The 45,126-nt window shown below is 41.0% G+C and carries 45 protein-coding genes, 3 tRNA genes and 1 riboswitch; of the genes, 19 read left to right on the forward strand and 29 right to left on the reverse strand.

Annotated features, from left to right (window positions below):
* Positions 1-188 precede the first annotated feature (188 nt).
* Positions 189-2,963 (forward strand): prolyl oligopeptidase family serine peptidase, encoded by a 2,775-nt coding sequence (locus tag H5163_RS17760; RefSeq protein ID WP_182735666.1) that lies wholly within the window; start codon positions 189-191, stop codon positions 2,961-2,963.
* 55 nt (positions 2,964-3,018) lie between these two features.
* Here the strand turns inward: H5163_RS17760 and H5163_RS17765 are convergent, their stop codons facing one another.
* The gene (locus tag H5163_RS17765) at positions 3,019-5,193 is read right to left on the reverse strand and encodes a YgiQ family radical SAM protein (protein ID WP_145234682.1); all 2,175 of its coding nucleotides are present in this window, start codon (positions 5,191-5,193) and stop codon (positions 3,019-3,021) included.
* Between the two features lie 94 nt (positions 5,194-5,287).
* Positions 5,288-7,483 (reverse strand): EAL domain-containing protein, encoded by a 2,196-nt coding sequence (locus tag H5163_RS17770; protein WP_182732595.1) that lies wholly within the window; start codon positions 7,481-7,483, stop codon positions 5,288-5,290.
* A 240-nt stretch (positions 7,484-7,723) separates the two neighbouring features.
* Here H5163_RS17770 and H5163_RS17775 point away from each other — a divergent pair, with 240 nt between their 5' ends.
* Together H5163_RS17775 and H5163_RS17780 are read left to right on the forward strand one after the other, a co-directional pair.
* Entirely contained in the window at positions 7,724-8,254 is a 531-nt protein-coding gene (locus tag H5163_RS17775; RefSeq protein ID WP_182735667.1) for an SRPBCC family protein, read from the forward strand.
* A complete protein-coding gene (locus H5163_RS17780; RefSeq protein WP_145234676.1) occupies positions 8,223-9,110 on the forward strand; it encodes a TIGR03899 family protein in 888 nt (295 codons plus the stop codon). The genes H5163_RS17775 and H5163_RS17780 overlap by 32 nt, the downstream gene beginning before the upstream one ends.
* Positions 9,111-9,134: 24 nt before the next feature.
* Here the strand turns inward: H5163_RS17780 and H5163_RS17785 are convergent, their stop codons facing one another.
* The 9 genes from H5163_RS17785 to H5163_RS17825 all read right to left on the reverse strand — a co-directional run bounded on the left by H5163_RS17785 (position 9,135) and on the right by H5163_RS17825 (position 15,303).
* Positions 9,135-9,896, reverse strand: coding sequence for a TIGR04219 family outer membrane beta-barrel protein (locus H5163_RS17785; protein WP_145234674.1), 762 nt, complete (start codon positions 9,894-9,896; stop codon positions 9,135-9,137).
* Between the two features lie 3 nt (positions 9,897-9,899).
* Positions 9,900-10,886 (reverse strand): DUF2333 family protein, encoded by a 987-nt coding sequence (locus H5163_RS17790; protein WP_145234671.1) that lies wholly within the window; start codon positions 10,884-10,886, stop codon positions 9,900-9,902.
* Positions 10,887-10,894: 8 nt separating this feature from the next.
* Complete coding sequence (locus H5163_RS17795) at positions 10,895-11,413, reverse strand: copper chaperone PCu(A)C (RefSeq protein ID WP_145234669.1); 519 nt, start codon at positions 11,411-11,413, stop codon at positions 10,895-10,897.
* Positions 11,414-11,514: 101 nt separating this feature from the next.
* Positions 11,515-11,838, reverse strand: a complete 324-nt coding sequence (locus tag H5163_RS17800) for a hypothetical protein (RefSeq protein ID WP_145234667.1) — start codon at positions 11,836-11,838, stop codon at positions 11,515-11,517.
* A 9-nt stretch (positions 11,839-11,847) separates the two neighbouring features.
* Positions 11,848-12,054 carry a PspC domain-containing protein gene (locus tag H5163_RS17805; protein ID WP_145234665.1) on the reverse strand — a complete coding sequence of 69 codons (207 nt, stop codon included), beginning with the start codon at positions 12,052-12,054 and terminating at the stop codon, positions 11,848-11,850.
* An 11-nt stretch (positions 12,055-12,065) separates the two neighbouring features.
* The gene (locus H5163_RS17810) at positions 12,066-12,737 is read right to left on the reverse strand and encodes a PspA/IM30 family protein (RefSeq protein WP_182735668.1); all 672 of its coding nucleotides are present in this window, start codon (positions 12,735-12,737) and stop codon (positions 12,066-12,068) included.
* A 235-nt stretch (positions 12,738-12,972) separates the two neighbouring features.
* The gene (gene dusA / locus H5163_RS17815; protein WP_220493312.1) at positions 12,973-13,932 is read right to left on the reverse strand and encodes a tRNA dihydrouridine(20/20a) synthase DusA; all 960 of its coding nucleotides are present in this window, start codon (positions 13,930-13,932) and stop codon (positions 12,973-12,975) included.
* Between the two features lie 175 nt (positions 13,933-14,107).
* Positions 14,108-14,578: an outer membrane lipoprotein-sorting protein gene (locus tag H5163_RS17820; protein ID WP_145234659.1), complete on the reverse strand. Its 471-nt coding sequence runs from the start codon at positions 14,576-14,578 to the stop codon at positions 14,108-14,110.
* Between the two features lie 104 nt (positions 14,579-14,682).
* On the reverse strand, positions 14,683-15,303 hold the full coding sequence (locus H5163_RS17825) for a MarC family protein (RefSeq protein ID WP_145234657.1): 621 nt from the start codon (positions 15,301-15,303) through the stop codon (positions 14,683-14,685).
* A 93-nt stretch (positions 15,304-15,396) separates the two neighbouring features.
* On the opposite strand from H5163_RS17825, the gene H5163_RS17830 reads away from it, so the two are divergent.
* The 3 genes from H5163_RS17830 (at position 15,397) to H5163_RS17840 (ending at position 16,801) form a co-directional block, all read left to right on the forward strand.
* Positions 15,397-15,831 (forward strand): transcriptional repressor, encoded by a 435-nt coding sequence (locus H5163_RS17830; protein WP_145234655.1) that lies wholly within the window; start codon positions 15,397-15,399, stop codon positions 15,829-15,831.
* An 80-nt stretch (positions 15,832-15,911) separates the two neighbouring features.
* Positions 15,912-16,379: a chemotaxis protein CheX gene (locus H5163_RS17835; protein ID WP_145234652.1), complete on the forward strand. Its 468-nt coding sequence runs from the start codon at positions 15,912-15,914 to the stop codon at positions 16,377-16,379.
* Complete coding sequence (locus H5163_RS17840; RefSeq protein WP_182735669.1) at positions 16,376-16,801, forward strand: secondary thiamine-phosphate synthase enzyme YjbQ; 426 nt, start codon at positions 16,376-16,378, stop codon at positions 16,799-16,801. The genes H5163_RS17835 and H5163_RS17840 overlap by 4 nt, the downstream gene beginning before the upstream one ends.
* A 179-nt stretch (positions 16,802-16,980) precedes the next feature.
* Here the strand turns inward: H5163_RS17840 and H5163_RS17845 are convergent.
* The 4 genes from H5163_RS17845 to orn all read right to left on the reverse strand — a co-directional run bounded on the left by H5163_RS17845 (position 16,981) and on the right by orn (position 18,208).
* Positions 16,981-17,056: transfer RNA gene (locus H5163_RS17845), tRNA-Gly, on the reverse strand.
* Between the two features lie 46 nt (positions 17,057-17,102).
* A tRNA-Gly gene (locus H5163_RS17850) sits at positions 17,103-17,178 on the reverse strand.
* A gap of 239 nt (positions 17,179-17,417) precedes the next feature.
* Positions 17,418-17,493, reverse strand: a tRNA-Gly gene (locus tag H5163_RS17855).
* Between the two features lie 169 nt (positions 17,494-17,662).
* Entirely contained in the window at positions 17,663-18,208 is a 546-nt protein-coding gene (orn, locus tag H5163_RS17860) for an oligoribonuclease (protein ID WP_145234646.1), read from the reverse strand.
* Positions 18,209-18,329: 121 nt separating this feature from the next.
* Between orn and rsgA the strand changes: the two genes are divergently transcribed.
* Positions 18,330-19,388 (forward strand): small ribosomal subunit biogenesis GTPase RsgA, encoded by a 1,059-nt coding sequence (gene rsgA, locus H5163_RS17865; RefSeq protein WP_145234644.1) that lies wholly within the window; start codon positions 18,330-18,332, stop codon positions 19,386-19,388.
* 18 nt (positions 19,389-19,406) lie between these two features.
* Positions 19,407-20,273: an archaetidylserine decarboxylase gene (gene asd, locus H5163_RS17870; RefSeq protein ID WP_182735670.1), complete on the forward strand. Its 867-nt coding sequence runs from the start codon at positions 19,407-19,409 to the stop codon at positions 20,271-20,273.
* Positions 20,274-20,373: 100 nt separating this feature from the next.
* On the opposite strand, the gene H5163_RS17875 is transcribed toward asd, so the two are convergent.
* The 8 genes from H5163_RS17875 to H5163_RS17910 all read right to left on the reverse strand — a co-directional run bounded on the left by H5163_RS17875 (position 20,374) and on the right by H5163_RS17910 (position 28,030).
* A complete protein-coding gene (locus tag H5163_RS17875; RefSeq protein WP_182732512.1) occupies positions 20,374-21,147 on the reverse strand; it encodes a HesA/MoeB/ThiF family protein in 774 nt (257 codons plus the stop codon).
* Positions 21,140-22,675: a thiamine phosphate synthase gene (thiE, locus tag H5163_RS17880; RefSeq protein WP_182735671.1), complete on the reverse strand. Its 1,536-nt coding sequence runs from the start codon at positions 22,673-22,675 to the stop codon at positions 21,140-21,142. Before thiE ends, H5163_RS17875 begins: the two co-directional genes overlap by 8 nt.
* Before the next feature lie 33 nt (positions 22,676-22,708).
* Positions 22,709-23,506, reverse strand: a complete 798-nt coding sequence (locus H5163_RS17885; RefSeq protein ID WP_182735672.1) for a thiazole synthase — start codon at positions 23,504-23,506, stop codon at positions 22,709-22,711.
* A gap of 1 nt (position 23,507) precedes the next feature.
* Complete coding sequence (gene thiS, locus H5163_RS17890; RefSeq protein ID WP_182735680.1) at positions 23,508-23,705, reverse strand: sulfur carrier protein ThiS; 198 nt, start codon at positions 23,703-23,705, stop codon at positions 23,508-23,510.
* A gap of 20 nt (positions 23,706-23,725) precedes the next feature.
* Positions 23,726-24,727 (reverse strand): FAD-dependent oxidoreductase, encoded by a 1,002-nt coding sequence (locus H5163_RS17895; RefSeq protein WP_145234632.1) that lies wholly within the window; start codon positions 24,725-24,727, stop codon positions 23,726-23,728.
* Between the two features lie 93 nt (positions 24,728-24,820).
* Positions 24,821-26,773 (reverse strand): phosphomethylpyrimidine synthase ThiC, encoded by a 1,953-nt coding sequence (gene thiC / locus H5163_RS17900; RefSeq protein ID WP_220494600.1) that lies wholly within the window; start codon positions 26,771-26,773, stop codon positions 24,821-24,823.
* A 168-nt stretch (positions 26,774-26,941) separates the two neighbouring features.
* Positions 26,942-27,053: riboswitch (TPP riboswitch) on the reverse strand.
* 55 nt (positions 27,054-27,108) lie between these two features.
* Positions 27,109-27,510, reverse strand: coding sequence for an META domain-containing protein (locus tag H5163_RS17905; RefSeq protein ID WP_310736655.1), 402 nt, complete (start codon positions 27,508-27,510; stop codon positions 27,109-27,111).
* Between the two features lie 124 nt (positions 27,511-27,634).
* Complete coding sequence (locus tag H5163_RS17910; RefSeq protein WP_145234627.1) at positions 27,635-28,030, reverse strand: thioesterase family protein; 396 nt, start codon at positions 28,028-28,030, stop codon at positions 27,635-27,637.
* A gap of 120 nt (positions 28,031-28,150) precedes the next feature.
* Between H5163_RS17910 and H5163_RS17915 the strand changes: the two genes are divergently transcribed.
* Complete coding sequence (locus H5163_RS17915) at positions 28,151-30,244, forward strand: TonB-dependent receptor (protein WP_182735673.1); 2,094 nt, start codon at positions 28,151-28,153, stop codon at positions 30,242-30,244.
* Between the two features lie 78 nt (positions 30,245-30,322).
* Here H5163_RS17915 and epmA read toward each other — a convergent pair whose 3' ends face one another.
* A complete protein-coding gene (epmA, locus tag H5163_RS17920; RefSeq protein ID WP_145234622.1) occupies positions 30,323-31,297 on the reverse strand; it encodes an elongation factor P--(R)-beta-lysine ligase in 975 nt (324 codons plus the stop codon).
* Between the two features lie 55 nt (positions 31,298-31,352).
* A complete protein-coding gene (gene efp, locus H5163_RS17925; protein WP_145234620.1) occupies positions 31,353-31,919 on the reverse strand; it encodes an elongation factor P in 567 nt (188 codons plus the stop codon).
* A gap of 40 nt (positions 31,920-31,959) precedes the next feature.
* On the opposite strand from efp, the gene epmB reads away from it, so the two are divergent.
* Positions 31,960-32,973: an EF-P beta-lysylation protein EpmB gene (gene epmB, locus H5163_RS17930; RefSeq protein WP_182735674.1), complete on the forward strand. Its 1,014-nt coding sequence runs from the start codon at positions 31,960-31,962 to the stop codon at positions 32,971-32,973.
* Between the two features lie 9 nt (positions 32,974-32,982).
* Here epmB and H5163_RS17935 read toward each other — a convergent pair whose 3' ends face one another.
* The gene (locus H5163_RS17935; RefSeq protein WP_145234615.1) at positions 32,983-33,192 is read right to left on the reverse strand and encodes a hypothetical protein; all 210 of its coding nucleotides are present in this window, start codon (positions 33,190-33,192) and stop codon (positions 32,983-32,985) included.
* Between the two features lie 71 nt (positions 33,193-33,263).
* Between H5163_RS17935 and H5163_RS17940 the strand changes: the two genes are divergently transcribed.
* Positions 33,264-33,554 carry a prephenate dehydrogenase gene (locus H5163_RS17940; protein ID WP_145234613.1) on the forward strand — a complete coding sequence of 97 codons (291 nt, stop codon included), beginning with the start codon at positions 33,264-33,266 and terminating at the stop codon, positions 33,552-33,554.
* A 45-nt stretch (positions 33,555-33,599) separates the two neighbouring features.
* Here the strand turns inward: H5163_RS17940 and H5163_RS17945 are convergent, their stop codons facing one another.
* Complete coding sequence (locus H5163_RS17945; protein WP_182735675.1) at positions 33,600-34,097, reverse strand: DUF3016 domain-containing protein; 498 nt, start codon at positions 34,095-34,097, stop codon at positions 33,600-33,602.
* A gap of 248 nt (positions 34,098-34,345) precedes the next feature.
* Here H5163_RS17945 and galE point away from each other — a divergent pair, with 248 nt between their 5' ends.
* Both galE and H5163_RS17955 read left to right on the forward strand, forming a co-directional pair.
* Positions 34,346-35,359, forward strand: a complete 1,014-nt coding sequence (gene galE / locus H5163_RS17950; RefSeq protein WP_145234609.1) for a UDP-glucose 4-epimerase GalE — start codon at positions 34,346-34,348, stop codon at positions 35,357-35,359.
* Between the two features lie 204 nt (positions 35,360-35,563).
* Complete coding sequence (locus H5163_RS17955) at positions 35,564-36,301, forward strand: DUF417 family protein (RefSeq protein ID WP_310736656.1); 738 nt, start codon at positions 35,564-35,566, stop codon at positions 36,299-36,301.
* Between the two features lie 134 nt (positions 36,302-36,435).
* Here the strand turns inward: H5163_RS17955 and H5163_RS17960 are convergent, their stop codons facing one another.
* Positions 36,436-37,116: a Fe2+-dependent dioxygenase gene (locus H5163_RS17960; protein WP_145234605.1), complete on the reverse strand. Its 681-nt coding sequence runs from the start codon at positions 37,114-37,116 to the stop codon at positions 36,436-36,438.
* Between the two features lie 87 nt (positions 37,117-37,203).
* Positions 37,204-39,384, reverse strand: coding sequence for a TonB-dependent siderophore receptor (locus H5163_RS17965; RefSeq protein WP_182735677.1), 2,181 nt, complete (start codon positions 39,382-39,384; stop codon positions 37,204-37,206).
* Between the two features lie 335 nt (positions 39,385-39,719).
* Here H5163_RS17965 and H5163_RS17970 point away from each other — a divergent pair, with 335 nt between their 5' ends.
* Genes H5163_RS17970 through H5163_RS17995 form a run of 6 tightly spaced genes read left to right on the forward strand, consistent with a single transcriptional unit; the run spans position 39,720 to position 44,641 of the window.
* Positions 39,720-40,484 (forward strand): DUF3450 family protein, encoded by a 765-nt coding sequence (locus tag H5163_RS17970; protein ID WP_145234601.1) that lies wholly within the window; start codon positions 39,720-39,722, stop codon positions 40,482-40,484.
* Complete coding sequence (locus H5163_RS17975) at positions 40,481-41,791, forward strand: MotA/TolQ/ExbB proton channel family protein (protein ID WP_149983260.1); 1,311 nt, start codon at positions 40,481-40,483, stop codon at positions 41,789-41,791. The genes H5163_RS17970 and H5163_RS17975 overlap by 4 nt, the downstream gene beginning before the upstream one ends.
* A complete protein-coding gene (locus tag H5163_RS17980) occupies positions 41,784-42,155 on the forward strand; it encodes a MotA/TolQ/ExbB proton channel family protein (RefSeq protein ID WP_149983261.1) in 372 nt (123 codons plus the stop codon). Before H5163_RS17975 ends, H5163_RS17980 begins: the two co-directional genes overlap by 8 nt.
* A gap of 4 nt (positions 42,156-42,159) precedes the next feature.
* Positions 42,160-42,564: a biopolymer transporter ExbD gene (locus H5163_RS17985; RefSeq protein ID WP_149983262.1), complete on the forward strand. Its 405-nt coding sequence runs from the start codon at positions 42,160-42,162 to the stop codon at positions 42,562-42,564.
* A 1-nt stretch (position 42,565) separates the two neighbouring features.
* Positions 42,566-43,228 (forward strand): hypothetical protein, encoded by a 663-nt coding sequence (locus H5163_RS17990; protein WP_182735678.1) that lies wholly within the window; start codon positions 42,566-42,568, stop codon positions 43,226-43,228.
* 27 nt (positions 43,229-43,255) lie between these two features.
* Positions 43,256-44,641 carry a lipopolysaccharide assembly protein LapB gene (locus H5163_RS17995; protein ID WP_182735679.1) on the forward strand — a complete coding sequence of 462 codons (1,386 nt, stop codon included), beginning with the start codon at positions 43,256-43,258 and terminating at the stop codon, positions 44,639-44,641.
* Positions 44,642-45,126 lie beyond the last annotated feature (485 nt).

Genomic DNA, 45,126 nt, shown 5'->3' on the forward strand with positions numbered 1-45,126 from the left:
TAGCTCCTAGCTCCTAGCTCCTAGCTCCTAGCTCCTAGCTCCTAAAATTATCAACCTTGTCGGTTTTCCTACAAGGTTTTTTTATAAATGTTACTTTCAACCTTTATTTTCGACCGCTTATCGTTTCTACTCGAATTGTTGAACAAACTCGTTATGATGATGCAGATGAAACAAAACGAGAAGTAACAATGAAAGCACAACTTTCCCTACTCAGCGTAGCACTGGTTGCAAGCCTTGGTAGTGCCACGGCATCCGCAAAAGAGCCGCTACAATTTAAAGATGTATTCGATTTCAAAGCAGCTAAAACAACGCAATTATCTGAAAATGGTGAAGTACTGAGCTTTAGTGCAACCCCATATCGTGGCGATGCAACAGGCCAAGTCTATACCTTAAACAATAATAAATTACTTGCAGAAATTGAGCGCGGCACTAAACCTCAGATCAACAAAGCAGCTAACTGGGTAGCATTCACCCAAGTCCCTACTTTGCTTGAAAAAGAAACCACAAAAAAGAAAGACACCTTAAAAAACAATCTAGTACTCGTTAATACAATAACGGGGGAACAACAAGTTTTTGAGAACGTAAAAGATTACCAGCTCTCTGATGATGGTCACTGGTTAGCTTATCGCTTTGATGAAAAAGCAGATAAAGACGCTGATAGTAAAGATATTGATGACACAAAAAATACCGCTAAAACCAGTGAAATCAAACCAGATAAGAAAGACAAAGCATTTGAGCTCATTGTTGTAAATTTAAAAGACAAAACAACTCATACTATTCATAACGTATTTAGTTACGCTATTAATTCATCTGGCAGCGAGCTACTTATCAGCCAAAGCTATCCTGACGGTAACGATAACCAAGTAGCATTAATTACATTAAACCAAACATTTGATACGAGTGTATTAATTGATGAACCAGGCGTGGTGGCAAATAAAATAGCTTGGCATCCAACTAAGAATATTGCCGCATTTACACTGGGTAATTATGTGAATGACGATATGCGCCGTCGCGATCATCAGCTAAAACTGTGGCAAAACGAACAGCTTACAAATATTGCTGCTCCTGAAAAAGATTGGACTATTGGTAAAACAGCAAAATTGAGCTGGTCTGAAGACGGTGAACGCTTGTACTTTGAGAATCATCCTAAGTTAGCGGCAAAAATTAAAGAAAAGAAATACACAGATCAAGCCTCGTTATTTGATTACGATACGATACGCGACCAAAAAGGCCTCCACGTTTGGCATAATAACGATGCCGAAATTAAACCCCGCGAAGAGCAACAATGGAAAGAAATCAATAAAAACCGCCATTATCAAGCCGTTTACCATCTTAATGGCAAACAAGTTGCGCAACTAAGTAACACTGACATGCCAGATTTGGCAATCAATACCAACAATCGCACTGCGTTACTTGGTTCTTCAAATTTACCTTATCTCAAACGTATTATGTATGGCGGTTTTTTTGCTGACTACTATGCAGTCAATGTGCAAAATGGTGAGCGTAAAGCAATTATCAGTGATTATCCGTTTAGACCCAGCCTATCACCCAGTGGACAATTTGCAGCTTACTTTGAAAATAGCCAAGTACAGCTTAAAGACTTAGGTAACAATAAAGTCAGTACCTTAACAACAGCGATTAAAGCAACGTTCGCCGATGATCAGCACGATTACCCTTCAACTCAACCGGGTTATGGTTTTGCCGGTTGGTTAGCTGATAGCAGCCAAGTGCTGGTATATAGCAAATACGATATCTGGGCATTTGACGTTAAAACCCTCAAAGCCACACGCCTTACACAAGGCAAAGAAAACAACACGCAATATCGAGTCATCAAACTTGATAAAGACCAAGTTGGCTTTAAACAAGATGAAACTTTACTACTTAGCGCTACAAACTTACAGCAAAAGCAAACTGAAATCACAAAACTCAATCTTGCTGATAACTCGATCAGCAAAGTATTAAGCGGTAAAAAACGTTTTGACGTGGTAAAAAAAGCTAAAAATGCCGCTAAATACCTATTCACTGAGCAAACTTATCAGCAGTTCCCTGATTTTTATCAAACTGATTTTAGCTTTAAAAATCCACAACGCGTTACTAACTTAAACCCACAAGTTAACGACTTTGCGTGGGGGCAAAAACCGGAGCTAATTAACTATAAAGGCTTTGATGGCGAAGACTTGCAAGGCGTATTAATAAAGCCTGCGGGCTATAAAAAGGGCGATAAAGTGCCAGTGGTGGTGTATTTTTACCGTTATATGAGTCAACGCATGTTTGATTTCCCTAAAATGGAATTAAACCATCGCCCTAACTTCCCAATGTTTACTTCGAACGGTTACGCAATTTTCTTACCTGATATTCGCTTTGAAATTGGTCACCCAGGTAAATCATCAACGCAAACCATGATCAACGCCACCCAAAAGCTGATTGATTTAGGTATCGCTGACCCTGATAAAATTGGCTTACAAGGGCATTCATGGGCTGGCTATCAAAGTGCCTTTATGATCACCCAAACTGATATGTTCAAAGCGGTAGTATCGGGTGCGCCAGTGTCAAACATGACCAGCGCTTACAGCGGTATTCGCTTAAAATCAGGATTAGCGCGTCAGTTCCAATATGAAACTGGGCAAAGCCGTATAGGTAAAACCTTGTTTGAAGCGCCAGAGCTTTACATCGAAAACTCACCGGTATTCTTCGCTGATAAAGTAAATACACCAATCTTAATTATGTTTGGTGATAAAGATGATGCTGTACCATGGCACGAAGGCGTACAGTATTATTTAGCGCTGCGCCGTGCAGGCAAAGATGCGACGTTTTTGCAGTATGAAGGTGAACCACACCACTTAAAGAAATTCCCTAACCAAGTGGATTTTTCAATTCGGATGATGCAGTACTTTGATCACTACTTAAAAGGCAAGCCTGCCGCTAAGTGGATGACCGGAGGCGAAGCTTTCATTGAAGAATAAGCAGCCATAAACTAAAACGCCCAGCAAATGCTGGGCGTTTTTTATTTACCTAAAACTACCTAGCCCGCTGACGATTACCGCCAACCTTAGGTTTGGTATTGGCTTTTTTAAACTGGCTAAAGCCGGTGTGGCGGCTAAGCGCTGGACGCCCGCCTTTACCTGCTTTAAGCGATTTTTCGTCACGGGTTTCTTCTGGCACTAAGCAGTTTGGACCTTTACCAATCAACTTGGCTTTGCCCATACTACGCAGTGCTTCACGGATCATCGGCCAACCTGCTGGATCGTGATAACGCAATATCGCTTTATGTAAACGACGTTGACGCGCGCCTTTTGGTACCGGTACTTGCTCAGTATTATTTTTAATATTACGCAGCGAGTTCATCCCAGTGTGATAAATAGTGGTGGCATTAGCCATTGGTGACGGATAAAAATTTTGCACTTGATCTAGTTTAAAATCATTCGACTTTAACCACAACGCCATGTTCACCATGTCTTCGTCTTTAGTGCCAGGATGCGCAGAAATAAAATAAGGGATCAGGTACTGCTTTTTCCCTGCTTCTTTTGAATATTTATCAAAAAGCTCTTTAAACTGATCATATGCGCCCATGCCTGGTTTCATCATCTTAGATAATGGCCCGTCTTCGGTATGCTCAGGCGCAATTTTTAAATAACCACCAACATGATGGGTTACGAGTTCTTTGACGTAACGAGGGTCTTGCACAGCTAAATCGTAGCGAACACCAGAGGCTATCAGGATTTTTTTAATACCCTTAACTTCACGAGCCTTTTTATACAACTCGATAGTCGGTGTATGGTCGGTATCCATATGCTTACAAATATCAGGATATACACACGATAAACGTCGGCAGGTACTCTCAGCTTTTTTGCTCTTACAACGCAGTTTATACATGTTTGCAGTTGGCCCACCAAGGTCCGAAATAACCCCAGTAAACCCTGGTACTTTGTCACGAATTTGTTCGATTTCTTCAATAATCGATTCTTGTGAACGACTTTGAATTATCCGTCCTTCATGCTCAGTAATTGAACAGAAACTACAGCCACCAAAACAACCTCGCATAATATTAACTGAGGTTTTGATCATGTCGTAAGCGGGGATTTTTGCAGTACCATAACTTGGATGCGGAACTCGCTGATAAGGCAATCCAAACACCGCATCCATTTCATGTGTTTCAAGCGGATACGCAGGTGGGTTAACCCAAATAGAGCGATCGCCATGGCGTTGGAATAACGCTCGAGCACAACCTGGGTTCGTTTCTTGATGTAAAATACGTGATGCATGAGCGTACAGTGGTTTATTAACACTCACTTGCTCAAACGCAGGTAGCTTAACGTAGGTTTTTTCCCAAGGTTTAGGACGCGCTGGCTGAATGGTAATTGGTTTTGCCGCTTCAGCTTGTAAATCAATACCCGCTTTTTTAAATTCGCTTTTGCTACAACCCACATCATCCGCACCATATGGGTTTGGAATTGGGTCAATTTTACCAATTTTATCAATCGCGGTAGAATCACTACCACGCCAGCCCGGTAATGGCTCTTTACGAATAACCGCCGTACCACGGATATCTTGAATGGTATCCATCGTTTCGCCGGCGGCAATACGATGAGCAACTTCTATTAATGGTCGCTCAGCATTACCGTAAATAAGAATATCGGCTTTGGCATCAAATAAAATACTACGGCGAACTTTTTCTTGCCAGTAATCATAATGGGCAATTCGACGTAAGCTGGCTTCGATACCACCTATTACAATTGGCACACCTTTGTAGGCTTCGCGGCATCGTTGTGAGTAAATCATCACCGCACGATCAGGACGCTTGCCACCCACATTACCGGGCGTGTAGGCATCATCATGGCGCATACGCTTTTCAGCCGTATAGCGGTTGATCATCGAGTCCATGTTACCGGCAGTCACACCAAAAAATAAGTTAGGCTTACCAAGTGCCATAAAGGCATCTTTCGAATCCCATTCTGGCTGAGCGATAATACCGACTCTAAAACCTTGTGCTTCAAGTACGCGACCAATTACCGCCATACCAAAGCTGGGGTGATCTACATAAGCATCACCACTGATAATGATGATATCGCAGCTATCCCAGCCAAGGGCATCCATCTCTTCGCGTGTAGTTGGTAAAAATGGTGCTGTGCCGTAACACTCAGCCCAATATTTAGGGTATGAGAATAACGCTCGCTTGGCTTTAAGTGCGCTCATATAAAGTAACCAATTGCTTTAAAAAAGGTCGCAAAGTATACCCGAATTAATCACCAAGCGATATTAGCTATTTACACTGGCATCAAACATAATATTATTTTTTACTTTCAATATATTGAATAAGCTCAACTTCAGGCATCGGTTTAGCGTACATAAAACCTTGCACTTCATCACAACCCAATTGCTTAAGAAAATCAGCTTGTGCTTGTGTTTCAACACCTTCTGCAATCGTTTTTAATCCGAGCTGCGCGCCAAGAGCTATAACCAGCTTGGCAATTGCGCCGCTGTCTTTTTCGGGTAAGTCTTTGACAAATGCACGATCTATTTTCAACCTATCCAACGGTAACTTTTGCAAATAACTCAGTGATGAAAAACCAGTGCCAAAATCATCTATCGCCACTTCAATACCAAACTCTTTTAGATCTTGCAGTGTTTCAATCACCATCGAGAGATCATCCATCACCACACTTTCGGTAACTTCTAATTCAATATTTTTTGGGTTGACCTGATATTTTCGCAAAGTATCTTTGACTTGTTGTGCGTAGCCTTTAACCTTAAATTGCGGTACCGACACATTGACCGCAATACAAATTTCAACACCTTGAGCCTCAAGACGTTTTTGCTGCTGACAAGCCTGATCCAATACCCATTGACCAATCTCAACAATTAGCCCTGCATCTTCAGCAAGTGGCACAAAAACCGCGGGGGAAATATAGTTACCTTGTCCCGACGGCCAACGTAGTAATGCTTCGCAGCCTTTTAATGACAAATCACTAAACGCCAATTGCGGTTGATACCAGACTTCCAATTTATTATTTTCAAAGTCTTGGCGAAGCTGGCGAATAATCCCTAATCGCCAAGCCATTTGCTCTTCCATATCGGGAGTGTAACAAACAGCATTCCCCTGATTACCTTTTTTAGCGTGATTGAGTGCGATATACGCAAGCTTAAGTGTTTCAATACCTGTGGTTTGAAAGTCCTGTTGCTCGCACAAACCAATTTTAAAATTAACCGGTAACAAATGCTCTGCTGCTGCAAACGGCAAACTTAAATTTTCACTTAATTCGTTTAAATCAAATCCATCGCGCTCAATTAAAAAACCAAATACATCTGCACCAATCCGTGACAGTAATTTAGCGTTTGGGTATTCTTGCTTGAGCCGTTCAACGATTGAAGTAAGCAAGTGATTACCCACCTCTTGACCCAGGCCATTGTTGATGTCTGAGAAATGTGCGACATCAATTAGAATAAATATATACTCGTTACTATTTAACCGATGATACTTTTCAATTTGTTCAATAAAATCAGTTCTATTGGCAAGACCTGTTAACACATCTTTGTAGGCTGCATCTCTGAGTTTATTAAAAAGTCTGACGTTATCTAAGCCTACACTGACGTTTGTTAAGAAAATTTCAGCAAATTGCAATTGTGTTAAGCTTGGTTGGCTAACGTACTCTAAGTAAATAGCAGCCTGACGATTTTTACTTTTCAATAAAAACGTAGTGTCGTGCTCAGTGTGCTGATGTTCGCCAAACTCAAAACAATTTTGCACTTGCAAAATAATCCGCCCATCATCAAGTTGTTCTACACCTTGGCCAATAAAAGCACTAAACTCAGCACAACCACCCAACACTTGAACCTGATAGCTATCATCCAGACTGCCACACACAACCCCCCTTGGCGCACAATCTAAAATTACCGAGAGCTGCTTAATCACCGCCATAGTAAATGCTTTAATGTCGGTAAAACCTAAAATAGCCTTTGAGGCTAACAGAATATTATTTAACGCTTTGCTTTGATATTCAAGTTGGCAAACTTGTTCGTATGAGCGAATAGCTGTAACTAACGAGGTAACTAGCTTACTGCGGGTAAGTTCGGTTTTAGTTTTATAATCATTGATATCATATTCTCGGATCACTCGCTCTTCAGGCGCATATCCGGGCTGACCCGTTCGTAAGATAATTCGTACGTTATGGTTTTTCAGCGTATCGCGTACCTCTTTAACTACTTTTAAGCCTGCATCATCGGATTCCATGACTACATCTAACAGTAATACCGACACATTATTAGTATTAGCTAACACTTCAACTGCTTCAGCGCCAGAATAAGCATGATGAAAACGCAGTGTTCTTCCCCAAAACTCAACGCCTGAGAGTGCTAGTTCTGTTACAGTGTGAATTTCAGGATCATCATCAACAATCAGAACATCCCAGTAATCTTTGGGCGCAACTTCTTCATGAGGCTCGTCTTCATGGTTGAAAAACAAAAAATCATTGTGTTCTGACGTCATTCCAAATCCTTTAAATTCAAATATTGCGCGCCATCATTTAATATTAAGACAATTCATTATTGACTAATAAGTTATCACTATTTAACTTATGATACAGTATTAATGTCGATGATTAATGAATATTGGTTTACAGATTATAGTCGATATTCAGCACCTTGCTGTGCGATAGTAGAATTTATAATTTAAGGAACAGCCATTAATATTTTACCCAGAATTACTAAATTTATTTTTCTGATTACTTTGATTTTACTGGTAATTGGACTGCTATTACCACAACAATACCAAGTCCAAAAGAGCATTAAAATTCATGCTCCGCAAACAGATATCACCCCGTTGCTTAGTGATTTTACCAAGTGGACTAGCTGGTCACCTTGGCAAAAAGTAGATCCAAGTATTGTTTTCACTATTGGAGAGCCTAGTTCTGGCGTGGGTGCTCATCAGTTTTGGCAAAGTAGCTGGGGAGTAGGTGAAATGACGATTACCAATATAAGCAGCACTAAAATCAATTTTAATATTCTCTTTAATGAAGAACATATTATTAAAGGTGTGATCTCTTTTTCACCTCTAGCTAATGGAAGTCAAGTAACATGCTCACTAGATGGCGAAGTTACTACTTCGATTCTAGGTGGCTATTTGGCGCTATTTAGCCAATATATTTTGGCAAATACGGTGAAACTTGGACTTAATAATTTAAAAACTACTGCGCAGCTGCAAACAGCAACACACAGCGAGAAGATCGATGACGATTCAAACAGCCCAAGCAAAAATTAACCTTGCTCATATAATTGAAATTAAACTAGGTTACTCGATGAGTAAAACCAGTTCGACTCGCCTTACCAGTGCCAGTGATGATAGTTATGGTCCACAAGGGCAAAGTAAACTGCCCTATCAAGTCAATAGTGATAACTCAACGCTCAATAGAGCCCAACATCGCCAACAATTACTACTTATCAAACAACAACAAAATATTGAAGCGATTATGGCTATGGCTATGGATTTTTGCCCCGACGTAACTAGTAAAGGGCAACCTGACAGTGATTGGGTCGAACGCTTTATTGCACTATGTGAAGATACTTCAAACGAATCAATGCAAAAACTGTGGGCAAAAATTTTAGCGGGAGAAACTGTATCACCGGGAACATTTTCAATTAAAAGCTTACAAACACTTAAGCAGATGACCCAGCGCGAAGCGGATGCACTACAAAAATGTACCGCAATTTGTGGCTATAATGAAAAAGATAATAGCCATTTAATTTTATTAGGCTTTTATAAAAAACCTTCGCTATTTGATTTGCTACGCAAAGGCAATAAAGTATCGTTTAACTTAGGTAAAGCTGGGATCAGTTTTCCTGATGTATTAACTTTGATGGATATTGGCCTAATCTACCGTAAAGAAATTGAATCTGCAGCGCTTAAGGCTGGCCAAGAAATGAATCTGACATTTTTAACCCAACGGGTCGTACTCAAACCAAAAAATAACGATTTAGTGCTCAGTTACTATAAATTTACGCAAACGGGTGATGAACTTAGAAAATTGATTAACACGCCAGTTAATAAGGCTTATAAGCAATTGTTAAGCAGTGCACTTGAGGAAGAGTTTGAAGTAGCGTGGCACGCAATTAAATAACGGTACCACGCCAAAGCAAACAAATTAGAAGTGAATTTGTATGCCTGCAAATGGACCTGATGCATCAATATTAGTATATAGATTATCAATATCATCAAGCTCTAGCGTCATTTGACGGTAACCCGCTTTGATATCTAAATCTACCGCTAAGTTGTCAAGTAAAGCCCATGCAATACCCGCTTGGTAGTCTTGTACTTTACTATCATCGATAGCAAGTAAGCTACCTTCAAAGAAAACACTTAAACCCGTTAACGGTAAGCCTACTTCAGCACGACCATAAACTAATGGCACAAAACCTGAAAAATCCACAGTTTCTGTTGTTGCTTTACCATTTGCTGTACCAGTAACAACAATATCGCCATCAAACTGCTTAGCATTTACACCTAAATCGATAGATAATAAGTCATTATCAAATATCTCATAGTATAAAATATAATCAACGTGTGATAAGTCGCTGATCGTAGTTGCTGTGGTATTGGTTGTAAATGAAGTACCACCAAACTCAAACGTCTCATTAAGCAAGGTTGAGCCATTTAACTCAAGCTCGGTATACTTTAACTTTATATTTGGCACTAATGGAATTGGATGCTCAAGCGCTGCGTAGTAGCTGATGAAGGTTTCATCTTCAAAATTAAAGTCTTGCATATTACCGCTATCTGAAAAGCTACCTGAATTATCAGATTGCCAGCCATCAACACCAACATATAAACCTAAAAGGGTGTCAGCGTGAGCCGCTGGAGCCAAAAATGCCATCGAAAGGGCAGCGGCTAAACAGTACTTTTTCATGTGTTATCCTTGCGCTAAAAGTTCGCTAAGTTCAATAAGAGCCGCATTGGCTCGTGAAATATAATTTGCCATTACTAATGAATGATTAGCAACAAAACCAAAACCATTACCATTTAAAATCACCGGACTCCAAACAGTCTCTTGGGTTGCTTCAAGCTCACGTATAATTTGTTGTAAGCTCACACGTGCATTCTTTTTCTCTAATACATCAGCAAAGTCATATTCTACCGCTTGCAAAAAATGTAATAAAGCCCAAGTTGCACCGCGTGACTCATAAAACACGTCATCTATTTCCCACCAAGAGGTTTTTATCTGATTTTGTAATGGTGCATAAGTCGCTTGATGTGCTTCTTTGTCACCGGCTAAATCAGTATTTAACCGATCTTGACCAACACTGGCACTTAACCGCTGACTTAAACTACCAAGGCGTTTTTCGGCTTCTTTTAACCAGCCTCGTAGGTTATCTGCCCGCGCATAAAACTGACTGTCACGGCTGTTTTGGTCAGCGATTTGAGTACGATACACAATTAATAAATCAATGCCTTTTTGGTATTCACTCTCGGCACTTGGCCACGCCCATGCTTCTGAACTAATATTAAATTGGGGCTGGGCTTTTTTTAGAGCTTCATGTTCGGTCGATTGCGACTGAGAACGGCTAAAGTCTTTACGCATTGATAGCGCCAAATCGCGCGTCATTTCTAATGCGCCATATTCCCAAGCAGGCATATTATCCATAAGAATACTCGGAGGTATTACATCATTTGATAAATAGCCACCAGGTTTATTCAATAATGTGCTGGCAACATTAATCAAAGCCGTAGTTGTTGTGTAACCTGTTACTAGTTTTTCGCCACGCTGCTGCGCATCCTGTTTAGCTTGCGTGATCACATTTACGCGGCTTGGCTCAACACTCCAATACACAGATACGGCATAAAATAAAATAAAAACTAATATTAGCCCTGCTATAATTTTCCCTTTATGTTGTGACATTTAATCTCCTAGTGATGTGTATGGTGCTGTTCAGATTGTGATACTTGCTCAACTTGGCTTTCTAATGAAACCACGGTAGCTTGAGTAAATACACGATCTCCATTGCTAAAATATAGCGTGAGTTTGAGCTCTTGCCCTATTTTTAACGGCTCTTTTGGTTCAAAAACCATTAAATGATAACTGCCTGGTTTAAAATCTAGCTGTTGATGTGCTTTGATCTCTAACGCATCTACTTTTTGCATTTTCATCATACCATTAACATGCTGATGTTCATGTACTTCAACTCGTCCTAAGCTCTCAAGGCTAGCCTTAGTTAATGTCACTGCTGCATCACCATGATTAACAAGCGTTAAATAACCAACACTAGATTGACTGCCAGGTAAAAAAATCCTTACTTGGGCATTGCTAACTACAATATCACTTGCTGTATCATGTTGATGCTCTGCATGGGCAAATAGCACTGGAGAGTATAGGCCTACAGCTAAAAAAGCCGCTGTGAAGATAGTTAGTAATGGCTTAAGAGTCATTTCGATCCTTGTTATAATAATCACTTTAAGTGCTAAATTTAGCATATTTGCGAAAAAATAGTCAGCTAAATTAGCATTTAAGGTAACCTCTGTGTGGCAAGCTATGCGACCTTTTTATTATCCGCGACTAACCAACACAGAAAAACAATCAGCAGTAGCGGCCATGCGATCATCACAGAACCAAACAACAAAGCCAGCATCACGCCGACTCCTATTATTAGACCTGCGCCAATCAAACCAACACTAACCAGCGCAATAATGGCAATAACGACCACCACAGCGACTAATGCACCAAATAATTCAATGCCAACCCAACTCAAGTCAGCAATCCACAAAGGGAGCTGCCATGAGTCAAACTGCATTATCTCAAATGGACTAGAAGCGATAAACAATGCTGCTAGCAGACACAGTGCAATAATTTTCATGGCGCTCTCCTAATAAACCTTGTTGTCTAAACAACAATGTGCAATTAAATAACCCGCACCTATAAATAGTGGGAACTGAATAAACAGTACAATAGTTGCTAATCGAGTTGCCCAAATCGGAAAGTCAAACCGACGCGCTAAGCCACTACATACTCCCGATATTTTTTTATTTAATGGATCTTTACTCCATTGAGTATTGTTATTAAATGTATTCATTTTTATAACTCCTAAGCCGACTGTTTTACTTTAGCTTTAAGTGCTGCAAGCTCTTTATCCAAGGCTTCGTCTTTAACAAGCGCATCAATTTGCATTGCCGTGTCTGATTGATTAGCTGCAGCCATTTCGTATGCTTCCACTTGTGATTCAATTGACTCAACTCGGCGCTCAATCACATCAAAACGCGACAGTGCATGTGCCACTTTATCGCTATGTAACTGTTGATTAACTCGTACTCGTGCATTTAAAACACTATGCACCTGAGTTAAGCTCTGCCGCTTTGCTTTGGCAGCACTAAGTTTGTCTTGTAAACGCTGTGCATCGTCAGCTAACTTGGCCATTGAATCGGTTAATTTAACGAGCTCAGGTTCAACAGCTGCCATATCAGCGGCTACACGCTGCTTTTCTTTTAATGCGGCTGTAGCTAAATCATCTCGGCCTTTACTGACGGCTATTTCGGCTTTTTCTTGCCATTGTGCTATGGATGTTAACTTATCGCTTTGCTGGCGTTTCAATGCTTTTTCTTCACACAAAATCGCTGCAGCAGTAGTACGGCACTCATTCAGAGCTTGTTGCATCTCGATAATAAGTAAATTAAGTAGTTTTGCTGGATCCTCTGCCTTATCAAGCACAGCGACCAAGTTTGATTGAATTAGATCATTAACACGATTCATTAGGCCCATGATTTTCTCCTGTTGATTATGGGTGATTACACCAAGGAGATTCCAAGACTTATGCCATGTCGTTAGAAAAACAACTAAAACAATAAATAACAATAGGATAGAAAGATAACATCAATTTAAAAGTGACGTTTAGCTGAATTAAAATACGTTAAATTAACTAAAAAAGTGATATTTTGACTAAATTTTAGGATCAAAAAAAGCCACTAAAAAGTGGCTTTCAAGATTAAAATTTCAGCTATTCAGGCACAAAACTTAATGCTTTATCCATCACTGATAAATCGGCTTGCTTACCATGGCCGTTTTCAGATAAATGACGTCTAAATCCTCGCGCCCCTGGTTGGCCTTGGAAAATACCCAACATATGGCGAGCTATATGCCAAAAGTTAGCGCCTTGGCGCATTTCATCTTCAATATAACCATACATTGAACGCACCACGTCATGACGGGATAATGTACACGCAGTATCACCGTAAATTTTCTCGTCCACTTCACTTAATATAAATGGATTACTATACGCTTCACGACCGATCATAACGCCATCAAGATGCGCTAAATGAGCAAGACTATCAGCGATGGTATTAACCCCACCATTTAAGCTTAAATCAAGCTGTGGGTAATCTTTTTTCAGTTGATAAACACGCGGATAATCAAGTGGTGGAACTTCACGGTTTTCTTTCGGACTTAATCCCTTTAGCCATGCTTTACGGGCGTGAATAATAAAGTCATCACAGCCAACCTTATGACTCGCTTCGATCAGCGCACATAAAAACTCATATGAATCCTGCTCATCAATACCAATGCGTGTTTTCACCGTAACAGGAATAGTAACCTCCGCCTTCATTGCTGCAATACAATCAGCAACAAGCTGCGGCTCGCCCATTAAACACGCACCAAAGCGGCCATTTTGCACTCGATCCGAAGGGCAACCAACATTTAGGTTTACTTCATCATAACCACGTTCAGCAGCCAGTTTTGCACACTTTGCCAAAGCTTCAGGATCAGAGCCACCTAATTGCAAAGCAACGGGGTTTTCATGTGTATTAAAGTGTAGATAATCACCACGCCCAAATAAAATTGCACCGGTTGTTACCATTTCGGTGTAAAGCACCGCATGCTTGGTCATTTTACGATGAAAAGTACGGCAATGGCGGTCTGTCCAATCAAGCATGGGTGCCACAGAAAAACGTCTATTCAAAGTAAAATCCTCAGATGATATATAAGTATAAGGGTTATTCCCTCATTGGAAGGCACTATATTTTACACAAATCAAAGCCGAGCTTCAATCGTAAGCAAGTTGTTGTTTGTCGGTAGCAGAGATTGAGTTGTTTAACGCAGCTACAAAAATGTACACTGCGCTTTTGATAACATACTTAAAACGATTTTGTTAGATTATCAAATTGCTGGCCTTGCACTGTAATGGTGGTTTTTTCTAAGCTTATATAATCATTTTTTTGCTTGGGGTTAACCAAACGTGCTGCGACTTCAAATTTAGCAACTTTAGCTTCGCTATTTAGCTCAAGTATTTTTAAAGATGAATGAGTATCATGCTTAGCTGACTGCACATAATATTCACCAGCCCAACTGGCATCAAACACTAAATTAGGCGCATTTTTAGCGGAAGATTCAATAAACACTCCCTCTTTAATTTCGTCTCGTAATAAAGTAACGGTGTAATGATCTCCTCCCGTATGACCGAAATATACGGTAACAGCATGATTGTCATTATGGCTAAAATCATAGTCAGTAACTTGAATAACCTTCATTTCGCTTTGAGGCGGTTCAACGCAGGCCGTTAATCCCAAAACAAGAAAACCGCATAAAATAATCTTTTTTAATAACATTTTTCATTCCTTAAATTTTATTACGTTATATTTAATCTAGATAATTCTAAGCAACAATTCAAAATTTTATATGACAATAGCTATTTAACAGCAATACACAGCCTTTATGTAAATACTTGTAAGCCAAAATAGTGGGCTATCCCGTCGAGTATATTTGTCACGGCAACTGATGAAAGGATCAAACCCATGATCCGGCTGATGATACTCGCACCGCTGTCACCAATTAATTTGTGAACATGGGTTGCCAACAGTAACAGCACAAGTACCACAACAAGAACAGCTAACATCATTGATGAAGTAATTAACTGCTCAACCCACGTGTATTCAGTGTTACGAGTCATCAAAACAGCGCCAAGCATCGCACCTGGACTGGCGATTGATGGAATAGCTAAAGGGAAAATGGCCGTTTCAGTGCTATCACGTACACTTTTAATTTCCATTTCTGGTTTACTTTCACCAAAGATCATAGACAAAGCGAACAGCAATAACACGATACCACCTGCGATTTGAAACGCTGACAAGGGGATATTGATAGCATTTAAAAGCAGCTCCCCAGCGACAACAAAAAACAATAGTACCCCAGCAGACACCAGAACAGCTTTCAACGCGACTTTACGTTTGAATTTGTCACTATCACCGCGTGTTAAGGCTATAAAAACAGGCACAGTACCGATTGGATCAATAACCGCAAAAAAGAAAATAAATACCGCTAATAATTCATTCATTGTTGGCCTTCCTAGAATAAAACTGTCTAATAAAAACGCTGCAACTACAATACAGTATGTTAGTATATCACGGTAGCGTAAGGATAAGAGAAGATGAAAATAGAATCACTCGTTAGTAAAGCCAAACAAGTGTGTGACAATCGCGGTGCGCGATTCACTCCAATTCGTGAAAAAGTATTTCGCCTATTAGCAAGTGCGCAAGGCGGAGTGGGCGCTTATGATTTATTAGAGCAACTAAAACTCACTGAATCAGGAGCAAAACCAGCCACAATTTACCGTGCCTTAGACTTTTTAGCTGAATTAGGTTTTATTCACAAAATTGAAAGTACTAACGCATTTATGTTGTGTCATCATTTTGATCATATCCACCCTGTACAACTGTTGATATGCGATAGTTGTGGTTTTGTCAAAGAGCTACACTCTAGCGTGATTTCGCATGAACTTAATAGTCTTGCTGCTGAGAGTGGTTTCGTCGTATCGGGGCAAACTATTGAAGCCCATGGTAGATGTGGAAATTGTAAAGAATAATTAAGTGCAGAGCTAAAATAACTCACTACACTTTAACGTATAACCGCAGTTAAACTGCTAAATTCGAGGGATAAACAATAATGAATGTAGAGTTCATCAATCCTTTTTTATCATCTTTATTAAATGTGCTCAGCACAATGGCGCAAACCGAACTAAAACCGGGTAAGCCGAAAATAAAAAAAGATGAAGTTGCCTGTGGCGACGTTTCGGGATTAATTGGCATGGTAGGACCGCAAACTAAAGGTTCATTTTCGATCACTTTTGATGAGAGCCTTGCCCTGACTATTATGGAAAGAATGCTAGGTGAACGCCCTGATTCGATCAATGAAGAAGTAACCGATATGGTTGGTGAAATTACCAATATGGTCACTGGTGGGGCAAAAAATCTACTTGGTGAAAAAGGCTATGACTTTAATATGGCTACACCAATCGTTGTGTCTGGTAAAGGTCATACCATAACTCATAAAAGTGAAGGGGCAAAAATATTGATCCCATTTACCTCTGATGCCGGTAATGCCAATATTGAAGTTAGTTTCGATAAAATATGAGCTGGTTGCAAAAACAACTACTTTTAAAGCCTCGCTCTCGAGGCTTTCATATTATTGATAGCGAAATACTCAGCCAACTCCCTGAGATTTCCGATTACCAAATTGGCTTATTACACCTTTTTATACAGCATACCTCAGCCAGCTTAACGATTAATGAAAATGCTGATCCGACAGTACGTATGGATATGGAAAGTCACTTCAATAAATTTGTTCCCGAGCGCCAACCTTATTATCGTCATGATTACGAAGGTGCTGATGATATGCCTGCGCATATAAAAACGAGTACCTTAGGCTGCGAGCTAACGATTCCAATTAGCCAAGGACGTTTACAGCTTGGTACATGGCAAGGGATCTATTTAGGCGAACATCGTGATCATGGCGGCGCAAGACGTATTATTGCAACGCTGCAAGGGCAAGTTTAAATAAAACTATTTAAATTGAAATACTAAATAAATTGGATATGTGCTTTAAGCAATAACTGCTTGTCAATCAAACTTGGGTGGGTATTCATTTTGAAAAGATTGGAGCGGTACACGAGGCTCGAACTGCTTATGACTTAGTTCGACCTTGGCATATTTTATTTTAGATTGCTTAAAGAGATTGGAGCGGTACACGAGGCTCGAACTCGTGACCTCGACCTTGGCAAGGTCGCGCTCTACCAACTGAGCTAGTACCGCATAATATTTTCACTTTAAACTTACTCCAATTTCTTTGGTTAGAAATTGGAGCGGCACACGAGGCTCGAACTCGTGACCTCGACCTTGGCAAGGTCGCGCTCTACCAACTGAGCTAGTGCCGCATTTCAAAATAGTCAGTAATTTGTCCGTTGGTGCGCGACAAGTCGCGGTAAAACGTTCTGGCAACTGAGCTAGTGCCGCATTTCAAAATAGTCAGTAATTTGTCCGTTGGTGCGCGACAAGTCGCGGTAAAACGTTCTGGCAACTGAGCTAGTGCCGCATTATAATTTTTAGGTTATAGGTTCTAAAAAAGTTTATAGCTTTTAATTTGAAACTTGCTGCAATTTCTTTGGTGAGAAATTGGAGCGGCACACGAGGCTCGAACTCGTGACCTCGACCTTGGCAAGGTCGCGCTCTACCAACTGAGCTAGTGCCGCATTCAAAATAGTCAGTAATTTTTCCGTTGGTCCGCGACAGGTCGCGGTGAACGTTCCGGCAACTGAACTAGTGCCGCATTCAAATTGCTCAAGCACACTAACCCCGCGGGGGTTATCGTCTTAAGCGGGGCAGGATTCTACAATAATCCGATGTGTTTGCAAGTGTTTTTTACAAATTAAAGAATTTTTCTTGGTAGACTTTTAATTCCATGATGGAATCTTTGATATCATCAAGAGCAAGGTGTGAACCTTTTTTGTGCACTTGTGCTAAAACTTCTGGTTTCCAGCGTCTTGCTAGTTCTTTGATAGTGCTTACGTCTAAATTACGATAGTGGAAGTAATCTTCCAGTTCACGCATATATTTATTCATAAAGCGTCTATCTTGGCCTATTGAATTACCACACATAGGCGAAGCGCCTGCAGGAACCCACTGCTTTAAAAATGCCAAAGTTTGTTCAACAGCATCTTGCTCTGTGAATGTGCTCGCTTTACAGCGTGCAGTTAACCCTGACTGACCATGTTGCTTAGTACACCATTCATCCATACCATCAAGCAATTCATCACTTTGATGAATAGCAATAGTTGGCCCTTCAGCCAAGATGTTTAACGCACTGTCGGTGACAACCGTGGCGATTTCGAGTATTTTGTCTGTACTTGGTTCAAGACCTGTCATTTCGAGGTCGAGCCAAATCAGATTTGATTTATGAAAAGACATAATTACCTTGCGGTGCTTTCCTTTAGATCTAACGCATTTAGATATATCATATTAGTATCATCAGTCGACCTAAAGCTTTTTTTTCAAAAAGCACGACATTTAACTAAGTTATGGGCCAAAAGTGGCAAAACAGAAGAAATTAAGTAAAGGTCAATCCCGTAGGATTAAGGCCAATCACCAAAAACGCTTGTCTAATGCAGATTCTGCGCCAACCACTAACAAGGTTGAGCAATGGCAAACTGACAATTTAGGTGCGCCTGAAAATGCCGTGGTGATCAGTCGGTTTGGTCAACATGCCGATATTGAAACTGATAACGGAGATGTTTTGCGCTGCAATATTCGCCGTACCGTTAAAGGTATTGTTTGCGGAGACGAAGTGCAATTTCGCCGCGCAAAAGTCAGCGAAGGTGATTTAGCTGGCGTTATAGAAGCGATGCATGAACGGCGCTCGCAACTTACTCGCCCTGATTTTTACGACGGTGTAAAAGTCATAGCCGCCAACATTGACCAGATTTTGATGGTCTCTGCGGTACTACCAGAGTTTACCCCCAGTATTATCGACCGCTATTTAATTGCCTGCGAAGATATGGGCATTGAGCCTATTTTAGTGCTCAATAAAATAGATTTAATTGATGAGCCTGGGCTTGCTAACATCAACAAAATTTTGGATATTTATAGGTCACTTGATTATCAAGTATTACTAGTAAGTAATAAAACCGGTTACGGTATTGATGCACTCAAAGAAACCTTAATTGATAAAAATAGTATTTTTGTTGGTCAAAGTGGTGTGGGGAAATCAACTTTAGTTAACACTGTTTTACCTGATGCCGAAATACTGACCAAAGAGGTCTCTGAAAATAGTGGCCTTGGCCAACACACAACAACTGTGTCACGACTTCATCACTTACCTTCAGGCGGTAACTTAATTGATTCCCCTGGTATTCGTGAATTTGGCTTGTGGCACTTAGATGTAGAGCGTGTTACTTGGTGCTTTAAAGAGTTTCGCAAGTTTATTGGCGGTTGCCGCTTTAGAGACTGTAAACATTTAAATGATCCAGGCTGTATAATTCGCCAAGCAATCGATGATGGTGATATTTCACAGCTACGTTTTGATAGCTACCATAGAATTTTAGAAACAATGGCCGATGGCCGAGCGGGTGCTCGTGCTCCACGCGTATAATTTTTTAGGAAAAAACTTGTGAGTTTAGACAAATTCAAAATCGCAATGCAGTACGCAATGCCAAAACATTTTGTATCCCGTATGGTAGGCAAGTTAGCTGCAGCTAAAGCAGGTGCACTAACAACTACTTTAATTAAATTGTTTATTAAACAATATAAAATTGATATGAATGAAGCGCAATATAGCGACCCATCTCACTATAAAACGTTTAATGAGTTTTTTACTCGTCCTTTAAAAGAAGGCGTTCGGCCATTAACCACTGAAGATGACATCATTACTCACCCTGTAGATGGTGCCATCAGTCAATTAGGCCCAATTGTTGAAGGCCAGCTTATTCAAGCTAAAAATCACAACTATAGCTTACAAGCTTTACTTGGCGGCTCAGAGCAAGATACAGCGCCATTTTTAGGCGGCGACTTTGCAACGATTTACTTAGCGCCAAAAGATTATCATCGTATTCATATGCCGATTGATGGCACCTTGAGTAAAATGATTTACGTCCCCGGTGATTTATTTTCAGTAAACCCACTTACCGCGCAAAATGTACCTAACCTATTCGCTCGTAACGAACGCGTAGTAGCCATTTTTGAGACTGAAATTGGCCCGCTTGCTATGGTATTAGTGGGTGCAACAATTGTTGCCAGTATCGAAACTATTTGGGCCGGTACAGTTACACCACCAGCAGGTAAAGATGTATTTAGCTGGAACTACAAAACCTCAAGTGAAAATGCAATTACCTTGAAAAAGGGTGAAGAGATGGGTCGCTTTAAATTAGGCTCCACGGTTATTTTAGCCTGGGGTGCTAGTAAAGCAGATATCTTTGATGATCAAAAACCAGGCACAGTTACTCGCATGGGCACACCGTTTGCTAAAGTTGATGATTGATGATTGATGATTGATGATTAATACCTAATTAATAATTAAGTTATAACTCATTTTAATTAAAAACGCGGACCGACTAATGCAGTCATGCCGCGTTTTTTATTTAAGCTCTTTCCCCTGCACACTCAGTACATTCGGGCGCTTTAGTTAATTTAAACTGCTGCTGCGCTAAACTTAGCCCATCAAAACGAATAAACTGACTGCCTTGATGATGGCCCAGCAAGATATTAACTGCCAACAGTGCTTGCATCGAGCCAATAACACCTAACAACGGACTAAGCACGCCCGCGTTACTGCAATTAAGCGCCTGCTGTTGCGGTTGTGCTCCAAATATACACCCGTAACAAGGGCTCTGTGGCTGGCGAAAATCAAAACACATCAGCTGCCCTTCACTCGCTATTGCCGCCCCCGACACCAGTGGAATACCCAGTGCCAAGCATTGCTGGTTTACTACATAGCGAGTGCTGAAGTTATCGCTGCAATCAAGTACTAAGGTTGCGCCAGTAAAAACTTGCTCAGCATTTTCAGTGGTTAATTTTGCACTTACGGTGTTGATCTTGATTTGATTATTTAAGCTGCTTAATACTTTGCCCGCAGCGCTGACCTTATCTTGCCCTAAATGATTTACTTTATAGAGCACTTGGCGCTGTAAATTTGAAAGCTCAACCTTATCATCATCTAACAAGCTTAATTCGCCAATGCCAGCCGCAGCTAAATACAGTAATGCGGGGCTGCCTAACCCCCCCGCTCCAATTACCACAACGTGAGCGGCTTTGAGCTTTAACTGCCCTTCAAAGCCGACTTCTTTAAGCATTAAATGCCGACTGTAACGTAACTGCTCTTTGTCAGATAAAGATCCTTTTATTGCCTCACTCATTGCTATTAATAGCCATTTGTAAATCGGCAATCGCCTGTTGATAGTCACTTGCTTCACTAATAGCCCTAACAACAGCTACACTGCCAACACCGGTTGCAGCAACCTCGCCCGCTCGTGATAAATCAATGCCACCAATAGCTACCGTTGGGTAATCACTCATTAACGGCACAAAATGCTTTAACTTTTCAAGCCCTTGAATTTGCCCTGTCATATCTTTGGTCGTGGTTGGGTAAATAGCGCCAAACGCCATATAACTCGGGCGGTAATTATGAGCGCGCAGCATTTCATAAAAACCATGGGTCGAAATCCCCAAACGCATGCCCGACTCTTTAATGGCCACCAGATTAGCCTCAAGTAAATCTTCTTGACCTAAATGCACACCATAGGCGCCATGTTTGATCGCCAGCTGCCAATGATCGTTGATATACACATTGCCATCGTACTTTTTACCAAGTGTGACCGCCGCAGCAATAGCGTGTTCAAGCTCTTCTGCGCTGGCGTTTTTCATTCTAAGTTGTACAGTTTTAACGCCTTGCGCTAAGCACTTTTCTAACCAATCGAGACTATCAACCACCGCATATAAACCAAGCTGTTTGTTTTCACACTCAGTAAAACCTGCCGCCATAGTAAATTCGTTTGGTTGTTCAAAATCCAGCTCATCACCCAGCCAACTGCCCGCTTCAATGACTTGTGGGTAATCATCAAGATTATCGGGAAAGCTCGTTTGTGCCACAGGGCCAATTCCTTCACCATAACGAACCGCAGCTTTTAAGCCTTGATTTATATAGGCTTTGGCTAAAATAAAGGCATCTTTAAGCGGGTAACCTTTCGCTAAACACGCTGCAATCACTGACGCCATACTACAACCGGTACCATGGCTGTGCGGCGTTTGAATTTTTTCGTTACCAAGCCAATATTCATTACTGCCATAAGAGCTGGCATCACTGCAGTAATCAATGCAATATCCGCTTGGATAATCCCAATGGCCACCTTTGATCAGCACCGCTTTTGCGCCCCAGCTTTGCAGCTTAGCCGCAGCCTCGATCACCGCACTGGGACCAATTAAATATATCCCAGTGAGCAACTGCGTTTCATGGGTATTCGGAGTGATCACATCCACCAGCGGCAATAAGCATTCTTTAATTGCGCTAACGGTATCTTCTTCTGTCAGTAAGTCACCACTGCTAGCAATGGCCACCGGATCATATACAACCAAAGGCGCAACCGGCCAAGTGGCTTTATAATGTTTTAGATGCTCACTGATCAATTGAATTTGCTGCACATTGGCAAGCATACCAATTTTAATAACACGGGCTTTCATGTCGCTTTCAAGGGCGAGTAATTGCGACTCAATAACATCGGTTGAAATCGGGTTAAGTGCTTCAACGCCTAGGCTGTTTTGCGCAGTCAATGCGGTGATCGCTGTACAACCATGGACGCCAAAACTTTGCATCGCTTTAATATCCGCCTGAATACCTGCACCACCACCAGAGTCAGAGCCAGCAATTGTCCAAACAACATGATTCATAGTTACGTATTTCCTAATTTTTTACTTCATTTATTACTGTTGATGCCAAAATGGCATACCCATAGTGGGCGTAGATGGCGCAGCGACGTCTTTTTCTGGCATCGCCTTTGCTCGGTAAGCAAAACGACCCGCATCAACGGCTGCTTTAAATGCATGACTCATGGTAACAGGGCAGCCCGCCCCTGCAATAGCCGAATTCAATAACACCGCATCATAACCTAATTCAAGCGCTTGGCAGGCGTGTGATGGTAAGCCAAGGCCAGCATCAACAATCAATGTGATATCGGGTAGGCGCTCCCGAATAGTTTTTAAGTTATATTTATTTAACAAGCCCTTACCTGTGCCAATAGGCGCTCCCCACGGCATCAGTACTTCACACCCTGCATCAGCTAAACGCTGACATAACACTAAGTCGTCAGTACAATAAGGTAATACTTTAAAGCCTTCGGCTAATAAAATCTGTGTCGCTTCCAGTAATGCAAATGGATCTGGTTGCAGGTTATAATCATCACCAATCAACTCAAGTTTTATCCAATCGGTAGCAAACACTTCGCGGCACATTTGTGCCAGTGTAATTGCTTCATTGACACTGTGACAGCCTGCAGTATTGGGTAGAATTTTTAAGCCCGTATCTTTGATCAATTGCCAAAAGTCATCTCCTGCGGCGGCACTTTGTTGACGTCGTAATGACACAGTAACAATCTGCGCGCCAGAGGCAACAATCGAATCGGCCATAACCGCAGGTGATGGATAAAGTGCTGAGCCAATTAATAACCGACTAGTGATCTGCTCACCATAAATACTGAAACTATCTGATATTACGCTACTCATATTAGCCACCTTGGATCGGTGACAGTAATTCAATGCTATCGCCTTCGTTAAGTAAGGTAGTATCACATTGACTACGCGGTATAAATTGACCATTAAGCGCCACTGCAAAAGGCTCTTTTGCTGCAAACTGCGTCAAACCTTGGGCTATATTGACGTTATCTGCTAACTCAAAATGTTGACCATTAATTGTTATTTTCATACTTACTTTCATAATAAGCCTTATTTTATCCGTGCAATGGCATCGGCCACTAAACTCGGTGCGAGTAAATAACCATGACGATATAAGCCATTAATGCTGATCACATTTTGCTGCTGGGAAACCTGCGGGCGATTATCACTAAATGCAGGACGCAGGCCGGTTTGAATATTCAACACTCGCGCCTCAGCAAAACCACTGTGTACTGTGTACGCTGCTGACAACAGCTCAAGAGTCGAACGCACAGTGGCAGCCCCCTTATCTTGTGATTCAATTTCTGTCGCGCCAATTACGTATTGATGATTTGGCTTCGGAGCAATATAAATAGGATAACGCGGGTGCATTAACCGCACTGGCCGCGTTAAATTAACCTCAGGGGCGTACAAACGCACTACTTCACCACGCACTCCGCGTAGCTTACACGCTACGCTTTTAGCGCCAAGGCCACGGCAATCAATAATATAATCAAACGATTGCTGTAGATTTAGCGATGTTACATCAACCTGTTGTGCAAACTTAAAGCTCACATTACGCTGCTTTAGAGTGTTAAAACTGGCTTGATAAAAAGCCTGATTATCAATTTGCCCTTCGCAAGGTAAATACACACCTTGGTTAAAACGCCCTGTAAGCTCTGGCTCTAATTCAGCAATATGTGCCCCTGTTAACTGATGTCCTTGATGTTCAGCTAAAGGCTTTAAACGCTGTATAAAACTTTGTAAGTCACCTTTATCTTGCTGGTGTGCAACCACAAGTGTGCCTTGCTGTTGGAAAAACACCGCTTCATCAAGTTGCGCTAAAATTCTCGGCCAACGCTTTATTGAATCCAGCCCCATCAAGGCCAAGTCTTGCTCGCAGAATACAGATTCAGCCAGTGGTGCAAGCATCGCCGCTGCCACTCTTCCTGCACTATCAAGCGCTTGTTCGTCACCCGCTTCATAAACAGTTACCCGATGCTGTAAACTCAACTCAAGCGCCGTTAAACGCCCCGTTAAACCAAACCCCACCACCGCAATATTGTAAGACATGAGAGTTCCTCAGGTTCTAGGTTCTAGGTTCTAGGTTCTAGGTTAACAACATCCTAAAACCTAGTCTCTTCCCTAGTACCTAGCTCCTTTTGGTTAAACCGCTTTATGATAAATCTCTGAGCCGCTTTGTTTAAATTCGGCTGATTTAGCTTGCATCTCGGCTTCAACATCGACCATTTTGATCTCAATACCATCACCTACGTTGTTAGGATCTATGCCTCTGGCTTCTAGATTTTTAGCGTATTCTCGTACTTCTTGGGTGATTTTCATTGAGCAGAATTTTGGCCCACACATAGAGCAAAAATGCGCTACTTTGCCAGATTCTTGAGGCAGTGTTTCGTCATGGTATTCACGAGCACGAACAGGGTCTAAACCAATATTAAATTGGTCATGCCAGCGGAACTCAAAACGCGCTTTTGATAACGCATTATCACGCTCTTGCGCTCCGGGATGACCTTTGGCTAAATCGGCGGCATGAGCGGCAATTTTATAGGTGATCAGCCCTTCTTTAACGTCTTCTTTATTTGGTAAACCTAAATGCTCTTTTGGTGTGACATAACACAGCATTGCACAGCCATACCATGCAATTTGCGCCGCCCCAATACCAGAGGTGATATGGTCATAGCCTGGGGCGATGTCAGTTGTCAGCGGGCCAAGGGTGTAAAAAGGTGCTTCGTCGCAATGCTTAAGCTGCTCTTCCATATTAGCTTTGATCATATGCATTGGCACATGCCCTGGGCCTTCAATAAACACTTGTACATCGTGTTTCCACGCGATTTTGGTAAGCTCACCTAACGTACGCAGTTCACTAAATTGCGCGTCATCGTTGGCATCTGCAATTGAACCAGGACGCAGGCCATCTCCTAATGAGAAACACACATCGTACTGTTTCAAAATCTCACAAATATCTTCAAAATGAGTATAAAGGAAGTTTTCTTTATGATGCGCTAAACACCATTTCGCCATAATTGAACCGCCGCGCGACACAATCCCAGTGACACGTTTTGCCGTCATTGGAACGTAGCGTAATAACACCCCCGCGTGAATAGTAAAGTAATCCACACCCTGCTCGGCTTGTTCAATTAGAGTATCGCGGAAAATTTCCCACGTTAGATCTTCGGCAACCCCATTTACTTTTTCAAGCGCTTGATAAATAGGCACTGTACCAATTGGCACTGGTGAGTTACGTACTACCCATTCACGAGTTTCATGAATATAACGACCCGTTGATAAATCCATAACTGTGTCAGCGCCCCAGCGGGTTGACCAGACCATTTTTTCAACTTCTTCTTCAATAGATGAGCTAACTGATGAGTTGCCAATATTAGCGTTCACTTTCACTAAAAAATTGCGCCCTACAATCATCGGCTCGGTTTCTGGGTGATTAATGTTGTTAGGTAAAATCGCACGACCACGGGCAATTTCATCACGCACAAATTCAGGAGTAATAAACTCAGGGATACTCGCACCAAACGACTCGCCTTGGTGCTGCTGTGCTAATAACTCTTTTTGAAGTTGCGCACGGCCCATGTTTTCACGAATTGCGACATATTCCATTTCCGGTGTGATAATACCTTGGCGAGCATAATGCATTTGCGTGACATTTTTACCGGCTTTAGCGCGGCGAATTTTTGGGAGATGCTCAAAACGAATATGATCAAGGCCTTCATCGGCCATGCGTTGCTGAGAAAACTGCGAGCTGACTGAGCCTAAAATTTCAGTATCTCCACGGCTTTCAATCCACTGTTCGCGGTACTTATCCAGCCCTTTACGAACATCTAGAGTAAAATCAGGATCTGTGTATGGGCCTGACGTATCATAAACACGCAGTGGTGCATTTGATTCGTACACTGGGTTTTCATCGGTGCCACCGATAAAGGTATCACTCAAAGTAATTTCACGCATACCAACACGCACATTATCTTGCGTACCTTGTACATAAACTTTGTGTGAGCTTGGAAATGGTTGCCCAGTAAGGTTATAAATATAATCTGATGCAGCCGCACGAGTTTCGCGGCGAGACGGTTTATTTGATGTGTTTGACATGACTTACCTCATTGCTAAAAGGGTTGTCTTGTCAGATACTGCTGTGCGATAAAAAGCAACGCAATAGAGAGTAGCAAATGCTACATGGATCGTAGATTGGTGTTACAAAAAAGCACTACCAACCTTGGCAGCCACAGTGCTTATGCCCAAAACTGGCGCACAAGCACCCGTTTTAGGCAGCTTGTTCCCTACGCAGGTGTTAGCCTGATCAGGTTCACGGATCCCGCTTTCGCGATCTCAGCCTTTAAGTTAAAAACTCAAGGCACTCCGACAAGTAAAATTCTATATATTGTTCGCTAACGAGTGTACGTTAGATATTGCGAGCCTGCAAGAGATCAACTTGCAGGAATAAACGCAAATGTTTGCTCGCCATTTAAAACCAATTGCTGATCTTGAATTTGCAGTGGCACACCTTGCTTTAACGCATTTAAAAACTGCAGTTCAAACTCGTCCAACTCATCTCCGCATGATTTACGGGTCATGCCTAATTTATTCACAGTTAAATGGTTATCATTAAGCTGACCCTCACCAAAAAATTTATTACAACCGGCAAAACCATTGACTTGCAGGGCTTCAATAAAACTTAATGATGCTGAATATGATGCAGGGATCGCTAAACCATCAACCCGTGATAGTTGCCACTTAGTGTATTTTAATTGCTCACTGGTGACTGTCCCTGTCGATGAGCAGCCAATACATAAACCGATTATAAGCATCGGGATTGCTGCTAATTTCATGTAATTACTAACCTAAAACTCAATTGCAACATGATAACAATAAATAACAGTTTATACCGTTAATAATGCATGTTTTTAATGTAAAAAAATGTTCTAAGATAGTAAAAAAGGTGGCACCGGAAAATTACTCAGGCTTAAATAGTAGATCAACTTGATCGGGCAAAAATGGCCGACCTAGCTCATTCACCGCGGTGCCAATCACCAGTGCCTTTAACATCACTTTTTCATCATGCTTTCTTACCACTGTTTGTCGAAAGCCAAACTTTAAGCGACTAATACGCTCAGGCTCTACAGCGACATAAAACTCATCTCCGGGCATTAGTGATTGCTTATAATCCATCTCGCTACGCATTACGACTAAATTAATTTTATCGCGAGTAAGCTGAGCAAAATCAACCCCATTCGCATGCAAAAACTCATGGCGCGCATGCTCTAGGTAATTAAAATACACACTATTATTTACAATGCCTTGTAAATCGCATTCGTAGTCGCGTACTTTAAAGTCAACTTTAAAGGTCATATTTGTATTCCTTATTATGTATACTGTGCGCGTTTATAGCACATAAATATAACTGGTATCACGACTTTAATGAGAATAGTTGCTATCATGCAAGTCCTTAAAATGGAGTTAAGTAATAGAATGAAATTACGCCTGTCTTTAATTACTGCCGCGCTTTTACCTTTGATAAGCGCCCCAGCTTTTGCTGAAGATACTGAACTTGAAAAAATACTCGTCACCGGAGACTTTCAAAAAGAAAGCATTCAAACCCTTAGTGCCAGTGCCAGTTTATTTAGCGAACGCGAAATTAATGACCGAGGTGCTAGTTTTCTAGACGAAATGCTTGCCAGTGCTGCCAACGTAAATTTTACCGCTGGTGCTTCTCGTGGCCGTTACATCCAAATTCGAGGGGTTGGTTTACGCTCACAATTTGTTGACCCTATTAACCCTTCTGTTGGCTTAGTGATTGATGGCATTAATTATTCCGGCTTAGGTGGTAGTTCATTACTGTTTAATGTAAACCAAGTTGAGATTTATCGCGGTCCGCAAGGTACTCGCTTTGGTGCTGATGGTATGGCTGGTATGATCCAAATGGAATCAGCCGATCCAACTTTTGATCCAAGCGTCAAAGTGCAGCTAGGCGCAGGTAACTACAACAGTTATGAAGCGGGTGTTGCCGCAGGTATTGGTATTACAGACAGCACCGCAGTGCGCGCTAGTATTTATCAACGTGAGTCTGATGGTTATGTTGATAACCTATATTTAAACGAGTCAACACAACAGCAAGATGAACTGGTTAGTCGTTTTAAACTACACAGCCAACTTACAGATCATCTTCGCACTGAATTAAGTGTTCATTATATTGATATCAATAACGGCTACGATGCATTTACGCTTGATAATAGCCGTAATAGTGTAGCCGATCACCCAGGCCAAGATAACCAAGAAAGTATCGCGGTAGGTCTTGCCAACATCTACACTGGCTTTGATTGGTTTGATGTCAGTTTAAACTTATCAGGTATTGATAGTGATTTAGTTTATAGCTTTGATGAAGACTGGGTATGTAACGATATTAATAAGTCGCAGTTATGCGGTGCAGGACTACACCCCGATGGTTATAGCTCAACCGATAGCTACTTTCGAGATCGTCAAGACCAGGCTGCTGAACTGCAATTTAATGGCAAAGGTGGTAACTGGGTTACGGGACTTTATTATCAAGCCCGTAATGTTGATTTAGAACGCCAATACACTTGGCTTGCAGCTCCATTCGCTTCAACTTATGAAACTAGTAATACCGCAATTTACGGCCAACTAGCAACGCCGATTGGTAATAAAACCACCTTAATAACAGGCTTACGCGTTGAGCAATACCAAGGTGATTACACCGATAACAATGGTTTTATTGAAAGTACTGATGATGTGATGGTCGGTGGTAAACTTGCCCTTGAGTATCAAGTCATTGACCGTACCATGATTTATACCAGCCTAACTCGTGGTTATAAAGCAGGAGGGATTAACTCTGAAGCACTCGCCAAAGCGAAAGATGACGGTTTAAACCTTGATGCTGATTTCTTTAAAAACCACACTAGTTTCGCACCAGAGTACCTATGGAGTGGTGAATTTGGCGTTAAAGGTAGCTCTTTAGATGAAAAATTTATTCTGCGCTTAGCGGCCTTTTATATGTATCGCGAAGATATGCAGTTAAAAGCCTGGAAAGTGGAAGACCAAAAGTTTACTGGTTATATTGATAACGCCAGCTCTGGAGAGAATTACGGCCTTGAAATTGAAGGCAGTTACCAATTAACTGATGACTTATTTTTCACCGGTAGCGCTGGTTATTTACATACTAAAATCAATGACTTTGTCGCTCAATCTGGTCTAGATCAAGATGGTCGCGAGCAATCACAAGCGCCTAAATACCAGTATGCATTCACGGCTCGCTATAACTTTACTGATGAGTTATTTGCTACAATCGGCATTGAAGGTAAAGATAATTATTACTTCTCAGATAGCCACAACTCGCAGGCACCGAACATTAATTTAGTTAATTTAACTACTGGTTACGAGGCTGAGCAATGGTCAATTCGCGCTTGGGCACGTAACGTATTTGATGAAGAAGTACCTACACGTGGTTTTGAATTTGGTAACGACCCACGCGAAGGGTATGCAACTCACACATACACTCAGCTTGGCGAACCAATGGTTGCCGGCGTCACATTTATCTACGAGTTATAAAAACGAGTTTCAAGGGATAAGTTAAAAGGTAAAAGCTAGATTACTTTTACCTTTTCTTAACCTTGAATCTTGAGCCTTTTAAGCCCTACCTACATCAAACGCGATGACTTCTTTTATGGTGTTTTTTTGCGTTGCTAACATCACTAACCTATCAACCCCTAATGCTACTCCTGCGCATTGTGGTAAACCATGCTCAAGAGCGGCGATTAAACGGGTGTCCATAGGCACTTGTGTTAAGTTATTCGCTTTGCGGTATGCATTATCTTCAGTAAAACGTTTAGCTTGCTCCTGTGCATTGGTGAGCTCATTAAAACCATTCGCCAGCTCCATGTTCTGATAATAAAGCTCAAACCGCCCAGCGACTCTAATATCATGCTCACAAATACTCGCCAGTGCGGCTTGCGATGCAGGAAAATGATAAATAAAACAAGGTTTTTGTTGGCCAATTGTTGGCTCAACTTTCATACAAAATAATAATTGTAGTAACGTATCACGGTGGGTTTCATGCTTAGCGATATCAGCAAACCCCTGTTCACAGGCAAGTGTTTGTAACTGTTCAATAGTGGCACTGAGCGGATCAAGTCCTAATGCTTTGGTAAAAGCATCTTGATAGGTTAAACGCTCTGCAGGTGGAACATTTAAGATAAGCTGCATTAATTCATCAATTTCATCCATCAGCGCAAACTCATCAAACCCAGGGCGATACCATTCCAACATAGTAAACTCAGGATTATGATGGCTGCCCGCCTCTTCGTTACGAAATGCCTTACAAATTTGGTAAATAGCACCACTGCCGGCTGCCAATAATCGCTTCATGGCAAATTCTGGTGATGTTTGTAAGTAAAGCGGTAAGCCTTTAGCGAAACCGGGGCCAATAAACTGCGTTTTAAAACTCGCTAAATGAACATCAGTAACACTCGCTGCACTTAAACTAGGCGTATCAACTTCCATAACGTGGCGTTGGTAAAAGAATTCCCGAATAGTGCGTAAAATTGCGGCTCGTTGTGCCAAAGTATTTACTTGTGCGCTTGGTTGCCAAAGATCTGCTGACATATTTTCTCCAAAAAAAATCCCAGCTTAAGCTGGGATTTATTAAGCTATATTAAAGTTACTTAACACGGCTTACATATTCGCCGTTACGGGTGTCGACTTTAATTACTTCACCGATTTGTACGAATAATGGTACACGCACAACAGCACCAGTACTTAGCGTTGCTGGCTTACCACCAGTACCTGCTGTGTCGCCTTTAAGACCAGGATCTGTTTCAGTGATCTCAAGCTCTACAAAGTTAGGTGGTGCAACAGCTATTGGATTGCCGTTCCACAAAGTAATAGTACATACATCATTTTCAACTAACCATTTACCAGCATCGCCAAGCGCTTTTTCATCAGCTGCAATTTGTTCAAATGTTTCGTTATTCATGAAATGCCAAAACTCACCATCAGTGTAAAGATACGCAAGATCGGTATCCATTACATCAGCACCCTCTACTGACTCACCTGATTTAAAAGTTTTTTCAAGTACTTTGCCAGAGATAAGTTTACGAATACGAACACGGTTAAACGCTTGGCCTTTACCAGGTTTTACCATTTCATTTTCTAAAATACTGCAAGGCTCGCCGTCCATCATAATTTTTAGGCCGCCCTTGAACTCGTTGGTGCTATAATTCGCCATCGTTTCCTCTATCTAATAATTTCGAGTAATCTACCTACCAATGATACAAAGAAATGAAGCAAATTTGCATATAAACTGGCAAAAAGAATTAGCTAATGTTGTTACTTGCCCACGCACCTTGCTAGAAATGCTAGGTTTATCAAGCATGGCCGACGAAAAAGACCTCAAAGCACGAGCTCTTTTCCCGGTACGTGTGCCTGTGCCTTTTATCAAAAAAATGCGTTATGGCGATATTAATGACCCATTACTGCTGCAAGTCATGCCGCGCCACCAAGAGTTTATCGCTAAAACAGGTTTTGATAAAGATCCATTAAAAGAGCAAAACAACGCTCAACCAGGATTATTACACAAATATAAATCCCGAGTTTTAGTGATGTTTAAAACTGGTTGCGCCGTTAATTGCCGTTATTGCTTTCGTCGCCATTTTCCATACCAAGAAAATCAGCTAAATAAACGCAGCTTAATTGCAGCGCTCGATTACATAAAATCGGATGCTAATATTAACGAGGTGATTTTAAGTGGTGGTGATCCGTTAATGGCCAAAGACGACGCAATTAGTTGGTTTATGGATGAGCTTGAACAATTACCACAAATTAAACGAATGCGAATTCATAGCCGCCTACCGGTGGTGATCCCATCTCGCATTACTGACCAATTGTGCGAACGTTTTGCAAAGTCTCCACTTAAAATTGTGTTTATTAATCACATTAACCATGGCAACGAGATTGATGATGATTTTAAAGTGGCAATGCAAAAACTCAAAAAGGTAGGTGTCACATTGCTCAATCAAGCGGTGCTATTAAAAGATGTAAATGATACCAGCGAAGCGCAAGTCGCATTAAGCGAAGCGTTATTTGATGCCGACGTACTGCCTTATTATTTATATTTACTTGATAAAGTTGAAGGAGCGAGTCATTTTGATATCGACGAATCACAGGCACGCAAAATCATGGCCGAAATGCTTATCGCATTGCCAGGATTTTTAGTACCAAAGCTGATGCGCGAAATCGGCGGTCAAAAAAGTAAAACGCCGATTGACCTCAAGCTTTTATAAACACAAGACTTAAACGTATACGTTAACGTTATTGCCAAGCGAAGCTGTAACTGATTTTGCTGGCGTTTGTGCAGCGCTCGAACTAGCGGCACCTTCAATAAGTGCCAGTGCTGCTGCACCATCCGCTTTTTGCTGTTTTTTTGCCAATGCTGCGCTGTATACTTCGCCACTTTGACCCGCGCCACTCATGGCCGGTAGATTTCCACCTGATATATTCATAGCTCATACCTGACTTTTTAGCTTATTACCCGTATTATATCGGCATTGCGGTCTAAAGCTTTAGGAAAAAAATGGATTCAATTATTGAACAACTCAATGCCAACTTAAAAATTGTTTATCGCCAGTCTCTTGACGCAGATAAAAAATTAGATGAGTTGCAACAACAAGGCTTAGGTAAATTTACAGCGTTATTTCCTGCCGATGCTGGTTTTACCTTTGAAGCAAAACGCTTCAAACCTTATGTATTAGATGTAGCTGCAGATGTAGAAAGCTTAAGTTCAGAAGGTTTTAGTGAAGAAAAGCTAAAAACCACTGTTATTAAATTACAACAGTTACTGCAATTACTCGCAACGTTCAAGTAACTATAAAAGCGCTATCATTAAACTGTAGCGCTTTTTACTCTTAATTTAGCTTGGGGTAACAACTGGCAGTAATTCTTTATCAAACCAATCAGTGATCAAACGTTTATCATAGTAAAACTGTTCATCACGGCCCATTTTAATTTTATCCATAAAGCCCATATCTTTTAATTCGACTTTATCGCTTTGACTAATCACGTTACCGTCTTTATCAGTAACCGAATATTGAAACTCAATGCGTGGAAAATAAATTGGTTTTACAATACGTAAATCATTCATACCGCCAAAGCGTACATCACCGGCTAAATCCAGCTCAGTCACTTCAACATTAAACTTATACCCTTCAGGCAACTTTTCTGCCAGTTTATTAAAGTGCTTTTCAAAACTGCTCGCTACATGTTTATGGTATGAGCCTTTAGGTTCATTTGAAGGACGTACATCACGGTAGTCATTGAAGTCTTGCCATTTTACGACAGCTTCTCCTGCTTGAGCAAATACAGGCAGTACAACTAACATAGCCATCGCTACTTTTTTACATGTATTCATTGTCTATCTCCAAAATGCCCTTGGGCTAATATAGTTGAAATAATAGCACTAACAACTTAACTATAGCTTAATACTATTTAGTCTCATTGTTATCATTTATGTAAAATATGTAACCAGACACCAGTTAACTATGATTAATTGATACCGTAACATCATGGAACAACAAAAAGATCAGATAAAGCATGTATTGAAGTGCTATTTATGATGAAATTACAACTATACACCTTCACCTTATATATGGAGATTTCATGACAATTTTAGTAACAGGTGGCGCGGGATACATAGGCTCACACACTGTTGTTGAATTATTACAACAAGATAATGATGTTGTTATCATTGATAATTTAAGCAACTCGAGTGTGGAATCACTTGAGCGTGTAAAAAAAATCACTGGTAAAACTGTAAACTTTTATCAAGGTGACATCCTTGATAAAACATTTTTGGCCAGCGTTTTTGCAAAACATAAGATTGAGAGTGTTATTCATTTTGCCGGTTTAAAGGCTGTCGGTGAATCAATGGTGAAACCCATTGAGTATTACCAAAATAACGTGCAAGGTACGCTGACTCTCGTTGATGCTATGCGCGATGCAGGTGTGTTTAAACTCGTATTTAGCTCATCGGCAACAGTATATGGTGATCCAGCAAGCCTACCAATTCAAGAAGATTTCCCGGTAGGTGGCACTACTAATCCATACGGCACATCAAAACTGATGGTTGAAATGATGTTACAAGACATCGCTAAATCAGATGAGCGCTTTGCATTTGCAATTTTGCGTTACTTTAATCCCGTAGGTGCGCACGAGTCAGGCCTAATTGGTGAAGATCCCAATGGTATTCCAAACAACTTATTACCTTACATAGCGCAAGTGGCAGTGGGTAAATTAAAGCAGCTGGGTATCTTCGGCGATGACTATGATACGGTTGATGGTACTGGTGTGCGTGATTACATCCATGTTGTTGACTTAGCGCTTGGTCATTTAAAGGCACTTAATAAAATAAACCAAGATACCGGTGCCCATGTTTACAATCTTGGCACCGGTAATGGTTATTCGGTGCTACAAATGCTCAACGCATTTAGCAAAGCCTGTGGTAAAGATATTCCGTATCAGGTATCACCTCGTCGCCCAGGTGATATTGCAGCTTGTTATGCAGCGCCTGAAAAAGCTCTTAGTGAACTTGATTGGCAAGCAGAGCGTGGTATCGATGTGATGATGAAAGATACGTGGCGTTGGCAAAGTAACAACCCAAATGGGTATAAATAGCAAAACTTAAACCAGCTTCAATAAGCTGGTTTTTTTATATTTTTTGAAATAAAAAGTCTCGTTTACCACTCTTTTACAGTATCTATATTTAATCACCTATCAAAAATGCAACCAACCTATACTCGTTACAGTATTCATTCACTGCTAATTATTAGCTTATCGCTATTGGGTCTTAGCCTCTTATTAGGAGCAGGGGTAAATAATGTGCATGCTATTTTCAATTTTTATCAATTAGCCAATGTAATCCCTAAAACTGGGCAATCAATACTCGCTGGAGTGGCTTTTTTAGTAACCGCTTTATTTATTATTTTAAGTTTAAAACAATCACGTTTTCAGACCCCTGCTTTTGTTAGCCTGATCACTCTTGCCGTTATACCGCTTGTTACCTTATTAAGTGAAAGCCGCTGGATGACTGACTTAGGTGGCTTCCCAATTATAGGCTCTGGGCAAGGTATAATTAAGTACACCGCACTTGTTTCTCTCGCTATTTACCTTTATAAACCGCAGCGCTTGTCAGCTCAAGGCATGGTAATTTTGAACTTCTTTCCTGTTGCATTAGTGCTTATTTGGATTGGTGGTATGAAATTTTACGAGTTTGAAGCAAATGGAATTATATCACTGGTATCAACCTCTATTTTTATGTCTTGGTTATATACCTTATTTTCAGTGCAAACAGCGTCTAATCTAATTGGTGCGTACGACATCTTTTTTGCTTTAGCACTCGCTTTGGCTATCATTAAAAAGCATCCATTAGCCATTTATGTTGCGGCTCTTGGCTGCAGTGCCGTATTTTTAATGACGCAGACATTTTTATTCTCAGCTGAAGGAGCTTTTGACAGCTCAACACTACTTGCAAGATTAGGCCTTTTTGTTATTAAAGACTTATGGTTTATCGCAAATTTACTGGTAATTGTTAGCTTTGCAAAAAAAAGTCTTAATTAACTACTATTTCAATAACATATTTAATAATGTGCATTGTAAGATCTAAAAAGCGCTATCACTTAACCAATCGTGGTAGCGCCTTATAAATATATACTTTTATATTTTGAGTTTAAATACACATCACTACAACCTGTTTACGTCTGTGCCCATTGCCTTAATAAATTATGATACACACCAGTTAACCTAACAATCTCAGGGCTATCGCTGACTTTTTCGCGCAAGCTTTGAATCGACATATCCAACTCAAATAGCAAACCACGCTTTTCATCGCTATTAACCATGCTCTGCAACCAAAAAAATGAAGCTAAACGTCGCCCCCGAGTTACGGGAGTGACTTTATGTAAACTGGTTGATGGATACAACACCATACTACCTGCAGGGAGTTTTACTATGTGAGAGCCATAAGTATCTTCAATAACGAGTTCGCCACCATCATAGTCTTCTGGTTCGCTCAAAAATAACGTCATTGATAAATCCGTACGAATTTTCACTGGTGTGCCAGGTACTTGTCGAATCGCATTATCAACATGAATACCAAACGATTGGCCACCTTGGTAACAGTTAAATAAAGGTGGAAAAATTTTTGCAGGCAACGCCCCTGACATAAATAGATCACTGCGAGCCAGAGCGCCCATAACTATATCACCGAGCTCTTTGGCTGCAGCGCTTTGCTCAGGTAATTGTAAGTTATTTTTGGTCTTAGTTGATTGATAACCTGCGGTAACACTGCCATCAGTCCATTGCGCGGCCAATAAAACATTACGGCAATAAGCGACTTCATCAGCACTGAGCAAGTCTGGTATTTTTAATAGCATGGAAGTTCCCAAATCTTAAAAAAACAGGCTAATAAGCATTAACCTGTTTAATAAGCTTTAACCTATTCAACAAACATTAGTTTGTAATTAGAAAGAATAACTAGCCGTTAGTGTAAAATAACGACCTTGACCAGGAATAAAGTGTCCGCCACCTAGTTTATCTTCATAATCTTCATCCGTTAAATTCTCACCATTAAACTGAATGCTTAACTGCTCAGTTGCTTGATAAGAAAGCATCATATCGAACAAAACATAACTATCGGCTTTACGACTGGTCGCTGAATTACCATTATAACGCTCACCAATATATTGTGCGCCAAAACCTGCAGCTATCGCGTCGCTAAAGTCATATCGAGCCCAAACACTGTAGCTATTTTTAGGTGCTCGAGCCAAGTTATGCCCAACATCACCATCAACCGTAGATTCAGTAACTTCGCTATCTTGATAGGTATAAGAACCGATAATACTTAATTCGTCAGTGATAATACCTGTTGCAGACAACTCTAAACCTTGCACTCGTTGCTCACCATCAAGCACTTCAACACCACGCTGATCACTATTAGGATCATCCACGCGCGCATTAGTTTTAACCGTTCTAAAAATAGCGGCACTGGTCATCAACTTATCATCAAGTAAATTCCATTTAGTGCCTAACTCATAGCTTTGGCTCTTCTCCGGATCTAACTCACTTGAATTACCACGAGTAGATACTGCAATGCCTTCAGCCGATGGGTTATACGAGTTACCTGCACCAAAGTAAATGCTGCTATTTTGACTTGGCTTATATACGGCAGATGCGTTCCAACTAGTCATGGTATCGCTAGTTGAGATCGTTAATGCTGGATCCTTGTAATCATACTGATAATCGCTATCGTACTGCTCTGAACGTAAACCCGCAGTTAATTGCCAATATTCATTAAATGTAATTGTATCGAATGCATAAATTGCACGGGTTTTAGCAACCGCTTCAGTACTGGTGCCATCACGACCATACTGACCAGTGTAAGGTAAATAAGCATCTGGGCTGTATAAGTCATTCAGCGCTGGTTCGTTCTTTAAATTATCAGCTACCAATGCAGTTACATTCCAACGGCTAAATGTCTCGTTAGTTAATTCAACACCAGTAACCACATTATGTTTTACACCAGCAAAATAGTACTCACCAACTAAATCAAGTTGCAGTGTTGCCAATTCATTGCGCGTATCACGATTTTTAACGTCGCTCATTCTGATATCAGTTGTTGTTTTTACATCAATAAAACGCGGCGCTGTCACTGTATCTTTTCGCTCTACACGACCAATGCGACCTTGGGCACGTAGCATGGTTGTTTGTGACAAGTCATACTCATACTTTGCAGTTGTTGAATACGCTTCGATATCTTCAAAATCACGATATACGTTACCGTAAAAATTAGTGAAATTCACCGGTGGCGCTGCATTTTCGCTACCAGCAAGTTCAGCAACAGGGCTAGAACCAACCCACGGAATACCGTAATCAGACATATTATTTTGATTCTGATAATCAGCATTAAGATTAAAACGGCTATTGGTTCCTAAACCAGTCGCAAACGAAACCGCGACTGCTTGTTTTTCTTTTTCAACATGATCACGCCCAGCAACATCCCCTTTATCAACCAGTAAATTGATACGTAGCGCTGATGTTTCAGCCACTTTAAAGTTACTATCTATTTGCGCGCGGTAATCACTCTCTGTGCCTAAACGCAGCGAAGCATCATTAAATTCATCCAACGTCGCCGTTTTTGTAGTTAAGTTAATACTACCGCCCGTTGAACCTCGGCCTGTTGTTGCGGAGCTTGGGCCTTTTGCAACTTCGATTTGCTCAACGTTATAAGTATCACGGTCGTACCCGGCAATATCACGAATACCATCGATAAAAATATCATTGGCAGCACTAAAACCACGAATAGATAAACTGTCACCAGCTGGCGCACCGCCTTCACCCGCCGCCAATGAAATACCCGAAACATTACGTAACGCATCTTGCAAACTATCTACATTTCTATCTTTCATCACAGCTTTGTTAATAACCGTTATTGATTTTGCAGTATCAACCAACGGCTGGGTGTTCTTTATTGATGATGATTTTTCAACTTTATAGCTTTGTTCCGATTGCGTTTTTGCTTTGGTTACTGATAGCTCTTGTATATTTTCAGCTCCTTGAGCAGACGCCCAAGTTGATAAAGTTGCGGTAACAAAAGCAGCCAGCGGTTTTATATAAGTTCGGCGTTTATTAGTCATTTTACCCATTTCAGCTCCATTAGCAGGGAACTTGCTAACACGTTGTTTTTGTAGCAAGTCATTTAAGCACGTTGATTTAAGTTCGGCGGAATCCTAGCACCGAGTAATATTAATGTAAATGCGAAATGTTATCACTTGTATTACTTTGTCAATCATTGTACTATTTTTCACACTTTTAAACTTACGTAACGCGACTGTAAATGCACAGTAAACTTGGATGCATGAGTGGCGTAAAAAATTAAGTTTAAGCGCTTAAAAATCAAGGTTTTTAATTTTATAAAGTTAAAGCCAGAGCTTGGCTTTGTACTGTAAATGGTTATTACTTTTAGGGCATTACTTAGCATATGCAACGTTTTATAAAATCTGTTGGGGCAGTTATTTTACTAAGCTCATTCTCAAGCTTAGCTGATCCGGTTAGCGAACTTGAAAACCTCGTTAATCAGTGGTTACAAATAGAACAACAAACTAGTGAGTTAGAAACACATTGGCTAGAAAAAAAAACCTCGATGCAACAAACATTAATCTTACTTGATGCAGAGCAAACACAACTCAAACAGCTAAACCAAAATCGTCAAAAGAACACCTCTGAGCTGGCAGAAAAGCGCACTGCGCTAATTAAAAAACAAAGCCAGCTTGAGACCGATGAAAACGCGCTCAATAGTCAATTAATCCAGCTCAGCCAGCAATTGCGCTCACTGCAAGTACAATTACCTCCCCCATTACTGGCGAGCTGGCAAAGTATTGGCGATCTAGATAACGAAAGCCTAGATGCGAATGAAAAGCTACAAATTGCTTTAAAAATGCTTGGCCAATTGGCTGATTTTCAAAACCGAATTTCAATTCATGAAATGGCAATCAGTAATAGTGAAGGCAAAGAAATATGGGTAAAACAGCTTTATTTGGGTGCCGCACAAGCATGGTTTGTTAGTAATGATTTAAGTTATGCGGGCATTGGCTTCCCTTCTGAGTTAGGTTGGCAATGGCAATTTGATACTGAAATTGATGGCGAGCAAATTGCCCACGGTATCGCTGTACAAGAAAAAAAACAAGCAGCTCACTGGCTTACCTTGCCTGTATTTAGCTATGCAGCTAAGGAGCTGACGCCATGAAACGATTCTGTACTTTTTGGTTTGTTACACTACTGAGTTTTAGCCAAGTAGTAACAGCCGCGACTGCGGATGCTGCCAAACAACAATTGCTAACGGATATTAAAACGGCGCAGAGCGTTTTAAATAAAGCACAACAGCGGATTGCCAAACAGCAAACAACTATGGCACAACAGATATTTGAAAAACAGCAAGCACTTAAAAAAGAGCGTGAGCAAGCGACACTCAATCGCCGTTTAGCTGATGAAGACACATTGAGTTTAACCCAGCTACAAACACGCTTAGATAGCTGGCAACAACAACAGCAATATCGGCTAAATTTACTCAACCGATTTACTCGTCAATACGCTCAGCAAGCGCAAAGTAAAAACGATCAACAAGCACTTTTAAATGATGTAGTCGCGGTGATAGAGCAGCAAACCGCGGCATTATATCCAGAGTTTAAAAAACAAAATATAGTATTGAAAAATGGCGAACTGACCGCAGCTACAACATTACAAGTAGGTCCCGTGGCTTGGTTTAGTGTTGCACAGCCAAAACTAACCGGCCTGCTTTCATCAGCAGCTAACGTTGCAGTACCAAAAGTAGCTATAGTTCAATCAAGTGATGAGAATAACCCATTTGATATTGCTTACTCACAAGTAAATACAAACTCAGCTAAGGTCGCAGCTTCTTTAACATTTGATCCAAGTTTAACCCGCTTAGTTGCCAGTCAAGCGCAACAAGAAGGTGCAGTTGAACATCTTGAAAAAGGTGGCTTATGGGCAATCCCTATTATTTTATTTGCATGTTTTGCATTATTAATTGCGCTATTCAAGGCATATCAATTATTTAGCCTTAGTAAGATCAAAGCTGTCTCGACGCTGACTTTACAAACTGCGTTTAATCAACCTGAGCAACACAGCTTCAGCGGAATGCAAGCAACGCTGTTTCAACTCTCTGTTGATAGCAACATAGGACAAATAAGAGATGACCAGTTATTTAATCAGCTGATGCATAATAAACACAAGCTTGATAACTACATTGGCGCAATCGCGATCACAGCATCGGTAGCACCGCTACTGGGCTTATTGGGCACAGTCAGTGGCATGATTGAAACATTCAAAATGATGACGTTATTTGGCTCAGGCGATCCAGAAGTGGTATCTGGTGGTATTGCCCAAGCTTTGATCACTACCGAGCTTGGCCTCGTTGTTGCCATACCAGCATTAGTACTCAATGCGCTACTATCGCGTAAAGCTAAAGCCTATTACACCCAACTTGAAGCGTTCGCACTGCAACTTAGTCAACTTGAGGTGAAAAATGTTTGAGCAACTGTTCGATAATTTTATCTGCTGGCTTATCATCCTATTAGCGCTATTTGTTTATCAGCTCATTTGGCACGATATCCTGCATTTAAAACAATATAAACTGCAACGCCAAGGTTACTGGCACGACGTCAGCTCTATTTTGACCGCTGCGCTGCCATTACTTGGTTTATTAGGCACCATTATTGGTTTACTCGATACATTTAAAGTGATGTCGCAAGGCGAAAACGAATTAATGAGCGAAGCGATAAGTAATGCTCTACTCACCACACAACTGGGGTTAGTCTGCGCAATTCCTGCATGGCTGATGCAAGCTTACTTGCTGTACGTAACACGTAACAGTACTATCCAACAGCAAGCGAGCTAAGCCAATGCAAGCACGTTTAAAACAACGCCTAGAACAACAATCTGCGCATCATATTGATATGTCACCACTATTAGATGTGGTATTTATACTATTGATTTTCTTTATTGTAACCACCGTTTTCGTTCGCGAAAGTGGGGTCGAGGTTGATAAACCGCAAGCCGTCTCAGCAAGCAGATTAGAGCAACAAGTTATTTTTCTTGCCATAACTGATAGTCAGCAGGTTTACTTTGACGGTAGCCAAATTGGCGTGGCCGGTGTGCGCAGCAGCGTAGAGCAAATGCTAAAACAACAGCAAAGACCAGTAGTGATCCAAGCTGATAAAACCGTACCAACTGAGCTATTAGTAAAAGTAATAGACGAAGCAAAACTTGCTGGTGCAGCAACCGTTAACTTAGCGACCCAGCAATAATATGCAAAATAATATACTCGCATCACAACCTGCAATAGCTAATAATCGTCATCCGTTTTTTGCTTTTATGTTGAGCCTAACGGTACTTGCATGCGCATTAGTTTTACTTTGGCTTGGGCAAATTGCTGAGCACGTTATCAACGACAAAGTTATCGTTCGCGAAGTTGCTTTAGTGCCACAGCCTCCACCTCCGCCACCAACCGTGACGCAATCAGCTGTGACAGAGCCGATGCAAAGCCTCGTTGTCGAAGGTGCGGGTGCAACTATTCAAGCCATTAATATAAAAATTGAAAGTAAAATTTCGCTTAGTAAACCAACCCTTGCAAATATGCCAATTGCGACTCCTGAATTTCAATCTATCGAAGTTAATTGGGATGCCTTTAGCTTAAATCAACTAGATGGTTTACCCACGCTACTCACTCCCGTAAAAGCAGTATTACCTAAAAAGTTAACTCGCCAAGGTGTGAGTACCTTCATCGTGAAGCTCGATGTTTTTATCGATGAAAATGGCCGATTAAGCTTAATTGATGTTATACAAAACCCGTACCCTGAGCTAAAGCCTGAAATAGATAAGATCATTAAGCAAAGTCGGTTTAGTTCACCAAAAAAAGACGGTGAAATAGTGAGAGCCAGATTTATTTGGCCCATTGAATTTAAACCTTAGTAAAGCCAGTATTTAAGTGAAAATACAATGAAAAGATTAACAACAAAAAAATGGTTAACGTGTTTAGCTATCGTGCCATTAACCTTTTATATGACTGCCAGCCAAGCAACCTCATTGCAGGTAAAACTACAGCCAAGCGATCCACACTGGCAGTTGCTGATCAATAATAATTTACTGAGCCCAACAGATATAAAAATCGAAGCTAATGAACGCAGCTTCGCCCAGCAACTAAAACCACTATTACAACAAGGTAACTACCAAGCTGTAGCTGATCTATTTACACAACGTGAATTAGGTAACGATAGCCCTGCGTTACAACTTTTACGTGGCCAAGTTTTGTTAACCTTAAAACAGTTTGCAGGAGCTGAGCAGGCGTTAAAGGCTAGTTTATCAAGCATGCCAGATTTAGTTAAAGCTCATCAAGGTTTAAGTCTGCTCTATATGCAGCAAGGTAATTATCAACAAGCACAGCCACATCTAACCCGCTGTATTGAACTTGGCCAAGCTGATGCGCAAGTCTATGCTCAACTTGCCTATATTCATGTACAAGCTGAGCAACCTTGGAGCGCAATTGCAGCTTATCGTCAGGCATTAATGCTTGAGCCACAGCAAGCAGAATATCAACAAGGGTTACTATTTTCACTAATTGCTGCAGGCGATCTAGGTCAAGCCCAAGCTCTGCTAAAAGAGCTATTAAATGCATCCCCTAACAATCCAGATCTTTGGCTACAACGTGCACAAATTGCCTTACAACAAGACAACAATAAACAAGCTTTGGCAAGTATTGAAGTAGCTTTAAAGCTGGCACCTAGCAATGCAAGTAATCAATTACTTGCAGCACAACTTCACCTTACACAAGGTAGCTACTCACGCTCTGTTGAATTGTTAAGTAATGCATTAGCAAGCACTCAGCCAGCTCAAATAGCAGAAGCTAGCGAGATTAGTATGCAAACCCTAAATTGGCTTATCGCACAAAAAAAATGGCAGCTAGCCAAGCAGCTCGTTTCGCAACTAAACCCTTTTATAAATAAGTTATCAAAACAATCCCGCGCAGAGTTTTCAGTTTATACCGCTCAGCTAGCAATTGAACAAGGTAACTTTAAACAAGCTCAAAAGAGTTTACATAAAGCATTAACAATCGACCCAAATCTTGGCGATGCACTGTTAAGCCTGGCAAATATCTATCAGCAACAAAACCAACTGACACAAGCAAGGTTAATGTATGTACGAGCACAAGCTTTACCTGAGTACCAACTCTCTGCATGGTTAGGTCTCGCGCAAATTGAAATTGAAAATAAAAACTACAAAGAAGCATTAAGCCAGCTTAAAAAAGCACTTAACGCTAACCCACAAAGGCAAGATTTACTCTCCAACATTCGCGCTCTTGAAGGTCTGATCCAACGAGAAGGTTAATAGTTAACAGATTTATACCAATCGTGTTAAGTTACTGACCATTTATAGCGACAGATAAATACAGTGATAACAAGGCGTAAGTTTCGACATGTAGTTGTTCTACTTGAATAAATTATAACGCAGTTAGCACTTTATTTAGCTCGCTAGAATGGTTAAATATTTAAGTCGATTGGCATAAACTACCCATCAACGATCACACCGTATGACGTCCCGCCTGCGTCGCTTTTGATATTAATTCCCATGTGTTGCGTCATGAAATCTTTATTGACGATAGGGCACTCAGCGCTTCTGTTTTACTATTACTTGGGCACACTACACCAAATAAGTATCCATACTCAAATTGCTCTAAAGGTAGATGCTCTGGGATGTGAAGGAGCGTTTGTTTGATGAATAGGAATACACATGCCGTGGAGCATAGGATTGCAAGAGCGGTCACTAGTGAGTTCGGCATGGGGTCTTGGCTTGGTGTTTTAACTTTGTTCCAG

The organism is Pseudoalteromonas sp. SG44-8 (genome assembly GCF_014164125.1).
Lineage (GTDB): Bacteria > Pseudomonadota > Gammaproteobacteria > Enterobacterales > Alteromonadaceae > Pseudoalteromonas > Pseudoalteromonas rhizosphaerae.

Excerpts from the sequence above, each read along its gene's own strand:
- H5163_RS17760 (WP_182735666.1), top strand. The coding sequence starts at position 189 with ATGAAAGCACAACTTTCCCTACTCAGCGTAGCACTGGTTGCAAGCCTT.
- H5163_RS17765 (WP_145234682.1), bottom strand. The coding sequence starts at position 5,193 with ATGAGCGCACTTAAAGCCAAGCGAGCGTTATTCTCATACCCTAAATAT.
- H5163_RS17770 (WP_182732595.1), bottom strand. The coding sequence starts at position 7,483 with ATGACGTCAGAACACAATGATTTTTTGTTTTTCAACCATGAAGACGAG.
- H5163_RS17780 (WP_145234676.1), top strand. The coding sequence starts at position 8,223 with ATGACGATTCAAACAGCCCAAGCAAAAATTAACCTTGCTCATATAATT.
- H5163_RS17785 (WP_145234674.1), bottom strand. The coding sequence starts at position 9,896 with ATGAAAAAGTACTGTTTAGCCGCTGCCCTTTCGATGGCATTTTTGGCT.
- H5163_RS17790 (WP_145234671.1), bottom strand. The coding sequence starts at position 10,886 with ATGTCACAACATAAAGGGAAAATTATAGCAGGGCTAATATTAGTTTTT.
- H5163_RS17795 (WP_145234669.1), bottom strand. The coding sequence starts at position 11,413 with ATGACTCTTAAGCCATTACTAACTATCTTCACAGCGGCTTTTTTAGCT.
- H5163_RS17800 (WP_145234667.1), bottom strand. The coding sequence starts at position 11,838 with ATGAAAATTATTGCACTGTGTCTGCTAGCAGCATTGTTTATCGCTTCT.
- H5163_RS17805 (WP_145234665.1), bottom strand. The coding sequence starts at position 12,054 with ATGAATACATTTAATAACAATACTCAATGGAGTAAAGATCCATTAAAT.
- H5163_RS17810 (WP_182735668.1), bottom strand. The coding sequence starts at position 12,737 with ATGGGCCTAATGAATCGTGTTAATGATCTAATTCAATCAAACTTGGTC.
- H5163_RS17820 (WP_145234659.1), bottom strand. The coding sequence starts at position 14,578 with ATGTTATTAAAAAAGATTATTTTATGCGGTTTTCTTGTTTTGGGATTA.
- H5163_RS17825 (WP_145234657.1), bottom strand. The coding sequence starts at position 15,303 with ATGAATGAATTATTAGCGGTATTTATTTTCTTTTTTGCGGTTATTGAT.
- H5163_RS17830 (WP_145234655.1), top strand. The coding sequence starts at position 15,397 with ATGAAAATAGAATCACTCGTTAGTAAAGCCAAACAAGTGTGTGACAAT.
- H5163_RS17835 (WP_145234652.1), top strand. The coding sequence starts at position 15,912 with ATGAATGTAGAGTTCATCAATCCTTTTTTATCATCTTTATTAAATGTG.
- H5163_RS17840 (WP_182735669.1), top strand. The coding sequence starts at position 16,376 with ATGAGCTGGTTGCAAAAACAACTACTTTTAAAGCCTCGCTCTCGAGGC.
- orn (WP_145234646.1), bottom strand. The coding sequence starts at position 18,208 with ATGTCTTTTCATAAATCAAATCTGATTTGGCTCGACCTCGAAATGACA.
- H5163_RS17875 (WP_182732512.1), bottom strand. The coding sequence starts at position 21,147 with ATGAGTGAGGCAATAAAAGGATCTTTATCTGACAAAGAGCAGTTACGT.
- thiE (WP_182735671.1), bottom strand. The coding sequence starts at position 22,675 with ATGAATCATGTTGTTTGGACAATTGCTGGCTCTGACTCTGGTGGTGGT.
- H5163_RS17885 (WP_182735672.1), bottom strand. The coding sequence starts at position 23,506 with ATGAGTAGCGTAATATCAGATAGTTTCAGTATTTATGGTGAGCAGATC.
- thiS (WP_182735680.1), bottom strand. The coding sequence starts at position 23,705 with ATGAAAATAACAATTAATGGTCAACATTTTGAGTTAGCAGATAACGTC.
- H5163_RS17895 (WP_145234632.1), bottom strand. The coding sequence starts at position 24,727 with ATGTCTTACAATATTGCGGTGGTGGGGTTTGGTTTAACGGGGCGTTTA.
- thiC (WP_220494600.1), bottom strand. The coding sequence starts at position 26,773 with ATGTCAAACACATCAAATAAACCGTCTCGCCGCGAAACTCGTGCGGCT.
- H5163_RS17905 (WP_310736655.1), bottom strand. The coding sequence starts at position 27,510 with ATGAAATTAGCAGCAATCCCGATGCTTATAATCGGTTTATGTATTGGC.
- H5163_RS17910 (WP_145234627.1), bottom strand. The coding sequence starts at position 28,030 with ATGACCTTTAAAGTTGACTTTAAAGTACGCGACTACGAATGCGATTTA.
- H5163_RS17915 (WP_182735673.1), top strand. The coding sequence starts at position 28,151 with ATGAAATTACGCCTGTCTTTAATTACTGCCGCGCTTTTACCTTTGATA.
- epmA (WP_145234622.1), bottom strand. The coding sequence starts at position 31,297 with ATGTCAGCAGATCTTTGGCAACCAAGCGCACAAGTAAATACTTTGGCA.
- efp (WP_145234620.1), bottom strand. The coding sequence starts at position 31,919 with ATGGCGAATTATAGCACCAACGAGTTCAAGGGCGGCCTAAAAATTATG.
- epmB (WP_182735674.1), top strand. The coding sequence starts at position 31,960 with ATGATACAAAGAAATGAAGCAAATTTGCATATAAACTGGCAAAAAGAA.
- H5163_RS17935 (WP_145234615.1), bottom strand. The coding sequence starts at position 33,192 with ATGAATATATCAGGTGGAAATCTACCGGCCATGAGTGGCGCGGGTCAA.
- H5163_RS17940 (WP_145234613.1), top strand. The coding sequence starts at position 33,264 with ATGGATTCAATTATTGAACAACTCAATGCCAACTTAAAAATTGTTTAT.
- H5163_RS17945 (WP_182735675.1), bottom strand. The coding sequence starts at position 34,097 with ATGAATACATGTAAAAAAGTAGCGATGGCTATGTTAGTTGTACTGCCT.
- galE (WP_145234609.1), top strand. The coding sequence starts at position 34,346 with ATGACAATTTTAGTAACAGGTGGCGCGGGATACATAGGCTCACACACT.
- H5163_RS17960 (WP_145234605.1), bottom strand. The coding sequence starts at position 37,116 with ATGCTATTAAAAATACCAGACTTGCTCAGTGCTGATGAAGTCGCTTAT.
- H5163_RS17965 (WP_182735677.1), bottom strand. The coding sequence starts at position 39,384 with ATGGGTAAAATGACTAATAAACGCCGAACTTATATAAAACCGCTGGCT.
- H5163_RS17970 (WP_145234601.1), top strand. The coding sequence starts at position 39,720 with ATGCAACGTTTTATAAAATCTGTTGGGGCAGTTATTTTACTAAGCTCA.
- H5163_RS17975 (WP_149983260.1), top strand. The coding sequence starts at position 40,481 with ATGAAACGATTCTGTACTTTTTGGTTTGTTACACTACTGAGTTTTAGC.
- H5163_RS17980 (WP_149983261.1), top strand. The coding sequence starts at position 41,784 with ATGTTTGAGCAACTGTTCGATAATTTTATCTGCTGGCTTATCATCCTA.
- H5163_RS17985 (WP_149983262.1), top strand. The coding sequence starts at position 42,160 with ATGCAAGCACGTTTAAAACAACGCCTAGAACAACAATCTGCGCATCAT.
- H5163_RS17990 (WP_182735678.1), top strand. The coding sequence starts at position 42,566 with ATGCAAAATAATATACTCGCATCACAACCTGCAATAGCTAATAATCGT.
- H5163_RS17995 (WP_182735679.1), top strand. The coding sequence starts at position 43,256 with ATGAAAAGATTAACAACAAAAAAATGGTTAACGTGTTTAGCTATCGTG.